At 70.2% G+C, this 57,671-nt stretch carries 47 protein-coding genes and 1 tRNA gene (2 of these 48 cut by a window edge); 27 read left to right on the top strand and 21 right to left on the bottom strand.

The window, feature by feature from the left end; genetic code table 11:
• Window positions 1-350, top strand: partial view of a hypothetical protein gene (locus tag RKD20_RS27990; RefSeq protein WP_424880115.1) — the 3' portion only. The gene continues 292 nt to the left of window position 1, outside the view; only the last 350 of its 642 coding nucleotides appear in the window; its start codon lies off the left edge, out of view; the stop codon is at window positions 348-350.
• Between the two features lie 24 nt (window positions 351-374).
• Here the strand turns inward: RKD20_RS27990 and RKD20_RS27985 are convergent, their stop codons facing one another.
• From RKD20_RS27985 to RKD20_RS27965, 5 genes are all read right to left on the bottom strand, one after another.
• Window positions 375-1,814, bottom strand: a complete 1,440-nt coding sequence (locus RKD20_RS27985) for a S28 family serine protease (protein WP_424880114.1) — start codon at window positions 1,812-1,814, stop codon at window positions 375-377.
• A gap of 110 nt (window positions 1,815-1,924) precedes the next feature.
• The gene (locus RKD20_RS27980) at window positions 1,925-2,314 is read right to left on the bottom strand and encodes a hypothetical protein (protein WP_424880113.1); all 390 of its coding nucleotides are present in this window, start codon (window positions 2,312-2,314) and stop codon (window positions 1,925-1,927) included.
• A gap of 74 nt (window positions 2,315-2,388) precedes the next feature.
• Complete coding sequence (locus RKD20_RS27975; protein ID WP_424880112.1) at window positions 2,389-6,117, bottom strand: ABC transporter ATP-binding protein; 3,729 nt, start codon at window positions 6,115-6,117, stop codon at window positions 2,389-2,391.
• 70 nt (window positions 6,118-6,187) lie between these two features.
• The gene (locus RKD20_RS27970; RefSeq protein WP_424880111.1) at window positions 6,188-7,216 is read right to left on the bottom strand and encodes an esterase-like activity of phytase family protein; all 1,029 of its coding nucleotides are present in this window, start codon (window positions 7,214-7,216) and stop codon (window positions 6,188-6,190) included.
• A gap of 283 nt (window positions 7,217-7,499) precedes the next feature.
• Window positions 7,500-8,342 (bottom strand): serine hydrolase, encoded by an 843-nt coding sequence (locus tag RKD20_RS27965; protein ID WP_424880110.1) that lies wholly within the window; start codon window positions 8,340-8,342, stop codon window positions 7,500-7,502.
• Window positions 8,343-8,485: 143 nt separating this feature from the next.
• Here RKD20_RS27965 and RKD20_RS27960 point away from each other — a divergent pair, with 143 nt between their 5' ends.
• Together RKD20_RS27960 and RKD20_RS27955 are read left to right on the top strand one after the other, a co-directional pair.
• Window positions 8,486-10,762, top strand: a complete 2,277-nt coding sequence (locus RKD20_RS27960) for a glycosyltransferase family 39 protein (protein WP_424880109.1) — start codon at window positions 8,486-8,488, stop codon at window positions 10,760-10,762.
• Window positions 10,763-10,948: 186 nt separating this feature from the next.
• Window positions 10,949-11,755 (top strand): endonuclease I family protein, encoded by an 807-nt coding sequence (locus RKD20_RS27955; RefSeq protein ID WP_359423996.1) that lies wholly within the window; start codon window positions 10,949-10,951, stop codon window positions 11,753-11,755.
• Between the two features lie 26 nt (window positions 11,756-11,781).
• Here the strand turns inward: RKD20_RS27955 and RKD20_RS27950 are convergent, their stop codons facing one another.
• From RKD20_RS27950 to RKD20_RS27940, 3 genes are read right to left on the bottom strand one after another with little or no spacing between them, the layout of a single operon-like run.
• On the bottom strand, window positions 11,782-13,464 hold the full coding sequence (locus RKD20_RS27950) for a thiamine pyrophosphate-binding protein (RefSeq protein WP_424880108.1): 1,683 nt from the start codon (window positions 13,462-13,464) through the stop codon (window positions 11,782-11,784).
• A complete protein-coding gene (speB, locus tag RKD20_RS27945) occupies window positions 13,461-14,429 on the bottom strand; it encodes an agmatinase (RefSeq protein WP_007382209.1) in 969 nt (322 codons plus the stop codon). The genes RKD20_RS27950 and speB overlap by 4 nt, the downstream gene beginning before the upstream one ends.
• 43 nt (window positions 14,430-14,472) lie before the next feature.
• Window positions 14,473-15,921, bottom strand: a complete 1,449-nt coding sequence (locus tag RKD20_RS27940; RefSeq protein ID WP_424880107.1) for a sodium:solute symporter — start codon at window positions 15,919-15,921, stop codon at window positions 14,473-14,475.
• 139 nt (window positions 15,922-16,060) lie between these two features.
• On the opposite strand from RKD20_RS27940, the gene RKD20_RS27935 reads away from it, so the two are divergent.
• Complete coding sequence (locus tag RKD20_RS27935; protein ID WP_424880106.1) at window positions 16,061-17,527, top strand: PucR family transcriptional regulator ligand-binding domain-containing protein; 1,467 nt, start codon at window positions 16,061-16,063, stop codon at window positions 17,525-17,527.
• Between the two features lie 70 nt (window positions 17,528-17,597).
• Entirely contained in the window at window positions 17,598-18,386 is a 789-nt protein-coding gene (locus RKD20_RS27930; protein ID WP_424880105.1) for a phosphatase, read from the top strand.
• A gap of 7 nt (window positions 18,387-18,393) precedes the next feature.
• Here RKD20_RS27930 and RKD20_RS27925 read toward each other — a convergent pair whose 3' ends face one another.
• The 3 genes from RKD20_RS27925 to RKD20_RS27915 all read right to left on the bottom strand — a co-directional run bounded on the left by RKD20_RS27925 (window position 18,394) and on the right by RKD20_RS27915 (window position 21,142).
• Entirely contained in the window at window positions 18,394-19,260 is an 867-nt protein-coding gene (locus tag RKD20_RS27925) for an acyl-CoA thioesterase (protein WP_424880104.1), read from the bottom strand.
• Between the two features lie 34 nt (window positions 19,261-19,294).
• Window positions 19,295-20,452, bottom strand: a complete 1,158-nt coding sequence (locus RKD20_RS27920; RefSeq protein WP_359423986.1) for an acyl-CoA dehydrogenase family protein — start codon at window positions 20,450-20,452, stop codon at window positions 19,295-19,297.
• Window positions 20,453-20,548: 96 nt separating this feature from the next.
• Window positions 20,549-21,142 (bottom strand): TetR/AcrR family transcriptional regulator, encoded by a 594-nt coding sequence (locus RKD20_RS27915; RefSeq protein ID WP_424880103.1) that lies wholly within the window; start codon window positions 21,140-21,142, stop codon window positions 20,549-20,551.
• Window positions 21,143-21,239: 97 nt separating this feature from the next.
• Between RKD20_RS27915 and RKD20_RS27910 the strand changes: the two genes are divergently transcribed.
• The 11 genes from RKD20_RS27910 (at window position 21,240) to RKD20_RS27860 (ending at window position 35,018) form a co-directional block, all read left to right on the top strand.
• The gene (locus RKD20_RS27910) at window positions 21,240-22,856 is read left to right on the top strand and encodes a carboxyl transferase domain-containing protein (RefSeq protein WP_424880102.1); all 1,617 of its coding nucleotides are present in this window, start codon (window positions 21,240-21,242) and stop codon (window positions 22,854-22,856) included.
• Window positions 22,857-22,862: 6 nt separating this feature from the next.
• Window positions 22,863-24,779: a biotin carboxylase N-terminal domain-containing protein gene (locus RKD20_RS27905; RefSeq protein ID WP_424880101.1), complete on the top strand. Its 1,917-nt coding sequence runs from the start codon at window positions 22,863-22,865 to the stop codon at window positions 24,777-24,779.
• A complete protein-coding gene (locus tag RKD20_RS27900) occupies window positions 24,776-25,696 on the top strand; it encodes a hydroxymethylglutaryl-CoA lyase (RefSeq protein WP_424880100.1) in 921 nt (306 codons plus the stop codon). Before RKD20_RS27905 ends, RKD20_RS27900 begins: the two co-directional genes overlap by 4 nt.
• 7 nt (window positions 25,697-25,703) lie before the next feature.
• Window positions 25,704-26,864 (top strand): acyl-CoA dehydrogenase family protein, encoded by a 1,161-nt coding sequence (locus tag RKD20_RS27895; RefSeq protein ID WP_424880099.1) that lies wholly within the window; start codon window positions 25,704-25,706, stop codon window positions 26,862-26,864.
• A 128-nt stretch (window positions 26,865-26,992) separates the two neighbouring features.
• Window positions 26,993-28,039, top strand: coding sequence for an ABC transporter substrate-binding protein (locus RKD20_RS27890; RefSeq protein ID WP_424880098.1), 1,047 nt, complete (start codon window positions 26,993-26,995; stop codon window positions 28,037-28,039).
• Between the two features lie 34 nt (window positions 28,040-28,073).
• Window positions 28,074-28,907: a siderophore-interacting protein gene (locus tag RKD20_RS27885; protein WP_424880097.1), complete on the top strand. Its 834-nt coding sequence runs from the start codon at window positions 28,074-28,076 to the stop codon at window positions 28,905-28,907.
• Window positions 28,908-29,048: 141 nt separating this feature from the next.
• Complete coding sequence (gene desA / locus RKD20_RS27880) at window positions 29,049-30,491, top strand: lysine decarboxylase DesA (protein WP_424880096.1); 1,443 nt, start codon at window positions 29,049-29,051, stop codon at window positions 30,489-30,491.
• A complete protein-coding gene (locus tag RKD20_RS27875) occupies window positions 30,475-31,752 on the top strand; it encodes a lysine N(6)-hydroxylase/L-ornithine N(5)-oxygenase family protein (RefSeq protein ID WP_424880095.1) in 1,278 nt (425 codons plus the stop codon). The genes desA and RKD20_RS27875 overlap by 17 nt, the downstream gene beginning before the upstream one ends.
• The gene (locus RKD20_RS27870) at window positions 31,749-32,300 is read left to right on the top strand and encodes a GNAT family N-acetyltransferase (protein ID WP_424880094.1); all 552 of its coding nucleotides are present in this window, start codon (window positions 31,749-31,751) and stop codon (window positions 32,298-32,300) included. Before RKD20_RS27875 ends, RKD20_RS27870 begins: the two co-directional genes overlap by 4 nt.
• On the top strand, window positions 32,297-34,069 hold the full coding sequence (locus RKD20_RS27865) for an IucA/IucC family protein (protein WP_424880093.1): 1,773 nt from the start codon (window positions 32,297-32,299) through the stop codon (window positions 34,067-34,069). The genes RKD20_RS27870 and RKD20_RS27865 overlap by 4 nt, the downstream gene beginning before the upstream one ends.
• Window positions 34,070-34,133: 64 nt before the next feature.
• Window positions 34,134-35,018: a DUF4429 domain-containing protein gene (locus RKD20_RS27860; protein ID WP_424883338.1), complete on the top strand. Its 885-nt coding sequence runs from the start codon at window positions 34,134-34,136 to the stop codon at window positions 35,016-35,018.
• A gap of 11 nt (window positions 35,019-35,029) precedes the next feature.
• On the opposite strand, the gene RKD20_RS27855 is transcribed toward RKD20_RS27860, so the two are convergent.
• Window positions 35,030-36,592 carry a fibronectin type III domain-containing protein gene (locus RKD20_RS27855; protein ID WP_424880092.1) on the bottom strand — a complete coding sequence of 521 codons (1,563 nt, stop codon included), beginning with the start codon at window positions 36,590-36,592 and terminating at the stop codon, window positions 35,030-35,032.
• A gap of 165 nt (window positions 36,593-36,757) precedes the next feature.
• On the opposite strand from RKD20_RS27855, the gene RKD20_RS27850 reads away from it, so the two are divergent.
• A complete protein-coding gene (locus RKD20_RS27850) occupies window positions 36,758-37,015 on the top strand; it encodes a hypothetical protein (RefSeq protein WP_424880091.1) in 258 nt (85 codons plus the stop codon).
• Window positions 37,016-37,028: 13 nt separating this feature from the next.
• Window positions 37,029-38,846 (top strand): glutamine--fructose-6-phosphate transaminase (isomerizing), encoded by a 1,818-nt coding sequence (gene glmS, locus RKD20_RS27845; RefSeq protein WP_424880090.1) that lies wholly within the window; start codon window positions 37,029-37,031, stop codon window positions 38,844-38,846.
• A gap of 225 nt (window positions 38,847-39,071) precedes the next feature.
• On the opposite strand, the gene RKD20_RS27840 is transcribed toward glmS, so the two are convergent.
• A complete protein-coding gene (locus tag RKD20_RS27840; protein WP_020123262.1) occupies window positions 39,072-39,599 on the bottom strand; it encodes a universal stress protein in 528 nt (175 codons plus the stop codon).
• Between the two features lie 333 nt (window positions 39,600-39,932).
• Between RKD20_RS27840 and RKD20_RS27835 the strand changes: the two genes are divergently transcribed.
• The 4 genes from RKD20_RS27835 to RKD20_RS27820 all read left to right on the top strand — a co-directional run bounded on the left by RKD20_RS27835 (window position 39,933) and on the right by RKD20_RS27820 (window position 42,703).
• Window positions 39,933-40,238: a hypothetical protein gene (locus tag RKD20_RS27835; protein WP_424880089.1), complete on the top strand. Its 306-nt coding sequence runs from the start codon at window positions 39,933-39,935 to the stop codon at window positions 40,236-40,238.
• Between the two features lie 377 nt (window positions 40,239-40,615).
• Entirely contained in the window at window positions 40,616-41,845 is a 1,230-nt protein-coding gene (locus tag RKD20_RS27830) for a GlxA family transcriptional regulator (protein WP_020123264.1), read from the top strand.
• A 102-nt stretch (window positions 41,846-41,947) separates the two neighbouring features.
• Window positions 41,948-42,550, top strand: coding sequence for an oligoribonuclease (orn, locus tag RKD20_RS27825; RefSeq protein ID WP_037941700.1), 603 nt, complete (start codon window positions 41,948-41,950; stop codon window positions 42,548-42,550).
• Window positions 42,551-42,627: 77 nt separating this feature from the next.
• A tRNA-His gene (locus RKD20_RS27820) sits at window positions 42,628-42,703 on the top strand.
• 49 nt (window positions 42,704-42,752) lie between these two features.
• On the opposite strand, the gene RKD20_RS27815 is transcribed toward RKD20_RS27820, so the two are convergent.
• Complete coding sequence (locus tag RKD20_RS27815) at window positions 42,753-43,628, bottom strand: LysR family transcriptional regulator (RefSeq protein ID WP_424880088.1); 876 nt, start codon at window positions 43,626-43,628, stop codon at window positions 42,753-42,755.
• A 180-nt stretch (window positions 43,629-43,808) separates the two neighbouring features.
• Between RKD20_RS27815 and RKD20_RS27810 the strand changes: the two genes are divergently transcribed.
• Window positions 43,809-44,705 carry an SDR family oxidoreductase gene (locus tag RKD20_RS27810; RefSeq protein ID WP_424880087.1) on the top strand — a complete coding sequence of 299 codons (897 nt, stop codon included), beginning with the start codon at window positions 43,809-43,811 and terminating at the stop codon, window positions 44,703-44,705.
• A gap of 9 nt (window positions 44,706-44,714) precedes the next feature.
• On the opposite strand, the gene RKD20_RS27805 is transcribed toward RKD20_RS27810, so the two are convergent.
• A complete protein-coding gene (locus RKD20_RS27805; protein ID WP_424880086.1) occupies window positions 44,715-45,494 on the bottom strand; it encodes a serine/threonine protein kinase in 780 nt (259 codons plus the stop codon).
• A gap of 59 nt (window positions 45,495-45,553) precedes the next feature.
• A complete protein-coding gene (locus tag RKD20_RS27800) occupies window positions 45,554-46,609 on the bottom strand; it encodes a LacI family DNA-binding transcriptional regulator (protein ID WP_424880085.1) in 1,056 nt (351 codons plus the stop codon).
• A gap of 355 nt (window positions 46,610-46,964) precedes the next feature.
• Between RKD20_RS27800 and RKD20_RS27795 the strand changes: the two genes are divergently transcribed.
• The 4 genes from RKD20_RS27795 to RKD20_RS27780 all read left to right on the top strand — a co-directional run bounded on the left by RKD20_RS27795 (window position 46,965) and on the right by RKD20_RS27780 (window position 51,836).
• Window positions 46,965-48,290 carry an ABC transporter substrate-binding protein gene (locus tag RKD20_RS27795; RefSeq protein WP_424880084.1) on the top strand — a complete coding sequence of 442 codons (1,326 nt, stop codon included), beginning with the start codon at window positions 46,965-46,967 and terminating at the stop codon, window positions 48,288-48,290.
• Between the two features lie 5 nt (window positions 48,291-48,295).
• A complete protein-coding gene (locus tag RKD20_RS27790; RefSeq protein WP_424883337.1) occupies window positions 48,296-49,312 on the top strand; it encodes a carbohydrate ABC transporter permease in 1,017 nt (338 codons plus the stop codon).
• A gap of 11 nt (window positions 49,313-49,323) precedes the next feature.
• Complete coding sequence (locus RKD20_RS27785; protein ID WP_424880083.1) at window positions 49,324-50,232, top strand: carbohydrate ABC transporter permease; 909 nt, start codon at window positions 49,324-49,326, stop codon at window positions 50,230-50,232.
• A gap of 164 nt (window positions 50,233-50,396) precedes the next feature.
• Entirely contained in the window at window positions 50,397-51,836 is a 1,440-nt protein-coding gene (locus RKD20_RS27780; RefSeq protein ID WP_424880082.1) for a GH1 family beta-glucosidase, read from the top strand.
• 83 nt (window positions 51,837-51,919) lie between these two features.
• Here the strand turns inward: RKD20_RS27780 and RKD20_RS27775 are convergent, their stop codons facing one another.
• The 5 genes in view from RKD20_RS27775 to RKD20_RS27755 are tightly spaced (at most 26 nt apart) and all read right to left on the bottom strand, a layout consistent with a single transcriptional unit that may run on beyond the window.
• Window positions 51,920-53,908, bottom strand: coding sequence for a beta-galactosidase (locus RKD20_RS27775; protein ID WP_424880081.1), 1,989 nt, complete (start codon window positions 53,906-53,908; stop codon window positions 51,920-51,922).
• Window positions 53,905-55,218 (bottom strand): glycoside hydrolase family 36 protein, encoded by a 1,314-nt coding sequence (locus RKD20_RS27770; RefSeq protein ID WP_424880080.1) that lies wholly within the window; start codon window positions 55,216-55,218, stop codon window positions 53,905-53,907. Before RKD20_RS27770 ends, RKD20_RS27775 begins: the two co-directional genes overlap by 4 nt.
• Window positions 55,219-55,244: 26 nt before the next feature.
• A complete protein-coding gene (locus RKD20_RS27765; protein ID WP_424880079.1) occupies window positions 55,245-56,138 on the bottom strand; it encodes a carbohydrate ABC transporter permease in 894 nt (297 codons plus the stop codon).
• Complete coding sequence (locus RKD20_RS27760) at window positions 56,135-57,112, bottom strand: carbohydrate ABC transporter permease (RefSeq protein ID WP_424880078.1); 978 nt, start codon at window positions 57,110-57,112, stop codon at window positions 56,135-56,137. The genes RKD20_RS27765 and RKD20_RS27760 overlap by 4 nt, the downstream gene beginning before the upstream one ends.
• Window positions 57,113-57,125: 13 nt before the next feature.
• Window positions 57,126-57,671: the end of an ABC transporter substrate-binding protein gene (locus tag RKD20_RS27755; RefSeq protein WP_424880077.1), read on the bottom strand. It continues 759 nt past the right edge of the window; 546 of the gene's 1,305 nt are visible here — the last part of the coding sequence; the start codon falls outside the window, past its right edge — the gene reads right to left on this strand; it ends in the stop codon at window positions 57,126-57,128.

Below are 57,671 nucleotides of genomic sequence, written 5' to 3'. Positions count from 1 at the left end.
CCTGCCCGGCCACCACCGACTTCGTGCTGCACATCAGTGAGCAGAGCCAGATCTCCGACGAGGACGGCGACGGGGCGGTGCCGCAGGGCTACGCCTGCATGCGCAACCTCCAGCCGCCGCATCCCGGCGACCCCGGCGGCGGGGGCGGCCCGCGCACCATTGTCGGCGACTGCGTGTACGGCTCGGGAAGCGGGCAGGTCAGGGAGACCGCGTGCGACGGCGGGGGCGCGAGGAAACCGCAGTACAAGGTGGTGAAGGCGGTCGCCGCGCGCAGCAGGTGCCCGCTGTCGACGGCCCTGTACGTCCAGCTCGGCGGCCCCCAGCCGGTGGGCTGCGCCCGGCCGTTGTGAGCCCGGCCGGGCGCGCCGCGCAGACTACGGACGCAGGGTGGGCTCGCGCTCCACGTCCCGTACGTCCAGCTTCGTGTCGAACTTCGCGAGCGGCTTCGCCGCGGTGACGGCCGGCGCCGGGACGCCCGCCCAGGCGAGGATCCTGGCCGTCGCGAACGCCTTCTGGTCGGCGACCAGACCGGCGACGTTCGCCCCGTGGTTCATGCCGGGCGCGGTGAACACGTACGCGTCCTTCGCCCCCTTGTCGACGCGGAACCGCTCCGCGCCCCACGGGTCGTTCTGGCCGTAGACATACAGCATGTGACGGGCGTTGTTGCGCACCCAGGTGTCCACGTCCCGCATCGCGTACGGCTGGAACTTCGTCGGGATGCTGCGCGGGACGAAGTTGCGCGGCGGCTGGTAGCCGTACCGGATGTACTTCTTCTCGATGTGCGGGAACTTGATCGTCGGAGCGCCGAGCTGGGTCGCCGCCTGGTAGTAGTACGGCGTGTACGTCTCCAGTCCCTGGTCGGCGTAGACGGAGAAGCCGGAGATCGTGTCGACGGAGTTCCAGATCTGGTCGTCGGTCGCGGTCTTCGCGTTCGCCGGGATCAGCTCGTCGTCACCGCAGTTGGCCAGCAGGTTGTACTGCCAGAAGCCCCAGACGTAGTCGAGGACGACGGCCTCGTAGGCCTTGTCGAGGCTGCCGACGGTGGTGAAGGTGAGGCCCTCCGCCGCCGCGTAGTCGGCGTACTTCTTCTCCAGCGGCTCGCGCCGCACCAAGGCCTCGCGCTGCACCGCGTTCAGCCGGTCGCGGCACTCCTTGGTGCCGACCTTCTCGAAGAAGCGGTCGTAGGCCGAGTCCTCGTTGTTCACCACGTCGTTGGGGGCGACGTAGGCGACGACGCCGTCCATGTCCCGCGGGTAGAAGCGCTCGAAGTAGGTGGCGGTCATGCCGCCCTTGGAGCCGCCCGTGGAGAGCCAGTTCTTGGTGTAGATCTTCTTCAGCGCCTTGAAGATGCGGTGCTGGTCACTGGCGGCCTGCCAGATGTCCAGCTTGGTCCAGTCGGCCGGGTCGGGCCGGGAGGGCGTGAAGAAGCGGTACTCCATGGAGACCTGGTTGCCGTCCACGATCTGGGTCGGCTCACTGCGCCGAGGCGTGGTGGAGACGTTGTAGCCACCGGTGTAGAAGACCGTCGGCCGGCTCACGTCCTTGTGCAGCACGGTGATCCGCTGCTGGAACGTGCCCTTGGACGGGTGCCGGTGGTCGACCGGCTGGGTGTAGTTGAGCACGAAGAAGCGGTAACCGGTGTACGGCTTCTCCTCGATCAGGCTCATCCCCGGGACGGCGAGGAGCTGATCCTTGATGTCGGTGGTGGCACCGGTGCCGTGGGCCTCCGGCTCGGCGGCGGTGGCCGCCCCCGCCGTGCCGACCGTGCCGATGAGCACGACCAGCGTGAGAAGCCATCTGAGCGCCTTGCGCATGCACCCTCCCCTGTGAGTACAGATGTGCGCCGGACGCTAGCGGCGCAAGTGCGGTCCGCACCAGGGGAGATGGCGCCTCGATGGGGAAAACCCTGTGAGAGATCTGTGCGTCAGAGCCGGATCCAGCCGTCCGAGTCGTACCTGCCGCGGCCGACCGCGCCCTTCAACCACACCTTGCGCTGCCCGGCGTGGACGGTGACGGGTCCGGCGCGGTACTTGTAGGTGCCGGAGTCCTCGACCGGCCGCAACCCGTACGCGCGCAGGCTCACCATCATGTGCTGGCGGGCCCCGGCCCGCCGGGGAAGCGTGATCGCGCACACGTAACCGCGCCGCTTGTAGACCTCCACCGTGCCGGTGGAGAACGGGAATGATCTGACCTTGCGCCCCTCGCACGACGTGGCCGCGGCGTGCGCCTGCCCCGGCACGGCGACCCCGAGCATCCCGGCCGCCACCGTCACGGCCAGCCCTGTCGCGAGCCGCCGTATCGCTCCACTCTTCACTGCCGTCCCTCCCGCAGCTCTCTGGGCGTACAGGTGTACGGACGCACAACATATGTCGGACGGTTGCACGACCGTCAGCGAGACACCTCGACCGGCTCCCCTACGAACGTCCGCCACAGCTCGGCGTACCGCCCCTCCAGCGCGAGCAGTTCGTCGTGGGTGCCGTCCTCGACCACGCGGCCATGGTCCATGACCACGACCCGGTCGGCGCGGGCCGCCGTGGTGAGGCGGTGGGCCACGACGAGGGTGGTACGGCGGCCGGCGAGGCGGTCGGTGGCCTGGTTGACCTGGGCCTCGGTGGCGAGGTCCAGGGCCGCCGTGGCCTCGTCCAGGAGCAGGATGTCCGGGTCGACCAGATCGGCGCGGGCCAGCGCGATCAGCTGGCGCTGGCCGGCCGAGAGATTGCGGCCGCGTTCGGCTACCTCGTGGAGGTAGCCGCCCTCCAGCGTGGCGATCATCTCGTGGGCGCCGACCGCGCGGGCCGCCGCCTCGACCTCGGCGTCGGTGGCGTCCGGGCGGCCGTAGGCGATGGCGTCACGGACCGTGCCCTGGAACAGGTACGCCTCCTGGGGGACCACGCCGAGACGGTGGCGGTAGGAGGTCAGGTCCAGGGAGCGCAGGTCGGTGCCGTCGACCGTGACCCGGCCGCCCGTCGGGTCGTAGAACCGGGCCACCAGCTTGACCAGGGTGGACTTGCCCGCGCCCGTCTCGCCGACGAAGGCGACCGTCTGGCCGGCGGGGATCTTCAAGTCGATCCCGCCGAGGGCCTCCTCGTCGTCCCCGTACGCGAAGCGCACGTCCTCGAAGGCGACTTCGCCGCGCAGCGAGAGGACTTCCAGGGGCTCCTCGGCCGCCTTCGTGGACGTCGGCTCCTGGAGCAGTTCCTGGATGCGGCCCAGGGAGACGGTCGCCTGCTGGTAGCCGTCGAAGACCTGGGAGAGCTGCTGGACCGGGGCGAAGAACAGGTCGATGTAGAGGAGGTAGGCGACCAGGGCGCCGGTCGTCAGGGTCGCCGCGTCCACCCGCCCCGCGCCCGAGATCAGCACGGCCGCGGCGGCCACCGAGGACAGCAGCTGGACGAAGGGGAAGTAGACCGAGATCAGCCACTGCCCCCGGATACGGGCCTGACGGTAGCTGTCACTGCGTTCCGCGAACCGCGCCCTGCCGTCCCGCTCCCGGCGGAACGCCTGCACGATCCGCAGCCCCGACACCGATTCCTGGAGGTCGGCGTTGACCACCGAGACGCGCTCACGGGCGAGTTCGTACGCCTTCACGCTCGCCTTGCGGAAGAAGTACGTGGCGACGATCAGCGGCGGCAGCGTCGCGAAGACGACCAGCGCCAGCTGTACGTCGAGCACCAGCAGGGCGACCATGATGCCGAAGAAGGTGACGACCGAGACGAACGCGGTGACCAGGCCGGTCTGCAGGAAGGTCGAGAGGGCGTCGACGTCCGTCGTCATCCTCGTCATGATCCGGCCGGTCAACTCCCGCTCGTAGTAGTCGAGTCCGAGCCGCTGCAGCTGGGCGAAGATCTTCAGGCGGAGGGAGTAGAGGACCCGTTCGCCGGTGCGGCCGGTCATCCGGGTCTCGCCGATCTGGGCCGCCCACTGGACGAGCACCGAGAGCAGGGCGAGCAGGGTCGCCGTCCAGACCGCCCCGACGGCCATCCGCGAGACACCGTCGTCGATGCCGTGCCGGATCATCACGGGGAGGAGCAGGCCCATGCCGGCGTCCACGGCGACCAGGCCCAGGCTGATCAGCAGCGGGCGGCCGAAGCCCCGCAGCAGCCGCCGCAGGCCGTAGGACTCCTCGGGCGTGACCGCGCGGGCCTCGTCGATGTCGGGGATGTCCGTCGCCGGGGGCAACGCGTCGACCTCGGCGAGGAGTTCGGGGGTGGCCGGAGTGCCGGCCAGGGCCAGATCCTTGCGCTCACGGTCGCCGGTCCACAGGCGGGGGGTGACCCCGCGCTCGGCGTCGAACTCGGCGTCCAGTTCGTCGCGTACGGAGGTGTCCTCCTGCACGGCGACCGGCTGGGCGTGGCCCGGGGAGACGCCGCCGAGGCCGTCGGGGTCGGTGAGCAGGCGGCGGTAGAGCGCGGAGCGCTTCTCCAGCTCCTCGTGGGTGCCCACGTCGGCGAGGCGGCCGTTCTCCAGGACGGCGATGCGGTCGGCGAGGTTCAGGGTGGACCGGCGGTGGGCGATCAGGAGGGTCGTGCGGCCCTCCATGACCTGCTTGAGGGCCTCGTGGATCTCGTGCTCGACCTGGGCGTCCACGGCGGAGGTGGCGTCGTCGAGGACGAGCAGGCGGGGGTCGGTGAGGATCGCCCGGGCGAGCGCGACGCGCTGGCGCTGGCCGCCGGAGAGGGTGAGGCCGTGCTCGCCGACCGTGGTGTCGTAGCCGTCGGGGAGTTCGGCGATGAAACGATCCGCCTGAGCGGCGCGGGCGGCCTTCACGACCTCTTCGAGCGTGGCGTCGGGCCGGCCGTAGGCGATGTTGTTGCGGACCGTGTCCGAGAACAGGAAGGAGTCCTCGGGGACCAGGCCGATCGCGGACCGCAGGGAGTCCAGGGTGAGCTCGCGGACGTCGTGCCCGCCGATGAGGACGGCGCCGTGGGTGACGTCGTAGAAGCGCGGCAGGAGCAGGGAGACCGTGGACTTGCCCGAGCCGGAGGAGCCGACGACCGCGAGGGTCTCGCCGGGGCGGATCTCGAAGGAGAGGCCGTCGAGGACCTTGCGGCCGTCCTCGTAGCCGAAGGAGACGTCGTCGAACTCGACGGTGGCCGGAGCGTCGGCGGGGAGCTCCTTGGCACCGTCCTTCAGGTACGGCTCGGTGTCGATCAGCTCCAGGACGCGCTCGGTGCCGGCGCGGGCCTGCTGGCCGACCGTGAGGACCATCGCGAGCATGCGGACCGGGCCGACGAGCTGCGCGAGGTAGGTGGAGAAGGCCACGAAGGTGCCTAGCGTGATGTGGCCGCGGACCGCGAGCCAGCCGCCGAGCGCGAGCATCGCGACCTGGCCGAGGGCGGGGACGGCCTGGAGCGCCGGGGTGTACTTCGAGTTGAAGCGGATCGTGCGCAGGCGGCCCGCGTACAGGCGGCGGCCGACCTCCCGGAGCTTCCCGGTCTCCTGGTCCTCCTGGCCGAAGCCCTTCACCACGCGTACGCCGCTGACCGCGCCGTCGACCACGCCCGCGACGGCGGCGGCCTGGGCCTGGGCGTACCAGGTGGCGGGGTGCAGCTTGGAGCGGGAGCGCTTGGCGATCCACCACAGGGCCGGGGCGACCGCGAGGGCGACCAGGGTGAGCGGGATCGACAGCCAGGCCATCACGACCAGGGAGATCAGGAAGAGGGCGAAGTTGCCGATCGTCATGGGGAGCATGAAGAGCAGGCCCTGGATCAGCTGGAGGTCGCTGGTCGCCCGGCCGACGACCTGGCCGGTGGACAGCTCGTCCTGGCGCCGGCCGTCGAGGCGGGTGATCGTGCCGAACATCTCCGTGCGCAGGTCGTGCTGGACGTCGAGGGCGAGGCGGCCGCCGTAGTAGCGGCGGACGTAGGTGAAGGCGTAGACGAGGACGGCGGCCACGACGAGGGCGGCCGCCCAGGGGGCCATGTCCCTGGTGTGGGCGCCGATGACGTCGTCGATGATCACCTTGGTGATCAGGGGGACGATCGCCATGACGGCCATGCCGCCGAGGGAGGAGCCCAGGGCCAGGACGACGTCCTTGGGGTAGCGCCAGGCGTACCCGGCCAGTCGTCGTGCCCATCCCCGTTGCGGTGTCACGCGGGTGCCCTCCGGTTCGTCCATCGTCCTGATCTACCGCAAGGCACCAACGCGGAAGGAAGCGGATTTCATCCCTCCGCAACATTTTCGAGGGTCAGACGCGCACCCTCAGGTAGTAGAACCGGGTCGTCTGCACCGCGTTCTGGTTGTCGTCGCTCACCAGGAGGACCTGCAGGCGGCCTTTCTCGTGGCCCGTGATCGCCATGCCCTCGATGTTGTCGAGGAGGGGGTTCGGCTGGGGCTGCTTGGCCGTGGCGCCCAGGGTGGGGCAGCTCGCGATGTCCGTGAGCAGGGTCTTCCCGATCAGCCGTACACCGGACTGGCCCGTCAGGTTCTCGATGCCGCTCGTGTCCGTCGCGTGGCGGGGATCGGCCATATAGAGGCGGACCGTGTTGCCCACGCCGGAGGTGAAGCCGCGTTCCAGGACGAGGAGGCGGCCGTCGGGCAGGGCCTGGACCTCGGGGACGCCGAGGAAGGCGGCGTCGGTGCGGTAGGCGTACTGGGCCGTGGGCTTGAAGTGGTTGTTCTTGGTCCGGGTCCAGGTCTGGAAGCGGACGGTTCCGGCCGTGTCGCCGGAGAGCGCGTACTCCATGGAGGCGAGCAGGGTGCGGCCGCCGTTCATGAGGGTCAGGCCCTCGAAGGTCTGGTTCGCGGTGGCGCGGCCCGCCGGGGCGACCTGGAGGGCGGCCGGGACGGGGAGGCGGTCGAGGATCTCGCCGTCCTTCGCGTAACGGCGGATCGACGGCTCGGTCTCGGAGGTGATCAGCCGGGTGCCGTCCCGGTCGATGACCAGCCCCTCGGAGTCCAGCGCGGCGCCGTTCTCGTCGGCGAGCGGGACGACCGACTCCGGCGCGAGGGTCCTCGCGTCCAGGTCGAAGAGGGCGGAACGGTCCGAGAGGGCGGCGAGCGAGCCGTCCCGGTCCACGGCGAGCGCGGAGAGGTTGCCGACGAAGGTGCCGTCGTACGTCGTCTTGTCGAGCGCGTCGGAGAAGCGGTCGAGGGAGACGGACGGGGAGCATGCGTGGCGCACCGGGGCCGAGGCGACGGCGGGCCCCGCCGCTGTCAGGCAGGTCGCCGCCGCCAGGGCTGCGGTGGTGGTCGCGAGTACGGTTCTCAGCTGCATGCGCGTCACCGTAGGGCGGGCCGGTGACGTCCGGGAGTCCGCGCCATGAAGCGCCGGCGGGCAGTCGCTTTTCGCGGCCGAAGCGGTCGCCGCCGCACAGACGACGGGCAAGGTGGCGAACGGTCCGTCGTGACGCAGGCGACCGCACCTCCCCAAGGGGCGCGAGGCTGTATCGATGTGCGGCTCCGCCGCGGGAGCGCGACCAGCCACCACGCACCCGCAGCCGCCCGACGACCCGCCCCGGCACCCCTGTAGGCGCCCCGCCCAAGCCCAGCGCAGCGGTTCAGCTCGCCGCGAGGTCCCGGTGGATGACCTTGGAGACGCCCTGGATCGTGGTGATGCCGTAGTTCATGGTGCTGTTGCCGTGTGTGAGCACCGTGATCATGTAGTCATGGCCGCCGCCCGTGAAGGTGCCGACGCTGTGCACCCGCCAGCCGTGGGTGGAGCGCTGGAGCCAGCCGTTCTTGACGTGCCAGGCGATGCCCGACCCGGCGCCGTACGGCGTGCCCCAGCGCTGCGACGAGATGACCTGGCCCATCAACTTCAGTATGTAGGCACGCGAGTTGTCGCTCAGGACCGTGTTCTTCGCGGTGACCAGCTTGAGCAGCTTCTGCTCGTCGGTGACGGTGATCTGGGTCAGGCCCCAGTAGTTGTTCGCTCCCGGCTTGGTCTGGGTCATGCCGGCCGCGGTGAGGAAGCCCTTGATCTTGGTCAGGCCGAGCTGCCGCCACAGCTTGCTGGTCGCGTCGTTGTCCGATTTGGTGATCATGGCTTTGGCGAGGGTGTTCTCGGTGTCGGTCAGATACCTGTTGTGCTTCTTCGCGTCCCACAGCAGCGTGGCGAGGACGGTCACCTTGACCACGCTCGCGGAGTCGTAGGCGGTGGAGGAGCGCAGAGTGCAGGTGGTCTTGGTCGTACGGTCGTAGAGGCCCACGGCGACGGTGCCGGAGCGGTTGGCGAGGGCGGACGTGATGTCCCGCTTGAGTTTGTCGGCGAGGCCCGCCTTGGCGGACGTGCAGCTGACGGCCGGTGCGGTCGCGGCGGCGGCCGGAGCGGCGGCGGCGACGCACGCGGCCAGCGCGCCCGTCGCGATCCATTTCGTGTATCTCGATATCCCCCGTGTCATGCCCTGTTGACTCTCGGGTGCGGGGGAATGGTTGTACGCATGGGGAATGGTTGTGCGAGTCGTTACCTGGCGCGTGGCAATTTCACAGGATGGCGCCAGGTACGTCACAGCCCTCACCCAAGCCGCCTCTGCACGATGCCCGGGTGACATCTGCCACCGATCCCCACCCCCACACCGAGACGGTGTCCGCCGACTGGCCGCCCCCGGCCCCGCCCACCGCGCCCCCGGACAGGGCCCCGCGCTGGTCGCTGCCCGTACTGCTCGCGATCCTGGTCCTGGCCGGGGTCCTGTACGGCTGGAACCTGAGCGGAAACGGCCTCAACAGCTTCTACAGCGCAGCCGTCTACAGCGGTACGCAAAGCTGGAAGGCCTGGTTCTTCGGGTCACTCGACGCGGGGAACTTCCTCACTGTCGACAAGCCGCCGTTCGCCCTGATGGTCATGGGGCTGTCCTGCCGCGTCTTCGGCTTCGGCACCTGGCAGATGATGCTGCCCGAGATCGCGGCCGCCCTCGGCACGATCTGGATCCTGCACACCTCCGTGAAGCGGGTGTTCGGGCACGCGGCGGCCGCGATCGCCGCGCTCGTCCTCGCGCTGACCCCGATCACCGTCGCGATCAACCGGGACAACAACCCCGACACGATCCTGGTGCTGCTCATGGTGGGCGGCGCGGCCCTCGCGCTGCGCGCGGTGCGCACCGACAGGCTGCTGCCGCTGATCGGCTCCGCGGTCCTGTTCGGGCTCGCCTTCAACACCAAGATGCTCCAGGGCTACATCGCCCTGCCGGCCGTCTTCGCCGTGTACGTGTACGCCTCGAAGCTCGGCTGGAAGAAGAAGGCCGCCAACCTGGGCCTCGCGGCTGTGGCGTTGGCGGTCTCCAGCTTCTGGTGGGCGACGGCGGTCTCCCTCGTCCCGGCCGACGACCGGCCCTACATCGGCGGTTCGACCGACGGCTCCGCCTGGAACCTGATCATGGGCTACAACGGCCTGGGCCGGGTCCTCGGCGGCGAGGGCAACGGCGGGGGCGGCGGGGGCGGAGGCGGAGGCGGAGGCACCTTCGCCGGCACCGCGGGCATCGGCCGGATGTTCAACGAGGTTCTCGGCGGCCAGATCTCCTGGCTGATCCCCTTCGCCTTCCTGGCGCTCGTCGCCGGCCTGCTGCTGTGCGGCCGCGCCCCGCGCACCGACCTCACCCGGGCCGCGCTCGTCCTGTGGGGCGGCTGGCTGGTGCTGCACTACCTGACCTTCGCGATGGCCGAGGGCACCATGCACCCGTACTACACGACCGCGCTCGCCCCCGGCATCGCGGCACTGACCGGCGCGGGCGGCGTCTTGCTGTGGCGCGCCTTCCGCAGCGGTGACGTCCGCTGGTCCTGGGTGCTGCCGGCCGGGCTCGCGGTCACCGGCATCTGGGCGATCGTGCTGCTGCGGCGGGCCACCGGCTGGAACACCTGGCTGTGGCCGGTCGTCGGCGTGGTCATGGTCCTCGCGATCGTGGGCCTGTTCGTCTTCCGTACGGCGGCCTCGGGGACGAAGTTCCGGCTGCTCGGGGTGTCGGTCGCCGCGGCGATCGTGGCGGCCCTCGCGGGCCCGACGGCGTACGCCGCCTCACCGGCCTTCTCCGCCACCACCGGCGGCATGGGCGGCACCAACCCGACGGCGGGTCCGTCGACCGGGGGCGGGATGGGCGGTCCCGGGGGCGGGGGTGGCGGCCGGGGCGGCTTCGGCGGCAACGGCGGTGGCCCCGGCGGACAGCAGGACGGCACCCAAGGCGGCCAGGCGGGCGGAGAACTCCCCGGCGACGGCAGCGGCAGCGGCAGCGGCAGCGGCAGCGGCAGCGGCAGCGGCAGCGGCCAGATGCAACCCGGCGGCGGCAACGGTGAACTCCCGCAGGGCGGCGCGCCCGGCGGCATGAACGGGGAGTTCCCGGGCGGCGGCACAGCTCCCGGCGACACGGGGACCGGCACCGGCACCGCGAGGGGCGGCCCCGGCGGTGGCGGCGGCATGGGCGGCAGCGTCGACAGCGCGCTGGTCTCGTACCTGGAGAAGCACCAGGACGGCGCCAAGTGGCTGCTCGCCGTGTCCAATTCGCAGAGCGCCGGCCAGCTGATCCTCAGCACCCACAAGCCCGTCATCTCCATGTGGGGCTTCACCGGCACCGACCAGGCGATGACCCTGACCCGGCTCAAGGAGCTGGTGAAGAAGGGCGAGTTGCACTACATCCAGCTCGGCGGCGGTGGCATGGGCGGCAACAGCAGCCTCAACCAGGAGATCACCAGCTGGGTGCAGAAGAACGGCACGGCGGTGAAGGCGAGCGACTACAGCACGGGCAGCTCTTCTTCGCAGAGCACCCAGTCGCAGAGCACCCAGTCGAACAGCACCTCGACGATCTACCGGCTGGACCCCTCCGACGTCGGCTGACGATCACCCAGCGGCCCCCGACCCCACGGCCGGGGGCCGCTTTCGCGTGTCAACTCGCGTAGACACGGCCTGATTTGCCGTTTCAGGTCACCCAATGGACACGCGCCATCCATTTACACGGCCGCATGTCCATGTCACTCTCCCAACTGCCGCCTCCATTCAACCCGCGTAGATGGGACCCCCTTTATGCTGGCGACACGCAACCGCAGTTGGAAGTCCGTGGCGCTCACCACCGCCGCCGTGCTGGCCGGGCTCGCCGCCCCGGTCGTGACCACGACCCCGGCCGCCGCCACGACGACCGCGTACGACACGACGTACTACAAGAACGCGGTCGGCAAGACGGGCACGAGCCTGAAGTCCTCCCTGCACACGATCATCAGCGCCAACGTCTCGAAGATCTCGTACTCCGCGGTCTGGGACGCGCTCAAGGTGACCGACCAGGACCCGAACAACAGCAGCAACGTGATCCTGCTGTACAGCGGTGTCTCCCGAGCCAAGTCCCTCAACGGCGGTGACGTCGGCGACTGGAACCGTGAGCACGTGTGGGCCAAGTCCCACGGCGACTTCGGCGAGGTGACCGGGCCCGGCACCGACCTGCACCACCTGCGCCCCGCAGACGTCCAGGTCAACAGCATCCGCGGCAACCTTGACTTCGACAACGGCGGCAGCACCGTCACCAACGGCGGCGGCAGCACCGTCGACTCCGACTCCTTCGCGCCGCGCGCCGCGGACCGGGGCGACGTGGCCCGCATGATCCTCTACATGGCCGTGCGCTACGACGGCGGCGACGGCTTCGCCGACCTGGAGCCCAACGAGAAGGTCGGCAACGGCTCCAACCCCTACATGGGCAAGCTCTCCGTCCTCAAGGCGTGGAACGAGGCGGACCCGCCCAGCGCCTTCGAGGAGAAGCGCAACCAGGTCATCTACGACACCTACCAGCACAACCGCAACCCGTTCATCGACCACCCGGAGTGGGTCGAGGCGATCTGGTAGGAGCCACGCGTCCTGCAAGTGCCGTCCTACAGGTGCGTGGGTGCGAACATCCGCAGCACCGCCGGGAGGACCACCACCGAGGGCCCCGGTGTGCCGAGGGCCTTCGACAGGTCGTCCGCGAGGGTCTCCGGGGTCGTACGGACCCCGGGGACGCCGAACGACTCGGCCAGCGCCACATAGTCCGGGCGGGTCAGCTCGGTCGCCGTGGCCTGGCCGAAGGCGTCCGTCATGTACTCGCGCAGGATGCCGTAGCCGCCGTCGTCGACGATCAGCCAGGTGACGTTCAGGTCGTACTGGCGGGCCGTGGCCAACTCGGCGATCGAGTACAACGCCCCTCCGTCACCCGACACCGCCAGCACCGGTCGCGAGGGGTCGGCCACCGCCGCTCCCAGCGCCGCCGGGAAGCCGTAGCCCAGACCGCCGGCGCCCTGGGCGGAGTGGAGCAGGTTGGGGCCCTTGGCGTCGAACGCCGACCAGGCCCAGTACGCCAGGATCGTCATGTCCCAGAAGGACGGGGAGGAGGCGGGGAGCGCCCGGCGCACCGACGCCAGCAGCTCCTGTTCCAGGGTGAGTTCCTGGGCGGCGATGCGGTCCGCGACGCGGGTCAGCACCTCCCGCACCCGCTCCGGCGCCTCCTCGTCCTCCCTCGGTGACACCGTCTCCAGCAGCGCCTGCAACGCCAGTCGCGCGTCCGCGTGGATGCCGAGCGCGGGGTGGTTGGACTCCAGCTTGCCGAGGTCCGCCTCGATCTGGATCACCCGGCCCCGCGGCTTGAACGTGTGGTAGTTCGACGACAGCTCCCCCAGCCCCGAGCCCACCACCAGGAGTACGTCCGCGTCCTCCAGGAAGTCCGTGGTGTGGCGGTCCTCGATCCAGGACTGGAGGGACAGGGGGTGCGTCCAGGGGAAGGCGCCCTTGCCACCGGGGGTCGTGACCACCGGCGCCTGGAGCGTCTCCGCCAGCGGTCGCAGCTTGCCCGAGGCGTCAGAGCGTACGACTCCCCCGCCCGCGATGATCGCGGGGCGTTCGGCGCGGGACAGCAAGTCGGCTGCCACCGCCGTGAGTTCGGGGCGCGGCGGCAGCTCCTCGGGGAAGGCGTCGCCGCCCGTCACCACCGGGATCGACGTCTCGGCGAGCAGCACGTCCTGCGGGATCTCCACCCACACCGGGCCGTGCGGGGCGGTCAGGGCCGACTTCCAGGCCGCCTCGATCGCGGAGGGGATCTGGGACTGGGTGCGGACGGTGTGGGCCGACTTCACCACACCCCTGAACGAGGCCGACTGGTCCGGGAGTTCGTGGAGGTAGCCGTGCCGGCCACCGCCGAGACCGGCGGTCGGGATCTGGCTGCTGATCGCCAGCACGGGGGCGGATGCGGCGGCCGCCTCCTGGAGGGCCGCCAGGGACGTCAGCGCCCCCGGTCCCGTCGACAGCAGCAGCGGGGCCGCCTCCCCCGTGATCCTGCCGTAGGCGTCCGCCGCGAAGCCCGCGTTGTTCTCCACCCGCAGGCCGATGTAGCGGAGGTCGGAGCGCCGTAGCGCGTCGAACATGCCGAGCGCGTGCTGGCCGGGCAGGCCGAAGACGGTCGTCGCGCCGAGCGCGGCCAGCGTCTCCACGACCAGGTCTCCGCCGTTGCGGCCGGGAGGAGGGTTGAGAGCAGCGGAAATCTGCGCCTCCGTCGGACGGAGCACCAGGTCGTGGTCGTGAGTCACTGCGCGCGGGCCTCTGCAATCTGGCGGGACATGATCGTGGTCAGTTCGTAGGCGGTGTGGGAGGCCGCCACCGACGTGATCTCCGCGTGGTCGTACGCGGGGGCCACCTCGACGACGTCCGCCGACACCAGGTTGCACGATGCCAGACCCCGCAGGATCTCCAGCAGCTCGCGGGAGGTCATGCCGCCCGCCTCGGGCGTGCCCGTGCCGGGCGCGTGCGCCGGGTCCAGGCAGTCGATGTCGATGGAGATGTAGAGCGGACGGTCCCCGATGCGCTGGCGGAGCTGGTCGGCGACCTCGTCCACACCGCGCCGCATGACATCCGCCGAGGTGACGATGCCGAAGCCCAGCTTCTCGTCGTCGTCCAGGTCCTGCTTGCCGTACAGCGGCCCGCGGGTGCCCACGTGGGAGAGGGCGGAGGTGTCGAGGATGCCCTCCTCCACCGCCCGCCGGAACGGCGTCCCGTGCGTGTACTCGGCGCCGAAGTAGGTGTCCCAGGTGTCGAGGTGGGCGTCGAAGTGCAGCAGGGCGACCGGGCCGTGCTTCTTCGCGACGGACCTGAGCAGCGGGAGGGCGATGGTGTGGTCGCCGCCCAGGGTCATCAGGCGGGCACCGGTGCCGAGGAGGTCGTCCGCGGCCGCCTCGATCGTCTCGACGGCCTCGTTGATGTTGAACGGGTTCACGGCGATGTCTCCGCCGTCCGCGACCTGCGCCAGCGCGAAGGGGGACGCGTCCTGCGCCGGGTTGTAGGGCCTGAGCAGCCGGGACGCCTCACGGATCGCGTTGCCGCCGAAGCGGGCGCCGGGCCGGTACGAGACACCCGAGTCGAAGGGCACGCCGACCACGGCGACATCGGCCCGCCCGACCTCGTCGAGGCGCGGCAGCCGGGCGAAGGTCGCGGGCCCGGCGTAGCGCGGGATGCGGGAGGAGTCGACGGGGCCGCGGGGGGTCTCGGGGGAGCTCATGGTCGTGTGCCTTCCTTCTGTCTTCTGTTCGCTGCCGTCCGGTCTACCGGGGTGCCGGGACCGGTTCGAGAACCTCGCCGCGCCCGGCGAGGCGGTCGCGCCACGCCTCGAGTACGGCGGTGTCGGTCGCCGGGGTCGCCAGGGATACGGCGACGTAGACGACCAGGGAGGCCAGGAGGCCGTAGTACACGGGCTCGTTGGCGAGGATGCCGTAGCCGGCCATCAGGCCGATGACGGCGAGGCCGCCGACGATCACGGAGGCCAGCGCGCCCTGGGCGGTGCCGCGCTTCCAGAGCAGGCCGCCGAGGATCGGGACGAGGAGACCGCCGACGAGGAGGTTGTAGGCGACGGTGAGGGCCTCGACGACGTTGTTGAGCGCGATCGCCGTACCGATCACGGCCACGCCCATGACGAGGATGAAGGCGCGGTTGCCCCGCACTTCGTCGTGGTCCCCCGACGAGGTCCTCCCCCGCAGCCGGGACCAGATGTCGTTGTTGGCGACGGTCGCGCAGGCGATCAGGGCGCCGGAGGACGTCGACATCACGGCGGCGAGCGCGGCGGCCAGCACCAAGCCCCTCACGCCGACCGGGAGTTCGTCCTTCACGATGGTCGCGAAGGCGTCGTCCGCGTTGGCGAGGTTCGGGTAGAGGACCTTGGCGGCCGTGCCGATGACGGCGCCGGCGAGGGCGTAGGCGAGGCAGTAGGTGCCGGCGACCGTGCCGCCCCACCGGGCGGTGGTGTCGTTGCGGGCGGTGAAGACGCGCTGCCAGATGTCCTGACCGATGAGCATGCCGAAGGTGTAGATCAGGACGTAGGTGAAGATCGTCTCGCCGCCGATGCCCAGCGGGTCGAAGTAGGAGGTGGGGAGCTTGGCCTTCATCTCGCCGAAGCCGCCCGCCTTGACCACGGCGATGGGCAGGAGCAGGAGCAGCACTCCGATGGTCTTCACCACGAACTGCACCATGTCGGTGAGGGTGATGGACCACATGCCGCCGAGGGTGGAGTAGGCGACGACGATCGAGCCGCCGAGGACGATCGCGAGGGTCCGGTTCATGTCGAGGAGGACGTCGAAGATCGTGGCGTAGGCGATGGTCGAGGTGACCCCGAGCATCAGGGTGTACGCCCACATGACCACGCCCGAGATGACCCCGGCCCGGCCGCCGTAGCGCAGGTCCAGCATCTCGGAGACGGTGTAGACCTTGAGGCGGGCGATGCGGGCGGAGAAGAAGACGGACAGAGCCAGCAGGCCGAGGCCGATCGTGAAGACCATCCAGGCGCCGGAGAGGCCGTACCGGTAGCCGAGGCCGACGCCGCCGATGGTGGAGGCGCCGCCGAGAACGATCGCGGCCATGGTCCCGGAGTACATGGCGGGTCCGAGGCGGCGCCCGGCCACCAGGAACTCGCTCTTGGACCTGGCGCGGCGCATGCCCCACCACCCCATGGCGAGCATGCCGACCAGATAGACGACGATCACCGTGTAGTCGACGGCCATGTCGGGGCCCTCCTTCTGCCGGTCTGCACCTTGCGGGCCTGCGGCCTGCCGGTCTGCGTCGACACTAGGTGGCCGGAAAGCGACTGCGAAGTGTACGTTTCATCCATTCACGCGGTACTGGATGGAGGGAACGTCCACCATGCCGGACCCGGCTGTCCCACCCACCCCGCCGGTCCCGCTGGCCGCACTGCTGGCCCGCGAGGATCTCGGGCTGCGGCAGATCGCGGGGCCCTCGGACCCGTCCACGGTGATCCACTGGGCGCACACCTCGGAGATGGCGGACCCGTACCCGTATCTGCTGGGCGGTGAGCTGCTGCTGACGGCGGGGGTGCACATTCCGGAGGCGGCGGGTTCGGGCACCTACTTCGACGACTACGTCTCCCGGGTGGTGGCGGCGGGCGGCGCGGCCCTCGGCTTCGGCCTGGCCCCGGTCCACGACACGGTGCCCCGCGCCCTGGTCGCCGCCTGCGAGGCGTGGGAGCTGCCCCTCCTGGAGGTGCCGCCCAGGACCACCTTCTCCGGGGTGGCCCGCGCGGTGTGGCAGCTGATGGCCCAGGCCCGCCACGCGGAACTGCGCCGCGTGACCGAGGCCCAGCAGAGCCTGGCCGCGGCCGCGTCCCGCCCGGACCCGGTGCCGTCCGTACTGCGTCAGCTGGCGCAGCGGCTGGGGGGACGGGCGGTGCTGTTCGGGCCGGACGGGGCGCAGATCGCGGCGGCGGGGCGAGCCGTGGGGCCGGCCGACCGGGAGGCGTTGACCGGACTCGCGGAGGTGGTACGCCCCTCCGGTCCGGGAACGCCGACCTCCGCCAGCCATGCGACGGCGGGCGTCCATCTCTCCGCCTACTCCCTCGGTGCCGGGCGCGGCTTCGTGCTCGGGGTCGCCACGCCCCACCGCGACGCCGGCGATCACACCATCGCCTCCGTCGCCGCCGTACTGCTGTCGTTGCTCACCGGTGAGCATCAGAGCGGGTCGGAGGCCGCGCGGTCGTCCGCTCTGGTTCGGATGCTGCTGGGGGCGTCGGCCGAGGACGTGGCGCCGCTTCTCGGTGGCGGACGGTGGGTCGTCGTGCACGCCCGGCCCGACACGCCCACCGCCCCCGACCCGGTCGCCGCCTCCGCCCTCGCCGCGGCGCTCGGGTCGCCGCTCATCGACGTGGCGCGGGATGTCGTACGGGTGCTGCTGCCCGCCGAGCCGGAACCGGGCCCGCAGCCGGGGTGGACGCTCGGGGTCAGCGCTGTCGCCGGACCGGCGGAGTGGGCCGTCGCCGACGCCCAGGCGGGGCGTGCGCTGGCCCGCGCCCGAGCCGTCCGCGCCGAACTCGTCCGGTACGGGGCCCGGCCCGCGCTCGCCGACCTGGTGCCGGAGGCCGACGCCGAGGCGCATGCCCGCGCGCTGCTGGCCCGTTTCGAGAACGCCCCCGCCCTCACCGACACCCTCCGCACCTGGCTTTCCCTGCACGGCAGTTGGGACCGTACGGCGGTTGCCCTGGACGTGCACCGCAACACCGTGCGGCAGCGGATCGCGAAGTGCGCGGCGCTGCTGGACCTGGATCTGGACGACCCGGACGTACGGATGGAGCTGTGGTTCGCGCTGCGGCGACCATGATCGCGTGACCCGCGTCCCAGCGTGCGGGATGCGCGGCGGTCTCGTGAAGACGTGCCTCAGAATGGGAGACATGCCGATACCCGGGACACCCAGCCGCGCCGAGCTCGTCGACCACCTTGTGAAGACCCGTATCGCGGGCGAGGTGGCCACCCCGCGGGAGAACAACCTCTCCCACTACCGCCAGCTGGCGAACGGCAACCGCCACTACTGGTTCGGGCTGGAGCTCGGGGACCGCTGGACCGACGAGCAGGACGTGCTCGCGGTGATGGCGGAGCGGGTGGGGGTCAATGACGACCCGGAGTACCGGTACGGGCAGGACACCATCGACCCGGAGCTGACCGTCGCCGGTCTGGAGCGGATGGCGGCCCGGCTGCGCAAGGCGGCCGACGGTCAGCAGCGGGTGCTCTTCGCGACCGGGCACCCCGGTGGGCTCCTCGACGTCCACCACTCCACCGCCGCCGCGCTGCGCAGCGCCGGCTGCGAGATCGCCGTCATCCCGGACGGGCTCCAGACGGACGAGGGGTACGTCATGCAGTTCGCGGACGTGGCGGTCCTGGAGCACGGCGCGACGCTGTGGCACACCCACTCCGGCGATCCGATGAAGGCCATCCTCACGGCCCTGGAGCGCGAGGGCCGCCCGCTGCCGGACCTGGTCGTCGCCGACCACGGCTGGGCGGGGTACGCCGGTCAGCACGGGGTGGACGCGATGGGCTACGCCGACTCCAACGACCCGGCGCTGTTCCTGGCGGAGGCCGAGGGGACGGTCCAGGTGACCGTGCCCCTCGACGACCATGTGGTGAGCCCGCGCTACTACGACCCGATGACGGCGTACCTGCTGAGCGAGGCCGGTCTGGCGTAGGCGGGGGTCACCTGGGCGCCCGGACCACGCCCTCCTGGATCACCGAGATGGCCAGCCGGCCGTCCTGGGTGTAGATGCGGGCCTGGCCCAGGCCCCGGCCGCCCGAGGCCGACGGGGACTCCTGGTCGTACAGGAGCCATTCGTCGGCGCGGAAGGGGCGGTGGAACCACATCGCGTGGTCCAGCGAGGCCCCGACGACGTCACCGACGGCCCAGCCGCCGCGCCCGTGCGCGAGCAGGACCGAGTCGAGGAGCGTCATGTCGGAGACGTACGTGGCGAGGACGACGTGCAGCAGCGGGTCGTCCGCGAGCTTGCCGTTGGTGCGGAACCAGACCTGGGAGTGCGGCTCGCGCGGCTCGCCGAACCTTCCGTACGGCGGCTCGTCGACGTACCGCAGGTCGATCGCCTCGCGGGCCTCCAGGAACCGCTCCACGACCGCCGGGTCCAGGTGGTCGTAGCCGCGCAGCCGGTCCGCGGAGGTGGGCAGCGTGGCCGGGTCGGGGGCGGCCGGCATGGCGGCCTGGTGGTCGAAGCCGTCCTCGTGCCGCTGGAAGGAGGCGGAGAGGGCGAAGATCGGCTGGCCGTGCTGGATCGCGAGCACGCGGCGCGCGGTGAAGGACCGGCCGTCGTTCATGCGGTCGACGGTGTAGACGATCGGCGCGCCCGGGTCCCCGGGGCGCAGGAAGTACGCGTGCAGGGAATGGGCGAGCCGGTCCTCGGGGACCGTGCGCCCGGCGGCGACCAGCGCCTGCGCCGCGACCTGCCCGCCGAAGACGCGGGGGACGACGGCGGCGCGGGAGTGGCCGCGGAAGATGTCCTCCTCGATCTGCTCGAGGTCGAGCAGATCGAGGAGGTCCTGGAGTGCCTGGCTCATGGAGCTGTTGTACCGGCCGGTGATTCCGCGCCGCTTACAGGCCCATGTCCTTCGCGATGATCGACTTCATGATCTCGTTGGTGCCGCCGTAGATGCGGTTGACGCGGTTGTCCGCGTACAGGCGGGCGATCGGGTACTCGTTCATGAAGCCGTAGCCGCCGTGCAGCTGGAGGCAGCGGTCGATGACGCGGTGGGCGACCTCGGTGGCGAACAGCTTGGCGCTGGCGGCCTCGGCGGGGGTCAGCTCGCCCGCGTCGAGGGCCTCCAGGGCGCGGTCCACGACGGCCTCGGCCGCGTCTACCTCGGCCTGGCAGGCGGCCAGTTCGAACTTGGTGTTCTGGAAGGAGGCGACCGGCTTGCCGAAGACGGTGCGCTCCTGGACGTACTGCTTGGCGAACCGGACGGCGGCCTTGGCCTGCGCGTAGGCGCCGAAGGCGATGCCCCAGCGCTCGGAGGCGAGGTTGTGGCCGAGGTAGTAGAAGCCCTTGTTCTCCTCGCCGAGGAGGTCCTCGACGGGGACCTTGACGTCGACGAACGCGAGCTCGGCGGTGTCGGAGGTCTTCAGGCCCAGCTTGTCGAGCTTGCGGCCGACGGAGTAGCCCTCGGACTTGGTGTCCACGGCGAACAGGGAGATGCCGAAGCGGCGGTCCTCGGCGGAGGACGGGGAGGTGCGGGCGGCCACGATCACGCGGTCGGCGTGGACGCCACCGGTGATGAAGGTCTTGGCGCCGTTGAGGACGTAGTGCGTGCCGTCCTCGGAGAGCTTGGCGGTGGTCTTCATGCCCGCGAGGTCGGAGCCGGTGCCCGGCTCGGTCATCGCGAGGGCCCACATCTCCTCGGCGGAGACGAACTTCGGCAGGAAGCGCTTCTTCTGCTCGTCGGTCGCGAGCATCTTGAGGTACGGCAGTCCGAGCAGGACGTGCACACCGGAGCCGCCGAACTGGACACCCGCGCGCGAGGTCTCCTCGTACATCACGGCCTCGAACTTGTACGAGTCGATGCCGGCGCCGCCGTACTCCTCGTCCACGCGGATGCCGAAGATGCCGAGCTCGGCGAGCTTGTAGTAGAAGTCGCGCGGCGCCTGGCCGGCCTGGAACCACTCGTCGTAGACGGGGACGACCTCGGCCTCGATGAAGGCGCGCAGGGTCTCCCGGAACGCCTCGTGGTCCTCGTTGAACACAGTACGGCGCACCGCCGCCACCTCCAGGTACATGTCTAAGCGCTTGCTCAGAGCATCAAGGTACCGGCCGGTAAGGAGACCCGTCCAGAGGTGATCCCGTAACGCTCGTCACGCCGCCGCGGCCGCGAACGCCCCCCGGGCCATGCGGTGCAGCAGCTCCGCGGTGGCGCCGCGGCCCGGGAGCGAGCCGGGGCGGCCCAGGTGCGGGGTGGAGTTCAGGAGCCCGAAGACGGAGTGCACGGCCGAGCGGGCGGCGGGTTCCGCGAGGGAGGGGTAGACCTCGCGCAGGATCTCCACCCACAGCTCGACGTACTGCCGCTGGAGCTGCCGCACCAGCTTGCGGTCGCTGTCCCGGAGGCGGTCCAGCTCACGGTCGTGCAGGGTGATCAGGGGGCGGTCGTCGAGCGCGAAGTCGATGTGGCCCTCGATCAGCGAGTCCAGCAGCGCCTCGGGGTCGCCGCCGTCCGACTCGGCGACCCTGCGCTTGCCGCCGGTCAGGAGCCGGCCGCTGATGCCCACCAGCAGCTCCGCCAGCATCGCGTCCTTGCCCGCGAAGTGCCGGTAGAGCCCGGGCCCGCTGATCCCGACCGCCGCGCCTATCTCGTCCACGCCCACGCCGTGGAACCCACGCTCGGCGAACAGCAGCGCGGCTTCCCTGAGGATCTGCTCGCGGCGGGTGGGGGCGTCGGTTCTGGTGGCCATGGAAGCAATTCTAGACAGGGAGGTTAGCGGTCGTTAACCTGAAGGAAATGGTTAACGCTCATTAACAGGCGAGCACTGGGTGAGGGGACCGCTGGACATGGATCAGGCACCCGAGCTGACGAGCGGGGCGGACCCCGCGTCGGAGGCCTGGAAGGCCAACGAGGAGGCCCACCGGGCCCTCGTGGACGAGCTGCGGGACAAGCTCGCCGCAGCCAGGCTGGGCGGCGGGGAGCGGGCGCGCGAGCGGCACACCGCGCGCGGGAAGCTGTTGCCCCGGGACCGGGTCGACACGCTCCTCGACCCCGGTTCGCCCTTCCTGGAGCTGGCTCCCCTCGCGGCCGACGGGATGTACGAAGGACAGGCCCCGGCCGCCGGGGTCATCGCCGGGATCGGGCGGGTCAGCGGGCGCGAGTGCGTGGTCGTCGCCAATGACGCCACCGTCAAGGGCGGCACCTACTACCCGATGACGGTGAAGAAGCACCTGCGCGCGCAGGAGGTCGCCCTCGACAACCGTCTGCCCTGCATCTACCTCGTGGATTCGGGCGGCGCCTTCCTGCCCATGCAGGACGAGGTCTTCCCGGACCGCGAGCACTTCGGGCGCATCTTCTACAACCAGGCCCGGATGTCGGGGGCCGGGATCCCGCAGATCGCCGCCGTCCTCGGCTCGTGCACGGCCGGGGGCGCGTACGTCCCCGCCATGAGCGACGAGGCCGTCATCGTCCGCAACCAGGGCACGATCTTCCTCGGCGGGCCCCCGCTGGTGAAGGCCGCCACCGGGGAGGTCGTCACCGCGGAGGAACTCGGCGGCGGCGAGGTGCACTCCCGGGTCTCCGGCGTCACCGACCACCTCGCCGAGGACGACGCCCACGCGCTCAGGATCGTGCGGAACATCGCCGCGACCCTTCCCGCGCGCGGGCCGCTGCCGTGGTCCGTCGAGCCCGCGGTGGAGCCCAAGGTGGACCCCTACGGCCTCTACGGCGCGGTGCCGGTGGACTCCCGCACCCCCTACGACGTCCGCGAGATCATCGCGCGTCTCACGGACGGCTCCCGCTTCGCCGAGTTCAAGGCCGAGTTCGGGCAGACCCTGGTCACCGGCTTCGCCCGGATCCACGGCCACCCGGTCGGGATCGTCGCCAACAACGGCATCCTGTTCTCCGAGTCGGCCCAGAAGGGCGCCCACTTCATCGAGCTGTGCGACCAGCGCGGCATCCCGCTGCTGTTCCTGCAGAACATCTCCGGCTTCATGGTCGGCAAGGACTACGAGGCCGGCGGCATCGCCAAGCACGGCGCCAAGATGGTGACCGCGGTCGCCTGCACGCGCGTGCCCAAGCTGACGGTGGTCGTCGGCGGTTCGTACGGCGCCGGGAACTACTCGATGTGCGGCCGGGCCTACTCCCCCCGCTTCCTGTGGATGTGGCCCAACGCCAAGATCTCCGTCATGGGCGGCGAGCAGGCCGCGTCCGTCCTCGCGACCGTCAAGCGGGACCAGCTGGAGCAGCGGGGCGAAAGCTGGTCCGCGGCGGACGAGGACGCCTTCAAGGACCCGATCCGCGCCCAGTACGAGCGCCAGGGCAACGCCTACTACGCGACCGCCCGCCTCTGGGACGACGGGGTCATCGACCCGCTCGACACCCGTCAGGTGCTCGGCCTGGCCCTGACCGCATGCGCCAACGCGCCGCTGGGCGACCCCCAGTTCGGCGTCTTCCGGATGTGAGGACCCATGTTTGACACAGTGCTTGTCGCCAACCGGGGCGAGATCGCGGTCCGCGTCATCCGCACCCTGCGCGCCCTGGGCGTGCGCTCCGTCGCCGTCTTCTCCGACGCGGACGCCGACGCGCGGCACGTCCGGGAGGCCGACACCGCCGTACGGCTCGGACCGGCGCCGGCGTCGGAGAGCTATCTGTCCGCCGAGCGGCTCCTGGAGGCGGCCGCCCGCAGCGGCGCCCAGGCCGTTCACCCCGGCTACGGCTTCCTCGCGGAGAACGCGGCCTTTGCGCGCGCGTGCGCCGACGCCGGGCTGGTCTTCATCGGGCCGCCCGCCGACGCGATCGCCCTCATGGGCGACAAGATCCGCGCCAAGGAGACCGTCGAGGCGGCCGGCGTCCCCGTCGTGCCCGGCGGCCGGGACCCCGAACTCGTCGAGGCCGCGCGCGCGTTGGGTGCCCCGGTGCTGCTGAAGCCCAGCGCGGGCGGCGGCGGCAAGGGCATGCGGCTGGTCCGGGACCTCACCCTCCTGGAGGAGGAGATCGCCGCCGCCCGCCGCGAGGCCCGCACCTCCTTCGGCGACGACACCCTGCTCGTGGAGCGGTGGGTGGACCGGCCCCGGCACATCGAGATCCAGGTGCTGGCCGACGGCCACGGCAACGTGATCCACCTCGGCGAGCGCGAGTGCTCCCTCCAGCGCCGGCACCAGAAGATCATCGAGGAGGCGCCCAGCGTCCTCCTCGACGAGGACACGCGCGCGTCGATGGGCGAGGCCGCGGTCGAGGCGGCCCGCTCCTGCGGCTACCGGGGCGCGGGCACGGTGGAGTTCATCGTGCCCGGCGACGATCCGTCCTCGTACTACTTCATGGAGATGAACACCCGCCTCCAGGTGGAGCACCCGGTCACCGAACTCGTCACCGGCCTGGACCTGGTGGAGTGGCAGCTGCGGGTCGCGGCGGGCGAGCGGCTGCCGTACGGGCAGGAGGGGGTCCGGCTGACCGGGCACGCGATCGAGGCCCGCGTCTGTGCGGAGGATCCCGCGCGCGGGTTCCTGCCCTCCGGCGGCACGGTCCTGCGGCTCAACGAACCCCAGGGCGACGGCGTCCGCACCGACTCCGGCCTCAGCGAGGGCACCGAGGTCGGCAGCCTCTACGACCCGATGCTGTCCAAGGTCATCGCGTACGGCCCCGACCGGGAGACCGCGCTCAGAAAGCTCCGGGCGGCCCTCGCGGAGACGGTGACGCTGGGCGTGCAGACCAACGCCGGGTTCCTGCGCCGGCTCCTTGCCCATCCGGCGGTGGTCGCGGGCGAGTTGGACACCGGGCTGGTCGAGCGCGTGGTGGCCGACCTGGTCTCCACGGACGTACCGGACGAGGTGTTCGAGGCGGCCGCCGCCGTACGGCTGGAGGCGCTGCGTCCGCGTGCGGACGGCTGGACCGATCCGTTCTCGGTGCCGAGCGGCTGGCGGATGGGGGGCCTCGGGAAGCACCTCGGGTTCCACCTCCGGGTGCAGGAGCCCGTGGAGTACGTCCCGCGCGGCACCCACACCGTCACCGAGGACCAGGTCTCCGTCACCCTCGACGGCGTGCGCCACTCCTTCCACCGGGCCGGTGACTGGGTGGGCCGTGACGGCGACGCCTGGCAGGTCCGCGATCACGACCCGGTGGCCGCGTCCCTCACCCGGGGCGGGCACGCCGGCGCCGACTCCCTCACCGCCCCCATGCCCGGCACGGTGACCGTGGTGAAGGTGGCGGTCGGGGACGAGGTGGCCGCCGGGCAGAGTCTGCTCGTCGTCGAGGCGATGAAGATGGAACACGTCATCTCCGCCCCGCACGCCGGCACGGTCGCCGAGCTGGACGTCACGCCGGGCACGACGGTCGCCATGGACCAGGTGCTGGCCGTGATCGCACCCCACGAGGAGGTGGCGCAGTGACCCTGCCCATGACCGTCCCCGAACCCGGCCTCCCCGCCCGCGTCCGCATCCACGAGGTCGGCGCCCGCGACGGCCTGCAGAACGAGAAGTCGACCGTGCCCACCGAGGTCAAGGCGGAGTTCGTGCGCCGCCTGGCCGACGCGGGGCTCACCACGATCGAGGCGACGAGCTTCGTCCACCCGAAGTGGGTGCCCCAACTCGCGGACGCCGAGCAGCTGTTCCCGCGGATCGCCGACCTGCCCGTGGACCTTCCGGTCCTCGTCCCGAACGAACGGGGCCTGGACCGCGCGCTGGCCCTCGGAGCCCGCCGCGTCGCCGTGTTCGCGAGCGCCACCGAGTCCTTCGCCAAGGCCAACCTCAACCGCACGGTCGACGAGGCCCTGGCGATGTTCGACCCGGTCGTCGCGCGGGCCAAGGCCGCGGGCGTGCACGTCCGCGGCTACCTCTCCATGTGCTTCGGCGACCCGTGGGAAGGCCCGGTCCCGATCCCCCAGGTCGTCAAGGTCTGCCGCGCCCTGCTCGACATGGGCTGCGACGAGCTCAGCCTCGGCGACACCATCGGGGTGGCGACCCCGGGCCACGTACGGGCGCTGCTCACCGAACTCGACGTCCCCGTCGAGAAGGTGGGCGTGCACTTCCACGACACCTACGGCCAGGCCCTCGCCAACACCCACGCCGCCCTCCAGCACGGCGTCACCACCGTGGACGCCTCCGCGGGCGGCCTCGGCGGCTGCCCGTACGCCAAGTCCGCCACCGGCAACCTCGCCACCGAAGACCTCGTGTGGATGCTTCAGGGCCTTGGCATCGACACCGGTGTCGACCTCGGCCGTCTCGTCGCCACCAGCGCCTGGATGGCCGAACACCTGGGCCGACCCAGCCCGTCCCGCACCGTCCGCGCCCTCTCCCACCAGGAGTGAACCCCCGATGGACCACCGCCTCTCCCCCGAGCTGGAAGAACTCCGCCGTACCGTCGAGGAGTTCGCCCATGACGTCGTAGCGCCCAAGATCGGCGAGTACTACGAACACCACGAGTTCCCCTACGAGATCGTCCGCGAGATGGGCCGCATGGGCCTGTTCGGACTGCCGTTCCCCGAGGAGTACGGCGGGATGGGCGGCGACTACCTGGCGCTCGGCCTCGTGCTGGAGGAACTCGCGCGCGTGGACTCCTCGGTGGCGATCACCCTGGAGGCCGGCGTCTCCCTGGGCGCCATGCCGATCCATCTGTTCGGCACCGAGGAGCAGAAACGCGAGTGGCTGCCCCGGCTGTGCTCGGGCGAGATCCTGGGCGCCTTCGGCCTCACGGAACCGGACGGCGGCAGCGACGCCGGGGCGACCCGTACGACGGCCCGGCTGGACCCGGACACCGACGAGTGGGTCATCAACGGCACCAAGTGCTTCATCACCAACTCCGGCACCGACATCACGGGACTGGTGACCGTCACCGCGGTCACCGGGCGCAAGCCGGACGGCAAGCCCCTGATCTCCGCGATCATCGTTCCCTCCGGCACCCCTGGCTTCACGGTCGCGGCACCGTACTCGAAGGTCGGCTGGAACGCCTCGGACACCCGTGAGCTGTCCTTCTCCGACGTCCGGGTCCCGGCCGCGAACCTGCTGGGCGAACAGGGCCGCGGCTACGCCCAGTTCCTGCGCATTCTCGACGAGGGCCGGATCGCCATCGCGGCCCTCGGAACCGGGCTCGCGCAGGGCTGTGTGGACGAGTCGGTGAAGTACGCGAAGGAGCGGGAGGCCTTCGGGCGGCCCATCGGCGCCAACCAGGCCATCCAGTTCAAGATCGCCGACATGGAGATGAAGGCCCACACGGCCCGCCTCGCCTGGCGGGACGCGGCCTCACGCCTGGTCTCCGGCGAGCCCTTCAAGAAGGAGGCGGCCCTCGCCAAGCTGTACTCCTCCACGGTCGCCGTGGACAACGCCCGTGACGCCACCCAGATCCACGGCGGCTACGGCTTCATGAACGAGTACCCGGTCGCCCGGATGTGGCGCGACTCCAAGATCCTGGAGATCGGCGAGGGCACGAGCGAGGTGCAGCGGATGCTGATCGCACGGGAGTTGGGGCTGGCGGGTTAAGGCGCAGCTCACCGGGGACCCCGCTGCGACGGGGCGGCGCCCCGCCCTCTGGACATTTGATGAGGTTAGGCTAACCTACCTTCGAACTTGTCCGGCGGGCGCTCCGCCCCGTTCGAAAGCAGCCACACATGTCCAACGCACGAGCCGCCCATCTCACCCGCCGTGGCATCCTCGCCGCGGGCGGCGCACTCGGCCTCGGGGCCGTGCTCGCGGCCTGCGGTGACGACGACTCCAGCGGCGAGGGCTCTGGCAAGGGGACCACGGCCGCGAAGTCCGGGGCCTGGACCTTCAAGGACGACCGTGGCACGACCGTGAAGCTCGGCCAGGTCCCCACGAAGATCGTCGCCTTCGTCGGTGTCGCCGCCGCGCTCCATGACTACGGCATCGAGGTCAAGGGCGTCTTCGGCCCCACCAAGACCAAGGACGGCAAGGCCGACGTCCAGGCCGGCGACATGGACGTCAGCAAGCTGACCGTCTTCGGCAACGTGTGGGACCAGTTCAACGTCGAGCAGTACGCGGCCTTCGCGCCCGAGGTCCTCATCACCACGACCTTCGACAGCGCCGGCACCCTCTGGTACGTCCCCGCGGCCTCCGCGTCCAAGATCGCCAAGCTGGCACCGAGCGTGGCGGTCTCCGTCTACGACCGTCAGATCACCACGCCCCTGCAGCGGATGTGGGAGCTGGCCGAGTCCCTCGGCGCCGACATGACGGCGGCCAAGGTCACCGACGCGAAGAAGCGGTTCGAGTCGGCGTCGCAGCGGTTGCGTGCCGCCGCGAAAGCCCACCCCGACATCAAGGTGCTCGCCGGGTCCGCGGCCCAGGACGTCTTCTACGTCTCCGGCACCAACCTCTCCGTCGACCTGGAGTACTTCAAGGCGCTCGGCGTGAACTTCGTGGAGCCCCCGGCGTCCGTACTCAAGGCGTCCGGTGGCTGGTACGAGTCGCTGAGCTGGGAGAACGTCGACAAGTACGCGGCCGACATCATCATGATGGACGACCGCACGGCCACGATCCAGCCGGCCGACATCACCGAGGCGACCTGGAAGAAGCTGCCCGCGGTGAAGGCGGGGCAGGTCATCGCGCGGTCGCCGGAGCCGATTCTGTCGTACGACAAGTGCGTGGCGATGGTGGAGAACCTCGCGAAGGCGATCGAGACCGCGAAGAAGGTCAGCTAACCCATCACAACTTCCTGAGCCTCAGGAGACCTGTATGACTACGGCCGTAGCCGCTCCGTTCCGTTTCTTCTCCCTTCAGGTGGCACGGACGAGGCGGCTCGGACCGTCTCTGGTCCGGGTCACCTTCACCGGGGAGGATCTCCAGTACTTCTTCTCCGGCGGGCACGACCAGTCCCTGTCCCTCTTCCTCCCCGCCGCAGGGCGGACCGAGCCCGGGGTTCCCGTCGAGCTCGGGGACGGGTGGTGGCAGGCCTGGCGGGAGCAGCCGGACGAGGTGCGGGCCGTGATGCGGTCGTACACCCTCCGGGACCTGCGCCGCGATCCCGACGAGATCGACATCGACTTCGTGCTGCACGAGCCTGCCGGGCCCGCCTCCGCCTGGGCCTCGCGCGCCTGCGTCGGCGACCGGGTCCAACTGCTCGGACCCGCCGTCGCCGACAACCGGGCCATCCGGTTCCGGCCGCCGGAGGACACCGACCTGGTGCTGCTCTGGGGCGACGGGACCGCCCTGCCCGCGGTCTCCGCGATCCTCGAAGCCCTGCCCGCCGGACAACGCGCCCGCGTCTGGCTGGAGGTGCACGATGCCGGGGACATCCAGGACCTCGCGACCGAGGCGGACGCCGAGATCACCTGGCTCGTGGCCGACGAGACCGGCGCCGAGGGGTCCCCCATGACCCTCGGCGCCCTTCGTGACACCCAACTCCCGCCCGCCGAGCGGCCGTACGTCTGGATCGCGGGGGAGTCCGGGTGCGTGAAGGAGCTGCGGCGGCACTTCGTGCGGGAGCGGGGGATCGACCGGCGCCGGGTGACCTTCGTGGGGTACTGGCGGCAGGGGATGACGGAGGAGCAGTTGCGGGCGGCGGAGTGATTCCTTCCGACGTGACGCCGGTCACGGTGGGGGCGGGTTTCCCCGCAACTTAATTAGGTTAGGCTTACCTAAGTTGAAGCCGAGGCCTCGCCCCGCTCCTGCCCCGTCCCGCACGGATTGTCCCCACCGGAGGACCCCCTCATGCGCTCGCACCTGCTCAACGACACGACCGCGGAGAGCTACCGCCGCTCCGTGACCGAAGGAATAGAGCGGGTGGCGGCCAAACTCGCCACCACCAGCAGGCCGTTCACCGGCGTCACCGTCGACGCCCTCTCCCCCCGCATCGACGCGATCGACCTCGACAAGCCCCTGCTGGACACCACGGCGGTGCTCGACGAACTGGAGGACGTCTACCTCCGGGACGCGGTCTACTTCCACCACCCCCGCTACCTCGCCCACCTCAACTGCCCGGTCGTCATCCCGGCCGTGCTCGGCGAGGCCGTCCTCTCCGCCGTCAACTCCTCCCTGGACACCTGGGACCAGTCGGCGGGCGGCACCCTCATCGAGCGCAAACTGATCGACTGGACGACCGCGCGCATCGGTCTGGGCCCGGTCGCCGACGGCGTGTTCACCTCGGGCGGCACCCAGTCCAACCTCCAGGCGCTGCTGCTGGCCCGCGAGGAGGCCAAGACCGACAACCTGGCCGACCTGCGGATCTTCGCCTCCGAGGTCAGCCACTTCAGTGTGAAGAAGTCCGCCAAGCTCCTCGGCCTGGGCGCCGACGCGGTCGTCTCCGTCCCCGTGGGCGCCGACAAGCGGATGCAGACCGTCGCGCTCGCCCGCGAGCTGGAGCGCTGCGAGCGGGAGGGCCTCGTCCCGATGGCCGTCGTCGCCACCGCCGGCACCACCGACTTCGGCTCCATCGACCCGCTGCCCGAGATCGCCGAGCTGTGCGAGCAGTACGGCGCCTGGATGCACGTCGACGCGGCCTACGGCTGCGGACTGCTGGCCTCCCTGAAGTACCGGAACCGCATCGAGGGCATCGAGCGCGCCGACTCCGTCACCGTCGACTACCACAAGTCCTTCTTCCAGCCGGTGAGTTCGTCCGCCGTGCTGGTGCGCGACGCGGCCACGCTGCGACACGCCACCTACCACGCCGAGTACCTGAACCCGCGCCGGATGGTGCAGGAACGAATCCCCAACCAGGTGGACAAGTCCCTCCAGACCACCCGCCGCTTCGACGCGCTCAAGCTGTGGATGACCCTGCGCGTGATGGGCGCCGACGGCATCGGCGAGCTCTTCGACGAGGTCTGCGATCTGGCCGCCGAGGGCTGGAAACTGCTCGCCGCCGACCCGCGCTTCGACGTCGTGGTCGAACCCGCGCTCTCCACCCTGGTCTTCCGTTACATCCCGGCCGCCGTCACCGACCCGGCCGAGATCGACCGCGCCAACCTGTACGCCCGCAAGGCCCTGTTCGCCTCAGGTGACGCGGTGGTCGCGGGCACCAAGGTGGGCGGCCGCCACTACCTGAAGTTCACCCTGCTCAACCCCGAGACGACGGTCGAGGACATGTCCGTCGTCCTCGACCTGATCGCCGGCCACGCCGAGCAGTACCTGGGAGAGTCCCTTGACCGCGCGTCCTGAAGTCCCGACCAAGACCTACGACTTCGTGGGGATCGGGCTCGGCCCGTTCAACCTCGGCCTCGCCTGCCTCACCGAGCCCATCGACGAACTCGACGGGATCCTCCTGGAGTCCAAGCCCGACTTCGAGTGGCACGCCGGCATGTTCCTGGACGGCGCCCACCTCCAGACCCCGTTCATGTCTGACCTGGTCACCCTCGCCGACCCGACCTCGCCGTACTCCTTCCTCAACTACCTGAAGGAGAAAGGGCGGCTGTACTCGTTCTACATCCGCGAGAACTTCTACCCGTTGCGGGTGGAGTACGACGACTACTGCCGCTGGGCCGCGAACAAGCTGAGCAACGTCCGCTTCGGCACGACCGTCACCGAGGTGACGTACGACGACGAGGTGTACGTCGTACGGACCGACACCGGTGACCAGTTCCGCGCCCGCCACCTGGTCCTCGGCACCGGCACCTCCCCGCACTACCCGGAGGCCGTGCGCGGTCTGGGCGGCGACTTCTTCCACAACTCCCGCTACATGCAGAACAAGGCGGAGCTCCAGAAGAAGGACTCGATCACGATCGTCGGCTCCGGGCAGTCCGCCGCGGAGATCTACCAGGACCTCCTCAGCGAGATCGACGTCCACGGCTACCGGCTGAACTGGGTCACCCGCTCCCCGCGCTTCTTCCCCCTCGAATACACCAAGCTCACGCTGGAGATGACCTCCCCGGAGTACATCGACTACTACCGCGAGCTCCCCGAGGCCACCCGCTACCGGCTCACCGCCGAGCAGAAGGGCCTGTTCAAGGGCATCGACGGCGACCTCATCAACGAGATCTTCGACCTGCTCTACCAGAAGAACCTCGCCGGCCCGGTCCCCACCCGGCTGCTCACCAACTCCTCGCTGCACAGCGCCCGTCACGAGAACGGCACGTACACGCTCGGCTTCCGCCAGGAGGAGCAGGAGAAGGACTTCGAGATCGCATCGCAGGGCCTGGTGCTCGCCACCGGCTACAAGTACGCCGAGCCGGAGTTCCTCGCCCCGGTCAGGGACCGCCTGGTGTACGACTCCCACGGCAACTTCGACGTCTCCCGCACCTACGCGATCGACGTGACGGGCAGAGGCGTCTTCCTCCAGAACGCCGGAGTCCACACCCACAGCATCACCAGCCCCGACCTGGGCATGGGTGCCTACCGCAACAGCTGCATCATCCGAGAGCTGCTCGGCACCGAGTACTACCCGGTCGAGAAGACGATCGCGTTCCAGGAGTTTTCGGTATGACTTTCACGTTCCGCCCCCTCGCCCCCCTGAGGGACGCCGAGCTGCTGCACGGGTGGGTCACGCATCCCAAGGCCGCGTTCTGGATGATGCAGGACGCGAAGCCCGAGGACGTCGAGCGGGCCTACCTGGACATCGAGGCCGACGAGCACCACCACGCGCTGCTCGGCCTCGACGAGGACGGTGTCCCCGCCTTCCTGATGGAGAAGTACAACCCCGCCCACCGCGAGCTGGTCGGCCTGTACGAGCCGCGGCCCGGTGACATCGGCATGCACTTCCTCACCCCGGCCACCGACACACCCGTCCACGGCTTCACCCGGTCCGTCATCACCGCCGTCATGGCCCACCTCTTCGAGGACCCGGCCGTCCGGCGGGTCGTCGTGGAACCCGATGTCGCCAACAAGGCCGTCCACGCCCTGAACGCGGCGGTCGGGTTCGTCCCCGAGCGCGAGATCCAGAAGCCGGAGAAAATGGCCCTGTTGAGCTTCTGCACCCGAGAACGCTTCTTTGAAATTCAACACAGCACTGCTGCCACGGGGGTGACCGCGTGAGCCTCGCCGACGCCGTGGCCCACCTCTCCCCCGAGCGCTGGGAGACGGCCAACCGCCTGCTGATCCGCAAGGGCCTCGCCGAGTTCGCGCACGAGCGGCTGATCGAGCCCGAGGAGACGGACAAGGACCAGTACGTCGTCCGCAGCGACGACGGCAAGACCCGCTACGACTTCACGGCCGTACGCCGCTCCCTCGACCACTGGCAGGTCGACGCCGACTCCCTCACCCGGCACCGCGACGGCACCGAACTCCCCCTCGCAGCACTGGACTTCTTCGTCGAGCTGAAGGACACCCTCGGCCTGAGCGACGAGATCCTGCCGGTCTACCTGGAGGAGATCTCCTCCACCCTGTCGGGCACCTGCTACAAACTCACCAAGCCGCAGATCCCGGTCGCCGAGCTCGCGCGAAGCTCCTTCCAGGACATCGAGACCGGCATGACCGAGGGCCACCCCTGCTTCGTCGCCAACAACGGCCGGCTCGGCTTCGGCATCCATGAGTACCTGTCGTACGCCCCCGAGACCGCGAGCCCGGTCCGCCTGGTCTGGCTCGCCGCCCACCGCTCCCGCGCGGCCTTCACGGCCGGGGTCGGCATCGAGTACGAGTCCTTCGTACGCCATGAGCTGGGCGAGGAGACCGTCGAGCGCTTCCACGGCGTCCTGCGCGACAGGGGCCTCGACCCGGCCGACTACCTCCTGATCCCCGTGCACCCCTGGCAGTGGTGGAACAAGCTCACCGTCACCTTCGCCGCCGAGGTCGCCCGCGAGCTGCTGGTCTGCCTCGGCGAGGGCGACGACGAGTACCTGGCCCAGCAGTCCATCCGGACCTTCTTCAACCGGTCGCACCCCGAGAAGCACTATGTGAAGACGGCCCTCTCCGTCCTCAACATGGGCTTCATGCGCGGACTTTCGGCCGCGTACATGGAGGCGACGCCGGCCATCAACGACTGGCTCGCCGGGCTGATCGAGGGCGACCCGGTGCTGAAGTCGACGGGTCTGACGATCATCCGCGAGCGGGCCGCCGTCGGCTACCGGCACCTGGAGTACGAGGCCGCCACGGACCGCTACTCGCCGTACCGCAAGATGCTGGCCGCGCTGTGGCGCGAGAGCCCGGTCCCGTCCCTCCAGGACGGCGAGTCGCTCGCCACGATGGCGTCCCTGGTCCACGTCGACCACGAGGGCCGCTCCTTCGCGGGCGCCCTCATCGAGCGGTCCGGGCTCGCCCCGACCGACTGGCTGCGCCGCTACCTGCGGGCCTACTACACCCCGCTGCTGCACAGCTTCTACGCCTACGACCTGGTGTTCATGCCGCACGGCGAGAACGTCGTCCTGGTCCTGAGGGACGGCGTGGTCGAGCGGGCGGTCTACAAGGACATCGCCGAGGAGATCGCCGTCATGGACCCGGAGGCGGTGCTGCCGCCCGCGGTCGAGCGGCTGCGGGTGGAGGTCCCCGACGACAAGAAGCTGCTGTCCATCTTCACGGACGTCTTCGACTGCTTCTTCCGCTTCCTCGCCGCGGACCTCGCCGCCGAGGGCATCCTGGAGGAGGAGGACTTCTGGCGCACGGTCGCCGAGGTCACCCGCGAATACCAGCGCTCGGTGCCGGAACTGGCGGACAAGTTCGCGCAGTACGACATGTTCGCGCCCGAGTTCGCCCTCTCCTGCCTCAACCGCCTCCAGCTGCGCAACAACAGGCAGATGGTGGACCTCGCGGACCCGTCGGGCGCACTCCAGCTGGTCGGCACGCTGAAAAACCCCATCGCGGGCCTGTAGGACGGTCGACGACGCCCTCGCTGGGCAACCGAGCCCCGGATGCCAGAATTTCCCCAAGGCGGAAATCCTCCAGAAGGACGGCACCTGGGTCTTCGACGGCGACGCTCTGCGGCTGACACCGGGAAGGGACAAGAGCGTCGGGCTGCTCCGCAGGATGCTCGGTGAACTCGTCGTCCCGTTAGGCGCGTTGGCGGGCATCTCGCTCGAACAGGGCAAGAAGAGCGGCCGGTTGAGGCTGCGGCTGCGCGACGGCGCCGACCCCCTGCTGCACGCGACGGGCGGCCGGTTGAGCGAGCCGCACGACCCCTACCAGCTGACCGTCGAGTCGGACCGCTACGGCGTCGCCGAGTACTTCGTGGACGAGGTCCGGGGCGCCCTGCTTCTGGACCAGGTCCCCACCGATCCGGTCACCGAGTACCTGCTCCCCGGCCCGGCCGTGCCCCTGTCCGTCTCCGCCGGTGACGGCACCGCCGCCTTCGACGGGGAGCACATCCGTCTGGAGTGGAACTGGAAGACGGAGGACGCCAAGGCCTCGGCCGGGCCCCGCGCCCTCGCCCTGACCGACGTCGTCGCCGTGGAGTGGCAGCCCGCGGTCGGCCTGGAGAACGGCCACCTGCGCTTCACCGTGCGGCACGCCCCGACCAAGGCCCCGCCGAAGTACGACCCCAACGCGGTGGAGCTGTGGGGCTTCAAGAAGGACCCGCTGATGGCGTTGGTCGCGGCGGCGGTCCAGGCCAGGCTTCCGCACCCGGCCCGAGCCGCCGCCATCGACGTACGGAGAAAACTGGACATACGACCGGAAACGCCTTCTTCTCCGGTCGCCTCCGCCGAGGACGGTCACGATGCTCTCCTGCGCCGGCTGCGCGAGCTCGGTGAGCTGCACCGCACGGGTGTCCTGACGGACGAGGAGTTCACGATGGCCAAGCAGGCGATCCTCAGGCGGATGTGATCCGAGGCGGGTTACTTCGCCCTGCGCGCCACCGTGAAGTGGTCGATGCGGTCACCGGTCTCGGCGATGCCCGACACCTTCAGCTTGGCGTAGTGGCCCTTGGAGGCGGGCACCACGTCCACGCGCAGGAAGGAGTAGTTGAGGTAACGCACCCGGGACCAGGCGACGGTCTCGTTGACCTTGCCGTCCTTGGTGTTGACGAAGGAGGCGACGGAGTCGCGCTCGTTCAGGTGGCCCTCGTAGGAGTCCGGGGCGGAGAAGGCGTACAGGCTGCGGCCCGCGGCGCCCGCCGTGACGTAGACGACCCCCTCGGTCTCGGGGTACGCGGTCTCGCCGATCGGGAGCTTCTTGGAGACCTTGTCGCCCTTGATGACGTCGGTGCGCTCGTACTGGTGGTTGTGGCCGTTGATGACCAGGTCGACGGTGTACTTCTCGAACAGCGGCACCCACTCCTGGCGCACGCCCCCCTCCGAGGCGTGTGCGGTGGAGGTGCAGTAGGCGCAGTGGTGGAAGAACACGATGATGAAGTCGATGTCCTTCGCGGCCCGGTACTTCTTCAGCTGCCCCTCGAACCACGTGGTCTGGGTGCCGCCGGAGATGCCGAGGTTGGCCGGGATCTCGAAGGAGACGTCGTTCGGGTCGAGCGAGATGATCGCCGTGTTGCCGTAGACGAAGGAGTACACGCCCGGCAGGTGGGCCTTGTCCGGCCCGTTGTCGGGGAGCGTGAAGCGGGCCTCCTCGCCGCCGTAGCCGTTGGGCGAGTACCAGGCCTCCATGTCGTGGTTGCCGTAACTCACCATCCACGGCACGGACTTGGCGACCGACTCGGTCTGGGCGAGGAACTGGTCCCAGGTGCGCGAGTCGAAGCCGGTGTCGGTGGACTTGCCCTGGCCCGCCGGGTCGCCGTAGGCGATGTCACCGGCATGCAGGTGGAAGACCGGGTTCTGGCCGAGGATCAGGCTGTCGTTGGCGAGCGCGTGGTAGCTGACGCCCTGGTCACCGAAGGCCGTGAAGGTGAACGGCTTCTTGTGGGCGGGCGCGGTGGTGAATGTGCCCAGGGTGCCGGTCAGGTGCGGCTCGGCGGGGTCGAAGCCCTGGTGGCCGACGCCGTAGTAGTAGGTCTGGCCGGGGCGCAGGTGGCTCAGCTCGGCGTGCAGGTAGTACTGCGTGTGGTCGCCGCTCGCGCCGACGCCGGCCGGGGTGTACAGGGTGCGCACCTCGGCCTCGATCTTGCGGGAGAGGTCCCAGGGGCGGGCGCCGATCCGGATGAAGGGCTTCTTGACCGCGACCGGCACCTGCCAGGAGACGGTCATCTCGGTGCGGGGGTCGTTGCCGTAGGCCAGGTGGCGGCCGAAGGGGGCCACGAGGGCGCCGTCGACGGTCGCGGCGGAGGCGAAGGTCTGGGTGGGCGTGGCGGCCTGGGCGACGGCGCCCGGGACGAACGCGCCACCTGCGACGGCGCCCAGCGTGACGGCACCGCCCCTGATGACGTTGCGACGGGAGAATCTGGTGCGCAGGTACTCGTGCTGCTCGGCCATGCTCATGCGCTCGGCGAGCTGCTCGGGTACTCCCATGCGAGGAATGTCCATGGCGTCTGAAACTCGTCTCCATGAGCGACGAGGTGTGAGACGCAGGATGGACAGCTTGCGAACAGACGTTCACAAGAGCATCAACAGTCTCTTGCCCGATATCGGGCAGGATTCTTGCGAAACGGCTTCCGGTACCCCAGGATCTACCGGGTGCACGACGAACTTGTTGATCATCTGACGCGGTCCACGCCCCTGAGCCGGGGCGAGGCACTGCGGGTGATCCAGGACGTGCTCGCCTTCTTCGACGAGACGACCGAGGACTACGTCCGTCGCCGCCACCGCGAACTCCAGGCCCAGGGCCTGGTGAACACGGAGATCTTCGGACGGATCGAGGCGGAACTGAAATATCGAGCGGTGGCGCCGCCGGAGCTGACGCTGAGGCAGTTGCGCCGCATGGTCTACGGCTAGGGGACACATCTTTATGTGCGGAATTGTCGGATACATCGGGAAGCGTGATGTCGCCCCGCTGCTCCTGGAGGGTCTGCAGCGCCTCGAGTACCGCGGCTACGACTCGGCCGGCATCGTCGTCACCTCGCCGAAGACGGCCGGGCTGAAGATGGTCAAGGCCAAGGGCCGGGTGCGCGACCTGGAGGCCAAGGTCCCGGCCCGCTTCAAGGGCACCACCGGCATCGCCCACACCCGCTGGGCCACCCACGGCGCGCCCTCCGACGTGAACGCCCACCCGCACCTGGACGCCGGGGGCAAGGTCGCCGTCGTCCACAACGGCATCATCGACAACGCCTCCGACCTGCGCCGCAAGCTGGAGGCGGACGGCGTCGAGTTCCTCTCCGAGACCGACACCGAGGTCCTCGTCCACCTCATCGCGCGCTCCCAGGCGGAGAAGCTGGAGGACAAGGTCCGCGACACCCTGCGGGTGATCGAGGGCACCTACGGCATCGCCGTGATGCACGCCGACTTCAGCGACCGCATCGTGGTGGCCCGAAACGGCTCCCCGGTCGTCCTCGGCATCGGCGAGAAGGAGATGTTCGTCGCCTCGGACATCGCCGCGCTGGTCGCCCACACCCGGCAGATCGTGACGCTGGACGACGGCGAGATGGCCACCCTCAAGGCCGACGACTTCCGCACCTACACGACGGAGGGCACCCGCACGACGGCCGAGCCCACCACCGTCGAGTGGGAGGCCGCCTCCTACGACATGGGCGGCCACGACACCTACATGCACAAGGAGATCCACGAGCAGGCCGACGCCGTGGACCGCGTGCTGCGCGGCCGCATCGACGACCGCTTCTCCACCGTGCACCTCGGCGGCCTCAACCTGGACGCCCGCGAGGCGCGCCAGATCCGCCGCGTGAAGATCCTCGGCTGCGGCACCTCGTACCACGCGGGCATGATCGGCGCCCAGATGATCGAGGAGCTGGCCCGCATCCCCGCGGACGCCGAGCCCGCCTCCGAGTTCCGCTACCGCAACGCGGTCGTCGACCCCGACACCCTCTACATCGCCGTCTCCCAGTCCGGTGAGACCTACGACGTCCTCGCGGCCGTCCAGGAGCTGAAGCGCAAGGGCGCGCGGGTCCTGGGCGTGGTGAACGTGGTCGGCTCGGCGATCGCCCGCGAGGCGGACGGCGGCATCTACGTGCACGCGGGCCCCGAGGTCTGCGTGGTCTCCACCAAGTGCTTCACCAACACGACGGTGGCCTTCGCCCTCCTCGCGCTCCACCTGGGCCGCACCCGCGACCTCTCGGTCCGCGACGGCAAGCGGATCATCGAGGGCCTCCGCAGGCTGCCCGCGCAGATCACCGAGATGCTGGAGCAGGAGGAGCACATCAAGAAGCTGGCCGAGCAGTACGCCGAGGCCCGCTCGATGCTGTTCATCGGCCGCGTCCGGGGCTACCCGGTGGCCCGCGAGGCCTCCCTGAAGCTCAAGGAGGTCTCCTACATCCACGCGGAGGCCTACCCCGCCTCCGAGCTCAAGCACGGCCCCCTGGCCCTGATCGAGCCCGCCCTCCCCACGGTCGCGATCGTCCCCGACGACGACCTCCTGGAGAAGAACCGCGCCGCCCTGGAGGAGATCAAGGCCCGCAGCGGCCGCATCCTGGCCGTCGCCCACCAGCACCAGGAAAAGGCCGACGAGACCATCGTCGTCCCCAAGAACGAGGACGAGCTGGACCCGATCCTGATGGGCATCCCCCTCCAACTCCTCGCCTACCACACGGCACTTGCGCTCGGCCGCGACATCGACAAGCCGAGGAATCTCGCCAAGTCGGTGACGGTCGAGTAGAAGGTCCTCGCAGGACGGACCCCCACGTGATGCCACCGCTCACGGGGGGTCCGTTCGATGCGCCGGGGTCGCCCAATGCCCCGGTGCCGGCTGCCACTTGGCCCGGTGGCCGTCACGCCCCCGCCCGGCAGCCCGTGACCGCTATATGCCCTTCACAAAGGCACAAACACCCCTACGCGCGAGTAGATTCGCCCGTCTCACCTGGACGAACGACGAGTTGACGCGTCAGGGAATGACGATGACGGGCCGCTTCGCCCGCTTGGCGAGCCGCCCCGCGACGGAGCCGAAGATGCGCCCGACGATGCCGTGGGTGGAGCCGACGACGATCGCGTCCGCCTCGTACTCCCGCCCGACCTCCTCGAGTTCATGGCAGATGTCCCCGCCACGCTCGACGAGGATCCAGGGAACCTCGGCCAGGTAGTCCGCACAGGCGAGCTCCAGGCCGAGCACCTCGGTGCGGTGGTCGGGCACGTCGACGAAGACCGGTGGCTCGCAGCCGGCCCACACGGTGGTGGGCAGCCGGTTGGCGACATGCACGATGATCAGGCCCGAGCCGGAGCGATGGGCCATGCCGATCGCGTAGGCGAGGGCGCGCTCGCTGGACGTGGAGCCGTCGAAGCCGACCACGACGCCGTGCTTGAAGGCGGGGTCGCAGGAGTGGCGTGGCTCTTCCGCCGCCAGGGGCTCGGCCGCCGTGGGGTCGGCGACAGGCCGCTTGCGGTCCGCTGGTTCGAAGAATTCGTGACCGGCCATGGCTGTCTCGGCGTTGTGATCCTTGTGTGGGAGGGACGACAGTGTGCGGCGGAGCTGTGTCCGGGAATCATCTTCCCAACCCCATACCCCCAAGGGTACGGCGGCACGCCTCCTTAGCCCAGAGCCCGTCCACGGTCCGTGGGGGTTCCAGGGAGCATGCACGAGGGGGCGCCCGTAACGCAATGGTTGCTGCGTTGTACAGGCGGTTTGCACAGGATTCCCGTGGCCGCCCCCGCCCCGGCCCCCGGACGGCCCTCGACACAGTGACCGAAGGGTCGAACACGCGTTGAACCCGTGAGCCGCACCGCAGGGAGACGCCCCAGGGAGCACACCATGACCGGACACCGACCGCCCGCCGAGGACACCACCACGGACGTGATCCGCTGGGCGGCCTTCAGCTGCGTCCTCGTCCCCGTGGTGCTCCTCTGGTACGGCACCTCACTGGCCGGCGCGACGGGCACCGCTCTCGGCCTCGCCGCCGTGACGGCCGTCTGCCGTATCCTCCTGCGCCAGTCGGAGCGCGGCGCGGCCGGCCTGGCGCAGGAGGAACCGGCACCCCGTCGCGGCCGTCACCACAGGGGCGGTGCCGGGGCCCGTCGAGGCGGTCGTCACACCGCGGGAAATACACCGGTCGGCTGACCGGTTTCCATGCACCGCGACGATTCTTTTCAGCCAACTTCCACGTTGGGCGTGTCCCTTGGTCCAAGCACCCCTCAACCCCCGTTCCACCTGCAGGGATAGGGTCCCGGAGGCCCCGTGCACCCTACGTGGATTAGCCACTGCCACAAGGCGCACTTCCCTGCACGGCCCACGAGTGCAACGCTTCGTGATCGAATGCTTTACGCCAAGTTGCCAAGTCGACAATCTGCCGGATGACGAACTGGTCACGTCGGCAGCACGCGACACAGTAGATTCGATCTTGACGTCTTACGGCGGGGGACTCGTGCAGGACCGAGGGGAAACGTGCAGGAGCGACACAACCGAGGAGCCGCGACCACCGAGGGGGGCTTAGCAGTATGAGCCACGACTCCACTGCCGCGCCGGAAGCCGCGGCCCGGAAGCTTTCCGGGCGACGCCGCAAGGAGATCGTCGCGGTGCTGCTGTTCAGCGGCGGCCCCATCTTCGAGAGTTCCATACCTTTGTCGGTGTTCGGGATTGACCGCCAGGACGCCGGCGTGCCGCGCTACCGCCTATTGGTGTGCGGCGGCGAGGAAGGCCCACTGCGGACCACAGGGGGCCTGGAACTCACCGCACCGCATGGCCTGGAAGCGATCTCACGCGCGGGCACGGTCGTCGTACCGGCCTGGCGCTCGATCACTTCACCGCCACCGGAGGAGGCGCTCGACGCACTGCGCCGGGCGCACGAAGAGGGGGCCCGCATAGTAGGGCTGTGCACCGGCGCCTTCGTGCTGGCGGCGGCGGGCCTGCTGGACGGCCGCCCCGCGACGACACACTGGATGTACGCACCGACGCTGGCCAAGCGCTACCCGTCGGTGCACGTGGATCCACGAGAACTCTTCGTGGACGACGGCGACGTACTGACCTCGGCCGGTACCGCGGCCGGAATCGACCTCTGTCTCCACATCGTGCGGACGGACCACGGCAACGAGGCGGCAGGGGCACTGGCCCGCCGACTGGTGGTCCCGCCGCGCCGCTCGGGCGGTCAGGAGCGCTACCTCGACAGGTCTTTACCGGAGGAGATCGGCGCCGACCCGCTCGCCGAGGTCGTCGCCTGGGCGCTGGAGCACCTCCACGAGCAGTTCGACGTGGAGACGCTGGCGGCGCGGGCGTACATGAGCCGTCGTACGTTCGACCGCCGGTTCCGCTCGCTGACCGGTTCGGCCCCTCTGCAGTGGCTGATCACCCAGCGGGTGCTGCAGGCACAGCGTCTCCTGGAGACGTCGGACTACTCGGTGGACGAGGTCGCGGGCCGCTGCGGCTTCCGCTCGCCGGTGGCGCTGCGCGGGCACTTCCGGCGGCAGCTGGGCTCGTCCCCGGCCGCCTACCGGGCCGCGTACCGGGCCCGCCGTCCACAGGGCGACAGGCCGGTGGACAGCGACGGTCCGGTGGGGGGTCCGACGGGTCCCGCGCCCAGCGCGCCCGTCCCGCTGCACCCGGAGAGCGGTCCGGTACCGCTCCAGACCCGCCGCACCCCGGCCCCCGTGGGCCCGCCCTCCGACAACGGCCGCGAGCTGTACGTCGGCGGAGGCCGGGCGAGCCTGCCGGGGCAGCGCAGCGGAGCGTGACGTCCTGACGCCGGGCGGGCCTGCGAAGGTCCGCCCGGCGTTCCGGATGCCCGGCACCGACCTGGGCGCCACAAAAGCGAACGTCAGCCGTAGGGTGTTCGCATGAACGATCGCATGGTGTGGATCGACTGCGAGATGACCGGCCTCTCGCTGTCCGACGACGCGCTCATCGAGGTTGCCGCCCTCGTCACCGACTCCGAGCTCAACGTGCTCGGCGACGGTGTGGACATCGTCATCCGCCCGCCGGACCAGGCGCTGGAGACGATGCCGGAGGTGGTGCGTCAGATGCACACCGTGTCCGGGCTGCTCGACGAGCTGGCCGGCGGGACGACCCTCGCCGACGCCGAGGAGCAGGTCCTCGCCTACGTCCGCGAGCACGTCAAGGAACCCGGCAAGGCCCCGCTGTGCGGCAACTCCGTCGGCACCGACCGCGGTTTCCTGCTCCGGGACATGCCCACCCTTGAGGACTACCTCCACTACCGGATCGTGGACGTCAGCTCCGTCAAGGAGCTCGCCCGGCGCTGGTACCCGCGGGCCTACTTCAACAGCCCGGACAAGAACGGCAACCACCGCGCCCTCGCCGACATCCGCGAGTCCATCGCGGAGCTGCGCTACTACCGCGAGGCGATCTTCGTCCCGCAGCCCGGCCCCGACTCCGAGACCGCCAAGACGATCGCCGCGAAGCACGTGCTGCCCGGGCGGTAAAAGCCGGGCGCGAGCACCCCTTCAGACCCTGTACACTTTTTCTCGGCCGGTCGGAGAGATCCGAACAGCCGAACATGGTGGGTGTAGCTCAGTTGGTAGAGCACCTGGTTGTGGTCCAGGTGGCCGCGGGTTCAAGTCCCGTCACTCACCCCATTCACCTCAGCCGGTGACCTTGGAGACAAGGTCACCGGCTGAGGTCGTTTCAGGAGTCGGACGCCCTGAGAAAGGCCCGCGCGGCCTTGCGGAAGGCCGCGACCAGCCGGCTCCGCTCCTCGGCGCGGGTCGCGAGGACCACATGGGCCGGTTCGACGCCGTGCAGCGGGACCGCGGTGACGTCGGGGCGGAGCGAACCCGCCCGGGGCAAGGCCGTGATGGCCAGGGCCTGTCCGGAGGCGACGAGTTCGAACTTGTCCTCCAGCGCGTCGGCCAGGGGACCGTCCGGTGCCGGTCGGCCGTCCGGGCGGGGGTCGATGCGCCAGTACGCGTTCCAGACCGGGTCGGCCACCCGGACCAGCGGCTCGTCGGCGATGTCGTCGAGGGTGACGGACTCCTTGCCGGCGAGACGGTGGCCGACCGGGAGCACCAGCGCCCGGGGTTCCTCGTAGAGGACCGTCACCTGCGCCTCCTCGGTCGGAAAGGGCAGCCGGGTCACCAGGACGTCGGCCTTGAGCTCGGGCAGGACCGTGGTCCGCTCGGTCCAGTCGACGTGCGCGGTCCTGACGTCGGCGTCCGGGAAGCGCTCGCGCAGGGCGCGCACCGCCGGGGTGACGATGATCCCCGCCGTGTACCCCACGGTGATCCGGCTCGGCTCGGCGGCCGCCCGGGCAAGGCTCGCCGCCTGGGCCGCCGAACGCAGCAGTGCCTTCGCCCGGGGGAGGAAGACCTCCCCCGCCTCGGTGAGCCGGCTGCCCTGCGGGGTCCGCTCCAGCAGCCGCGCGCCCAGCTGCTGCTCGAGGCGGCGGATCTGCCGGCTCAGCGAGGGCTGCGTGACATGCAGCGCGTCGGCGGCCCGGCCGAAGTGCCGGTGCTCGGCGACGGCCGTGAAGTACCGGACCAGCCGGAGGTCGAGGTCGGTCATGCCTGAAGCGTACGACCGCCGCAGCGGCCGTATCCCGCACACAACCCATTTCACCTGCGGTGATGCCTGATCCGTATTGCGCCATGCGAAACAGGCTTTGGACTGCCGTGGCCCCGCCTTCGCAGGCTGAAGAGGCATCCACCCGTTCAAGCATTCACTCGTTCACAGCGAAGGATCACCATGCGTGTATTCGTCACCGGTGCGACCGGCTTCGTCGGTTCCGCCGTCACCCGTGAGCTGCTCGACGCCGGGCACGAGGTCGTCGGCCTGGCCCGCTCGGACCGGTCCGTGGAGGCGCTGAAGGCCGCGGGCGCGGAGGTGCACCGCGGGGACCTGACCGACCTCGACAGTCTGCGCAGGGGAGCGGAGGGCGCGGACGGGGTCGCCCACCTGGCGTTCATCCACGACTTCACCAACCTGACCGCCTCGGGCGAGGCCGACCTCACAGCGATCGAGGCCATCGGCGAGGTGCTCGAAGGCACCGGCAAGCCCTTCGTGGTCACCTCGGGACTGCTCACCGCGCCCGGGCGCCTCGGCACCGAGGAGGACCCGGCCGACCCGGACTCCCCCGCCAAGCACCGGCACGCCTCGGAGTTCGCGACGCTCGCGCTCGCCGAACGCGGGGTGCGCTCGTCGGTGCTGCGGCTTCCCCCGAGCGTGCACGGCGAGGGCGACATCGGCTTCGTGCCCATGTTCATCGGCCGCGCGCGCGACAAGGGCGTCTCGGCCATGGTGGGCGACGGCTCCAACCACTGGGCGGCCGTCCACCGGCTCGACGCGGCCCGGCTGTTCCGGCTGGCGCTGGAGGCGGCCCCGGCGGGCGTGCGGCTGCACGCGATCGGCGACGAGGGAGTGCCGTTCCACGAGATCGCCGAGACGATCGGGCGGGGGCTCGATGTGCCGGTCGCGAGCGTGGCCCCGGAGAAGGCGACGGACCACTTCGGCTGGCTCGGCCGCTTCGCCGCCATCGACATGCGGGCCTCGGCCGCGCGCACCCGGGAGCTGCTCGGCTGGCGGCCGGAGCACCCCGCGCTGATCCCGGACCTGGAGGCCGGCCACTACTTCAAGACGTCCTGAGCCCCCACGCTACGACGCCGCCCGCCACGCCTCCACCAAATCCCGTACGCCGCCGAACCGTTCGCCAGGCACGGGACGCGTGGCGCGCTCCACGACCGCGAGCTGCGCGGCCGTACCGCGGAAGGCGTCCTCGCCCGGGCCCGCGTCCAGGAGGAGGCGGGCGGTGCGGCCGAGGACATGAACGGTGGTGCGGGTGTCGATCGTGGCACCGCGCCGCCACTCCTCGGGCGCCATGAAGCGGGTGGAGCCGGGGAGGCGGTCCTCGGTCAGGACGAACGGGCCCGGGCGGTAGTCGTCGAGGTCGATCAGACGGAGCTCGTGGGCGTCGAAGTCGTAGAGGAAGGCACCGTCGTAGAGGTCGACGGCGACCTGGCCCGCGGCCTCGACGGCGAGGTGGGCGTCCAGGACCCGGTCCAGGGCGTGGTGGACGCGGGCGAGGGGCAGGGCGCGGAAGCGGGCGCGGGCCGTGGGGTCGTAGAGGATCTCGCCGTCGTGCCACGGCATGACGACGGCCGTACGGCGGTCCCCCACGGCGACCCGGTGCACCTGGGGGACGATCGCCGGATGCCGGACCCTGCCGTGGAAGGCCCAGGCGCGGTCGAGGGAGCGCTGGGCCCGATCGGTGGTGGCCTCCTTCACGAACCAGCGGCTGCCGTCGGGGAGCCGGACGCCGTGGGAGAGGCAGCCGGAATCCTGTTCGCGGAAGGAACGGAACACCTCGCCCACGCTCCGCAGGTAGGGCTCGGTCTCGGGGATCTCGTCAACGTCCAGCAGGGGATGGGCAGTCATGATCCTTGCGTTCAACCTCCAGCCGCTGGTGCGGCTGGAGGTCGCCGTCGCCGAAGAGGTCAGGACGACGCCCGCTCCACCAGTTCCGTGGCCAGAACCACCTGGCGGCGCTCCAGTCCCCGGGACACCGCCGGGCGGCGGTCGGCGATCTCCGAGAGGAGGAGGTCGATCATGTGGCGGCCCATCTCCTCGATGGGCTGGCGGACGCTGGTGAGGGGCGGGTCCATGTGGCGCGCTATGGCCGAGTCGTCGTAGCCGATCAGGGCCACGTCCGAGGGGATGCCACGGCCCTCCTCGCGCAGGACCTGGCGGGCACCGGCCGCCATGACGTCCGAGCCGGCGAAGACCGCGTCCAGGTCGGGGCGGCGGGCCAGCAGGTTCGTCATCGCCCGGCGGCCGCCCTCCTCGGTGAAGTCACCGGGCTCGATCAGCCGCTCGTCCACCTCGTGGCCCGCGTCGCGCAGCGCGTCCCGGTAGCCGTCTACGCGCCGCTGGGCACCGTACACGTCGAGGCGGCCGGTGATGTGCGCGATCGTGCGGCGGCCGCCGGCCAGGAGGTGCTCCACGGCCGAGCGGCCGCCGCCGTAGTTGTCGGAGTCCACGGACGGGAGCGTTTCCCCCGCCGAGCGCGGGCCGCTGATCACCGCCGGGATCTCCAGCTGGGACAGCAGGTCGGGGAGCGGGTCGTCGGCGTGCACCGACACCAGCAGGACGCCGTCGACCCGGTGCGCGGCCAGGTACTGGGCCAGCCGGCGGCGTTCGCGGTCGCTGCCCGCGAAGATCAGCAGGAGCTGCATCTCGGTTTCCGAGATCTCGGCGCCGACGCCCTTGAGCATGTCCGAGAAGTACGGCTCCGCGAAGAACCGTGTCTCCGGCTCGGGCACGACCAGCGCGATCGCATTCGTACGGTTGGCCGCCAGGGCGCGCGCGGCCGTGTTCGGGACGTACCCGAGCTCCGCGACCGCCGCCTCGACGGCCGCACGCGTGGCGTCACTGACCCGGGGTGAGCCGTTGATCACCCGGGAAACGGTGCCCCGGCCCACGCCGGCGCGCGCGGCCACCTCCTCGAGGGTGGGCCGGCCACCGCTTCGGCTCCGCGCTCCGTGGCTTGCCATGGGCTCCGCCTTCCCACCGTGTCTCTACGCTGGCCTGGAATTTAACAGTCCCGCGTGCGGACGTGGCGGTCGCGGGGGCCACCACCCCCTACCGCACGGTCACCTGCGCCGCCGACAGCCATGCCGAGTGGGTCCAGTTAACAGGCTGATAACTGAAGGCATCTCTCCTCGCGCACTCCCTTGACACCCTCGCTCCGAGCCGCGAACCTTCAACACATCACATGTGGGAGCGCTCCCACGGTACCTGACACATAAATATCCCGCACGTTCCCCGCCCGAGCCGCAGCAGTCAAGTAACGGGTCCAACAACGCAGTTGGCCGGGGGGTCGGCACGTCAGGGCAACAGGAGGACGCAATGCGAGCACGTACCCGAACCGCCCGCAACAGGGTGGTTGTCCTCGCGGCCGTCGCGTCGCTGGGCGCCGGGCTGCTGGCCGGCTGTGCCGACGACGGCGGCAACGACAGCGACGGTTCGTCGTCGGACGGCGGCGGCAAGACCACGATCACTCTCGGCCTCTTCGGCACCCAGGGCTTCAAGGAGGCCGGGCTGTACAAGGAGTACGAGAAGCTCAACCCGGACATCAAGATCCAGGAGAACGTGGTCGAGCGGAACGAGAACTACTACCCGGCTCTCGTCAACCACCTCACCACCAACAGCGGTCTCCTGGACGTGCAGGCCATCGAAGTCGGCAACATCGCTGAGGTCGTCTCCACCAACGCGGACAAGCTGGTGGACATGTCCAAGGTCTCCGGGGTGGACAAGAGCAAGTGGGTGGACTGGAAGTGGCAGCAGGCCACCACCAAGGACGGCCAGACCATAGGCCTCGGCACCGACATCGGCCCGATGGCGATCTGCTACCGCAAGGACCTCTTCCAGCAGGCCGGTCTGCCCACCGACCGCGAGGAGGTCGGCAAGCTGTGGGCGGGCGACTGGAACAAGCTCGTCGCCGCGGGCACGACCTACAAGAAGAAGGCCCCCGCGGGCACCACCTTCATGGACTCGCCCGGCGGTCTGCTCAACGCGATCGTCAGCAGTGAGAAGGACAAGTACTACGACGCCTCGGGCGAGGTCATCTACAAGTCGAACCCGGCCATCAAGAACGCCTTCGACCTGACCGCGAAGGCCGCCAAGGACGGGCTGGTCGGAGCGCAGACGCAGTTCCAGCCGGCCTGGGACACGACGATCGCCAAGAGCAAGTTCGCCGCGATCGCCTGCCCGCCGTGGATGCTCGGCTACCTCAAGGGCAAGTCGGCACCGGAGTCCGCCGGCAAGTGGGACGTGGCCGCCGCGCCCAAGTCCGGCAACTGGGGCGGCACCTTCCTGTCGGTGCCCAAGAGCGGCAAGCACGTGAAGGAGGCGGAGAAGCTGATCACCTGGCTGACCGCGCCGGAGCAGCAGGCCAAGCTGTTCAGCGTGCAGGGCAGCTTCCCGAGCTCGTCCGCCGCCTACGACCTGCCCCTGGTCACCGACGCGAAGAACACGATGACCGGTGACGCGCCCATCGGCAAGATCTTCGCCGAGGCCGCCAAGGCCATCCCGACGCAGGTGATCGGCCCGAAGGACCAGATCATCCAGCAGGGCCTGACCGACAACGGCGTCATCCTCGTCACGAAGGGCAAGTCGGCCAAGGAAGCCTGGGAGACGGCCACCAAGACCATCGACAACAACCTGGAGAAGTGACCGGTATGGCCACCCGGCACGACACCGCCGCGCTCCCCCTCAAGGAGGGGGGCGCGGCCCCGGGCCGCCCGCCCGAAGACGCCGTACCCGACGACAAGGACCAGCGGCGCCGGGCGCGGCTGTCCCGCCGCTGGCAGCGGGACATGCGCTGGAGCCCGTACGCGTTCGTCTCGCCGTTCTTCCTGCTGTTCCTCGCGTTCGGCCTGTTCCCGCTGATCTACACCGGCTGGGCCTCGCTGCACACGGTCGAGCTGACCGACCCCACCGACATGCAGTGGGCGGGCCTGCGCAACTACACGCGGATCTTCGACGACGACTTCTTCTGGAACGCGGCGAAGAACACCCTGACCATCGGGATCATCTCCACCGTCCCGCAGTTGGCGATGGCGATGGGCCTGGCGCACATCCTCAACTACAAGCTGCGCGCGTCGACCTTCTACCGGGTCGTGATGCTGGCGCCGTACGCCACGTCGATCGCCGCCGCCTCGCTGGTGTTCGTGCTGCTCTTCGGCCGCGACTACGGCATGATCAACTGGGCTCTGCACTTCGTCGGTGTCGACGCCATCGACTGGCAGAACGACAAGTGGCCCTCGCAGATCGCCGTTTCGTCGATCGTCATCTGGCGCTGGACCGGCTACAACGCGCTGATCTACCTGGCCGCGATGCAGGCGATCCCGCAGGACCTGTACGAGTCGGCGGCCCTGGACGGGGCCAGCCGCTGGAAGCAGTTCCTCCATGTCACCCTGCCCTCGCTGCGGCCGACGATCCTGTTCACCGTCGTCGTCTCGACGATCGGGGCGAGCCAGGTGTTCGGCGAGCCGCTGCTGTTCGACGCCAACAAGGGCGCGTCCGGCGGCGCCGAGCACCAGTTCCAGACGCTCGGGCTGTATCTGTACGAGCAGGGCTGGGTGAACATGCACCTGGGCCGCGCCTCCGCGATCGCCTGGACGATGTTCCTGATCCTCATCCTGATCGGGATCGTCAACTACGTCATCTCGCGCCGGCTGCGCGCCAGTAGTTAAGGAGACCGGCCGTGACGACGACCCTGACGAAACCCGCGGCGGACGCGGATCCCCAGCCCCCGAAGCGCGTACGCCGGCCCAAGTCGGCGCGTGCGGGCGGGCAGATGCACGCGGGACCCATCGCGTACGTCATCCTCGCCCTGTTCACCATCGGCTCGCTGCTGCCGCTGGTGTGGACGGCGATCGCCGCCTCGCGCGACAACCAGCGGTTGGCGCAGACCCCGCCGCCGTTCTGGTTCGGCGGCAACCTCTTCCACAATCTCGACATCGCCTGGAACGACGCCAACCTGGGCAAGGCATTCATCAACACCACGTTCGTGGCCGGTGTGTCGGCGCTGACCATCGTCTTCCTGTCCACGATCGCCGGGTTCGCCTTCGCCAAGCTGCGCTTCAGGGGCCGCGGCGCGATGATGCTGATCGTGATCGGCACGATGATGGTGCCGCCCCAGCTGAGCGTCATCCCGCTGTACATGATGGTCGCCAAGCTCGACTGGACCGACCAGCTCCAGGCGGTGATCCTCCCTTCGCTGGTGAGCGCGTTCGGGGTGTTCTTCATGCGGCAGTACCTGATCCAGGCGCTGCCGGACGAGATCATCGAGGCGGCCCGGGTGGACGGTGCGAGCAGCTGGCGGGTGGTGTGGCATGTCGTGTTCCCCGCCGCCCGGCCGGCGATGGCCGTCCTCGGCATGCTGATGTTCGTGCAGACGTGGAACGACTTCCTGTGGCCGTTCCTGGTGCTGACCCAGAACGGCAACCCGACCGTGCAGGTCGCGGTCGCGCAGCTCGGCCGCGGCTACACGCCGGACCAGTCCCTGATCATGGCGGGCGCACTGCTCGGCACGCTGCCCCTGCTGATCGTCTTCGCGATCTTCGGCAAGCAGATCGTGGGCGGCATCATGCAGGGTGCCGTGAAGGGCTGACCTCGTACGTCTGCGGCATCATGCAGGGTGCCGTGAAGGGCTGACCTCGTACGTCTGGGGAATCTCGCTTCAGGGGGCCGGGGCACCGTCGCCTCGGCCCTGCCCATCCCCCTCCCCTCCCCCCTCTACCAGTAGGTCTTACGACCCCCAATGGGAGCGCTTCCATGCCTGAGTCCGAAACGCCGGTGACCCCGGTGACCTTTCCCTCCGCCTTCCTGTGGGGAGCCGCGACCTCCGCCTACCAGATCGAGGGGGCGGTGCGGGAGGACGGCCGCACGCCCTCCATCTGGGACACCTTCAGCCACACCCCGGGCAAGACGGCGGGCGGCGAGCACGGTGACATCGCTGTCGACCACTACCACCGCTACCGCGACGACGTGGCGCTCATGGCCGACCTGGGCCTGACGGCGTACCGCTTCTCGATCTCCTGGTCCCGGGTGCAGCCGACCGGCCGCGGGCCCGCGGTCCAGCGGGGTCTGGACTTCTACCGCCGGCTGGTGGACGAGCTCCTCGCGCACGGCATCAAGCCGGCCGTGACGCTCTACCACTGGGACCTGCCCCAGGAGCTGGAGGACGCGGGCGGCTGGCCGGAGCGGGACACGGCGTACCGGTTCGCGGAGTACGCGCAGATCGTCGGGGAGGCGCTCGGCGACCGGGTGGAGCAGTGGATCACCCTCAACGAGCCGTGGTGCGCGGCCTTCCTGGGCTACGCCTCCGGGGTGCACGCGCCGGGCCGTACGGACCCGGCGGCCTCACTGAGGGCGGCGCACACGCTCAACCTCGCGCACGGCCTTGGCACTTCGGCCCTACGCGCGTCGATGCCGGCCCGCAACTCGGTGGCGCTCAGCCTCAACTCCTCGGTCGTCAGGCCCTTCTCCCAGGACCCGGCCGACCTGGCGGCGGCGCAGAAGATCGACGACCTGGCCAACGGCGTCTTCCACGGGCCGATCCTGCACGGCGCCTATCCGCAGACGCTGTTCGCGGCGACGGAACTGATCACCGACTGGTCGTTCGTCGAGGACGGCGATCTGGCCCTGATCAACCAGCCGCTCGACGCGCTGGGCCTCAACTACTACACGCCCGCGCTGGTGTCGGCCGCGGACCCGGAGGCCGCCGGCCCGCGCGCCGACGGCCACGGCAGCAGCGACCACTCCCCCTGGCCCGGTGCGGACGACGTCACGTTCCACCAGACGCCGGGCGAGCGCACGGAGATGGGCTGGACGATCGACCCGACGGGCCTGCACGACCTGATCATGCGATACACCCGCGAGGCCCCCGGTCTGCCCCTCTACATCACCGAGAACGGCGCTGCCTACGACGACAAGCCCGACCCCGACGGCCGCGTCCACGACCCCGAGCGGATCTCCTACCTGCACGGCCACCTCGCCGCGGTCCGCCGCGCGATCGCCGACGGCGCGGACGTCCGCGGCTACTACCTGTGGTCCCTGCTGGACAACTTCGAGTGGGCGTACGGCTACGAGAAGCGATTCGGCGCGGTCTACGTCGACTACACCACGCTGGAACGGACACCCAAGTCCAGTGCCCTCTGGTACGGCCGGGCGGCCCGCACCGGCACCCTCCCGGAGGTCCACAGCATCCCGTAGCCACCACGGAGACGGGGGACGGGGAAGGGGCGCGGCAGCCGAGGGGGGTGCCGCGCCCCGCCCGCCCCGTCGGCAAGGTCGTCTCAGCGTGCTTCCCGTACGACCGCCACATCGCCCGGCGGCACCGTCACCCGGCCGCCGTCGACGCTCCTCCCGCTCAACAACTCGGTTGCCCGCGAGGCCACTTGCACCTCGGCGTCCCGTTCACCGTGGTTGATCAGGAAGAGGTAGTCCGCGTCCCGGCCGCTGCGCAGCACCGCCTCCACCCCCTCCGGTGTCTCGCGCACCGGCTCCACCCCCGCCTCGGTGCGGATGCGGTCCAGCAGGGCGGCGAGGGTGTCCGGGTCCGGGTGGGTGGCCAGATACCAGGCCGTGCCCTCGCCACAGGTGTGCCGGGTGACCGCCGGGACTCCGGTCAGGGGGCCCGAGGTGTACGACGCGACGGCCTCCGCGCCTTCCAGGTGCACCCGCTCCGACCACAGGGACGCCGTGCCGCCGTCGCTCAGGCCGAGGGACTCACCGGGCAGCAGCGGGAAGAGTTCGTCCGTGCGGACGCCGAGGGGCTCCCGGAAGGCGCCCGGATAACCGCCCAGGCGGACGTGGCAGTTGGTGTCGACGGCCCCGCTGTGGAAGCCGACGACCAGCGTGCCGCCGCCCGAGGCGAAGGTGGTGAGGTTCGCGGCGTCGGCGTCGTCGACCAGGTACAGCGCCGGGGCCAGCACCAGCCGATACGACGACAGGTCGGCGTCGGGGCGTACGAAGTCCACCGCCACTCCGGCCCGCCACAGCGGCTCGTACCAGGCCCGGACCATGTCCAGGTAGCGGACCGACTCGCTGGGCTGGGAGGGGAGTTCCAGGGCCCAGCGGGCGTTCCAGTCCCAGACGACGGCGACCGAGGCGGGGCTGGTGCTGCCCCGCACCTCCGCCAGCGCCTTCAGGTCCGCGCCCAGCGCGACCACGTCACGCCAGATCTGGCTGTCCGTGCCGGCGTGCGGGAGCATCGCCGAGTGCCACTGTTCGGCACCCGCCTTCGCGGCCCGCCACTGGAAGTAGGCGATGCCGTCGGCGCCGCGGGCGACGTGGGCCAGGGCGTTGCGGCGCAACTCCCCCGCTGTCTTGGCCCTGTTGACGGGCTGCCAGTTCACCGCGCCCGTGGAGTGCTCCATCAGCAGCCACGGGCCGCCCGCCAGCGAACGGACCAGGTCGCCGCTGAGCGCGATGTCGATCTGCGACTCGGGGTCGGTGGAGCGCAGGTAGTGGTCGTTGGAGACGACGTCCAGCTCCGGCGCCCAGCGCCAGTAGTCCAGCGCGTCGAAGTTGTACATCACCATGAAGTTGGTGGTGGCGGGCACCGAGGGAGCGGCCTCCCGCAGCACCTCCCGCTCCGCCCTGCACAGCGCCAGCAGTTCGTCGCTGCAGAAGCGCCGCCAGTCCAGCTGGTGGGTCGGGTTGGGCACGGCACCGGTGGCGCGGGGCGGGATGATCTCGTCCCAGTCGTAGTACCACTGGCTCCAGAAGGTCGTACCCCAGGCGTCGTTGAGGGCGTCCAGGTCGCCGTACTTCTCGCGCAGCCAGCGCCGGAAGGACGCCGCGCTCACGTCGCAGTAGCACTCCGCGTTGTGGCAGCCGTACTCGTTGTGGATGTGCCACATCACGACCGCCGGGTGGTCGGCGTACCGCTCCCCGAGGACCCGGGCGATCCGCAGGGCGGCCTCCCGGTAGGCGGGGCTGGAGGGGCAGAAGGTCTGGCGGCTGCCGTACGACAGTCTCCGGCCGTCCTTGTCGACCGGCAGCGCTTCAGGGTGCGCGCGGAAGAACCAGGCCGGTGGGGCCGCGGTCGGTGTGGCCAGGTCGGCGGCGATGCCGTGCTCGTGGAGCAGGGCGAGGATCCTGTCGAGGCGGGAGAAGTCGTACTCGCCCTCGCGGGGTTCGAGGAGCGCCCACGCGAAGATGTTGACGCTGACCATGTTCACGCCCGCCTCGCGCATGAGGCGTACGTCCTCGGCCCAGACCTCCTCGGGCCACTGCTCGGGGTTGTAGTCGCCGCCGTAGGCGATGCCCTCCGTGATCATCGGACGTCTCCTCCGAGCAGGCGGCGGGTCGTCTCCACGCCCCACGGGTCCAGGGACAGCAGGCGGTCGCTCGACGCCATGAGGCCGCCCGTCGCCTCCACGTGGGACGCCCAGCGCTCGCGGGTCTCCACGGCCGGGCGGGCCATCAGACAGTCGGGGTCGTTGACCCAGAGCCGTCCGTGCTGCCACTGGCGGCCGGCGCCGGTGAACTCGGCCGGGTCCTGGCCCGGCTGGCTGTAGTCGTCGGCCTCGGGGCGCCGGTGCGGGGCCGTGTCGGGGCTGACCCGCATCGCGTCGAACAGGCCGACGGAGGGCAGGATCGGCGCACCGCAGCCGAGCAGGTACGCCTGGGAGCCGATCGCCTCGCGGATCAGCCGGATGCCGTCCCGGTAGGCCGTGAGCGCGTCCGCGGAGGAGTGCCGTACGCCTTCCAGGGCTCCCGCGTACAGGAAGTCGACCTTGAAGTAGTCGTAGCCCTCGGACGCCAGGGTCCTGAAGACCGACGCCAGGTACCGCGCCGCCTCGGGGTGGGTGGTGTCCAGGACGCACAGGTCGTGGCCCCAGTTGCGGCCGGCGTGCAGGAAGCCTCCGTCGAGGTCCTCGACCAGCCAGTCGGGGTGCTCGACGGCCAGGTCACTGGCCGGGTCGACCAGGAAGGGTGCCGTCCAGATGCCGGCCCGACGGCCCCGTGCCCGGATCGCGTCGGCGATGCCCGCGCGGGAGCGGAAGCGGCCGGAGAGGGTGAGCCAGTCACCGAGGGCCTTTTGATAGCCGTCGTCGATCTGGACGACGTCGACGGGCAGGTCGAGGGTGTCCATCGCACGCAGGTTCTCGTGGATGTCGTCCTCGGTGACGTCGGTGAAGTACTCGTACCAGGAGCACCAGACGGTGGGCGCCAGGCGGGGTGTCTCGACCCCGAGTCCGGCGGCCCACTCGGCCAGCACCGACTGGATGCCGGTGCCCGTGAACTCCTTCACCGGGCCGTCGGCCAGGACCTGCGCCACGGAGTCCTCGGCGACCAGACGGATCGACGGCACCTCATGCGCGGGGTCCGGCGCCGCCCACAGCCGTACCGGCGATCCGTCGCCCGGGTCGAGCGCCAGCAGGCCCTCGCCCTGGAAGGTGCCCTCGGGGACGGTGACGCCCGGTCGGTAGCAGACCGTCGCCCAGTTGTCGTTCGTCGGGCGGTACGGCTTGTCGCCGAGGGCGTACGCGCCGCTGGGGCTCCAGGACTGCCAGCCCTCCTCGTGCACGCGGGCCCTGCGCGGGTCCACGGGCACGGAGGCGAGCGGGGTGAAGGGGTGGGGCACGGTGGTTCTCTCTCAGGTGCGGGCTGTCAGCCCTTGTTGGCGCCGAGGGTCAGTCCGCTGACGAACTGGCGTTGGAGCACGAAGTAGACGATCAGGGTGGGGATCGCGGTGAGCAGGGCGCCGGCGGCGACCAGGTTGGGGTCGGTGAAGTACTGGCCGGAGAGGTTGTTCAGGGCCGAGGTGATCGGCATGTTCTCGCCGGTGGAGATCAGCACGATGGCCCAGAAGAAGTCGTTGTAGATCCAGATGGACAGCAGGGTGCCCAGCGCGGCCATCGCGGGCTTGCACAGGGGCAGGACGATCTGCCAGTACTGGCGCCACACGGAGGCGCCGTCGACGAGGGCGGCCTCGGTCAGTTCGTGCGGGAGCATGCGCATGTAGTTCGAGAGAACGAAGGCGCAGAACCCGGACTGGAACGCGACATGGATCAACACCAGCCCGAGCGCGGAGTCGTACAGCTTCCCGCTCATCGTGATCCCCGGCAGATCCACCAGCAGGTACAGGCGGTACAGCGGGGTGATGATGACCTGCTGGGGCAGCAGGTTGCCGGCGGTGAAGACGAGCAGCAGCGCGATGTTGAGGCGGAAGTCGAAACGGCTGACGTAGAAGGCGACCATCGACGACAGCACCAGGGTGATCAGCACGGCCGGGACCGCGATGAGCAGGGTGTTGCCGAAGTAGTGGAGCATGTCGGACTGGGTGAAGGCGTTCTTGAAGTTGTCGAAGTTGAGGGTGTCGGGCCAGGAGACGTAGCCCTTGGTGCTGGTCTCCGAGTAGGGGCGCAGGGCGGCGAGGACGGCCCACAGCAGCGGCGCGAGCCAGGCCAGCGCGGTGCCGGCCAGGAACACGTGCAGCAGGATCCGGGCCGGGCGCAGCGGGGTGCGCTGTTTCGCCGGGGCGCCGGCGGTCAGGGTGCTCATGCGCGGCGCTCCTTGCGGAAGGTCGCGATCAGGTACGGGATGATGACCGCGAGGGAGATGACCAGCAGGACCACGGCGATCGCCGAGCCGTAACCGATCCGGCTGGACTCACCGATGATGTTGTTGGTGATCAGGATCGACAGCAGTTCGGTGCCCTGGGCACCCTTGTTGAAGACGAACACCAGGTCGAAGGCGCGCAGCGCTTCGATGATCGTGACGACCAGGACGACGGTGTTGGTGGGGCGCAGGGTGGGGAAGATGACGTTCTTGAACGTCTGCCACTCGTTCGCGCCGTCCAGCGAGGAGGCCTCCCGCAGGGAGGGGTCCACGCCCTTCAGGCCGGCCAGGTAGAGGATCATCATGTAGCCGGTGTGCCGCCAGGACGCGGCGATCAGCACGGCCCACAGGTTGAGTTTGGGGTCGCCGATCCAGTCGATGTAGTGGCCGGGCTTGTTGGCCCCGATGAGGCTGTTGATCAGGCCGGTGTCGGGGTTGTAGACCAGCTGCCACACGAACCCGGTGACCGCGAGGGAGACCACGACCGGCAGGAAGAACGCCGTCTGGTAGACCCGGCTGAAGCGGATGTTCTTGTCCAGCTGGACGGCCAGGAACAGACCGAACGGCGTGGGGATCAGGATGAGCACCACGAACCAGATGATGTTGTGCTCGACCGCGGGCCAGAACTGCGGGTTGTCGCTGAACAACTGCTTGAAGTTGTCCAGCCCCACCCACTTGATGGAGCCGAAACCGATGCCGTCCCAGCTGGTGAAGGCCAGCGCGATGGACGCCAGCGCGGTGACCCAGACCAGGGCCACGTGCAGGACCGTGGGCACGCCCGCCATGAAGGCGAGCGTGATGCGGTCACGGCGGGTCAGCAGGCGCTTGTGGCCCTGCGGGACCCGCTTGACAGGGGCAGGGCCCGAAGGCGGCACAGCGGCCGCCTCCGGGCTCTTCGTGTTGATGTCGGTAGTCATTCAGCCGCTCAGCTCAGGAGGACGCGAAGATCGTCTTCTTCTGGCGTTCGATCGAGGACAGCAGACTGTCGACGCCCTTGGGGTTCTGGAGGAACTTCTGCAGCGAGGGCTGCATCACCGTCGAGGTGAAGTCGGGGCGCGAGTCGCGGTCCATGAACTGGGTCAGGCTCTTGGCGCCGGAGATCATCTCGTACGCCTTCTTCTGCAGCGGCGTGTACGAGGAGGTGTCGGCCTTGCTGGAGGCGGCCACCACACTGGAGTCGGCCTTGAGGTAGATCTGCTCCGCCGCCGGGGTGCCCAGGTACTCGAGCAGCTTGGTGACGCCGGCCTTGTTCTTCGGCGCCTTGGAGACCATGAAGCCGTCGGTGGGCGCCTCCACGGTGTCCTGCCCGTACGCCGGGTTGATCTCCGGGAAGGCGAAGAAGTCCAGGTCGTCCAGGTCCGCCTTGTTGGTGAACTGCTGGGCCACGAACGAGCCCAGCACATACATGCCGGCCTTCTTGGACACCAGCGTCTGGGCGGCGTCCTGCCAGGTGCGGCCCATGAAGCCGTCCTGGTG

This window comes from Streptomyces sp. SLBN-8D4 (assembly GCF_049739545.1).
Lineage (GTDB): Bacteria > Actinomycetota > Actinomycetes > Streptomycetales > Streptomycetaceae > Streptomyces > Streptomyces canus_C.
Note: the sequence above shows the minus strand (reverse complement) of the source record. Positions and strands in the feature narration are given on the sequence as shown.

Coding starts and splice junctions, on each gene's coding strand:
- RKD20_RS27985 (WP_424880114.1), bottom strand. CDS start 1,814: ATGCGCAAGGCGCTCAGATGGCTTCTCACGCTGGTCGTGCTCATCGGC.
- RKD20_RS27975 (WP_424880112.1), bottom strand. CDS start 6,117: ATGGACGAACCGGAGGGCACCCGCGTGACACCGCAACGGGGATGGGCA.
- RKD20_RS27970 (WP_424880111.1), bottom strand. CDS start 7,216: ATGCAGCTGAGAACCGTACTCGCGACCACCACCGCAGCCCTGGCGGCG.
- RKD20_RS27965 (WP_424880110.1), bottom strand. CDS start 8,342: ATGACACGGGGGATATCGAGATACACGAAATGGATCGCGACGGGCGCG.
- RKD20_RS27955 (WP_359423996.1), top strand. CDS start 10,949: ATGCTGGCGACACGCAACCGCAGTTGGAAGTCCGTGGCGCTCACCACC.
- speB (WP_007382209.1), bottom strand. CDS start 14,429: ATGAGCTCCCCCGAGACCCCCCGCGGCCCCGTCGACTCCTCCCGCATC.
- RKD20_RS27940 (WP_424880107.1), bottom strand. CDS start 15,921: ATGGCCGTCGACTACACGGTGATCGTCGTCTATCTGGTCGGCATGCTC.
- RKD20_RS27935 (WP_424880106.1), top strand. CDS start 16,061: ATGCCGGACCCGGCTGTCCCACCCACCCCGCCGGTCCCGCTGGCCGCA.
- RKD20_RS27930 (WP_424880105.1), top strand. CDS start 17,598: ATGCCGATACCCGGGACACCCAGCCGCGCCGAGCTCGTCGACCACCTT.
- RKD20_RS27925 (WP_424880104.1), bottom strand. CDS start 19,260: ATGAGCCAGGCACTCCAGGACCTCCTCGATCTGCTCGACCTCGAGCAG.
- RKD20_RS27915 (WP_424880103.1), bottom strand. CDS start 21,142: ATGGCCACCAGAACCGACGCCCCCACCCGCCGCGAGCAGATCCTCAGG.
- RKD20_RS27910 (WP_424880102.1), top strand. CDS start 21,240: ATGGATCAGGCACCCGAGCTGACGAGCGGGGCGGACCCCGCGTCGGAG.
- RKD20_RS27905 (WP_424880101.1), top strand. CDS start 22,863: ATGTTTGACACAGTGCTTGTCGCCAACCGGGGCGAGATCGCGGTCCGC.
- RKD20_RS27895 (WP_424880099.1), top strand. CDS start 25,704: ATGGACCACCGCCTCTCCCCCGAGCTGGAAGAACTCCGCCGTACCGTC.
- RKD20_RS27890 (WP_424880098.1), top strand. CDS start 26,993: ATGTCCAACGCACGAGCCGCCCATCTCACCCGCCGTGGCATCCTCGCC.
- RKD20_RS27885 (WP_424880097.1), top strand. CDS start 28,074: ATGACTACGGCCGTAGCCGCTCCGTTCCGTTTCTTCTCCCTTCAGGTG.
- desA (WP_424880096.1), top strand. CDS start 29,049: ATGCGCTCGCACCTGCTCAACGACACGACCGCGGAGAGCTACCGCCGC.
- RKD20_RS27870 (WP_424880094.1), top strand. CDS start 31,749: ATGACTTTCACGTTCCGCCCCCTCGCCCCCCTGAGGGACGCCGAGCTG.
- RKD20_RS27855 (WP_424880092.1), bottom strand. CDS start 36,592: ATGGGAGTACCCGAGCAGCTCGCCGAGCGCATGAGCATGGCCGAGCAG.
- glmS (WP_424880090.1), top strand. CDS start 37,029: ATGTGCGGAATTGTCGGATACATCGGGAAGCGTGATGTCGCCCCGCTG.
- RKD20_RS27840 (WP_020123262.1), bottom strand. CDS start 39,599: ATGGCCGGTCACGAATTCTTCGAACCAGCGGACCGCAAGCGGCCTGTC.
- RKD20_RS27835 (WP_424880089.1), top strand. CDS start 39,933: ATGACCGGACACCGACCGCCCGCCGAGGACACCACCACGGACGTGATC.
- RKD20_RS27830 (WP_020123264.1), top strand. CDS start 40,616: ATGAGCCACGACTCCACTGCCGCGCCGGAAGCCGCGGCCCGGAAGCTT.
- orn (WP_037941700.1), top strand. CDS start 41,948: ATGAACGATCGCATGGTGTGGATCGACTGCGAGATGACCGGCCTCTCG.
- RKD20_RS27815 (WP_424880088.1), bottom strand. CDS start 43,628: ATGACCGACCTCGACCTCCGGCTGGTCCGGTACTTCACGGCCGTCGCC.
- RKD20_RS27810 (WP_424880087.1), top strand. CDS start 43,809: ATGCGTGTATTCGTCACCGGTGCGACCGGCTTCGTCGGTTCCGCCGTC.
- RKD20_RS27805 (WP_424880086.1), bottom strand. CDS start 45,494: ATGACTGCCCATCCCCTGCTGGACGTTGACGAGATCCCCGAGACCGAG.
- RKD20_RS27800 (WP_424880085.1), bottom strand. CDS start 46,609: ATGGCAAGCCACGGAGCGCGGAGCCGAAGCGGTGGCCGGCCCACCCTC.
- RKD20_RS27795 (WP_424880084.1), top strand. CDS start 46,965: ATGCGAGCACGTACCCGAACCGCCCGCAACAGGGTGGTTGTCCTCGCG.
- RKD20_RS27790 (WP_424883337.1), top strand. CDS start 48,296: ATGGCCACCCGGCACGACACCGCCGCGCTCCCCCTCAAGGAGGGGGGC.
- RKD20_RS27780 (WP_424880082.1), top strand. CDS start 50,397: ATGCCTGAGTCCGAAACGCCGGTGACCCCGGTGACCTTTCCCTCCGCC.
- RKD20_RS27775 (WP_424880081.1), bottom strand. CDS start 53,908: ATGATCACGGAGGGCATCGCCTACGGCGGCGACTACAACCCCGAGCAG.
- RKD20_RS27765 (WP_424880079.1), bottom strand. CDS start 56,138: ATGAGCACCCTGACCGCCGGCGCCCCGGCGAAACAGCGCACCCCGCTG.
- RKD20_RS27760 (WP_424880078.1), bottom strand. CDS start 57,112: ATGACTACCGACATCAACACGAAGAGCCCGGAGGCGGCCGCTGTGCCG.